Genomic DNA, 43524 nt, shown 5'->3' on the forward strand with positions numbered 1-43524 from the left:
ATCAAATAGGCTACGCCACGCGCCATGGCCTCGGCCGACAGTTCATCCTGCGCAGCCACCAACCGCTTGCCGTCAGGCACGCAGTAGGTACAGGCGTAATTGCAGGCGGAGGTCAGGCTTATCCGCAGATTACGGAAACGCCTGCCTTGACGGTCAACGATCATGGATCACTCCGGCACGAGAAAAATCGGACTCGCGAAAATTGACCTAGAAATCAAGATTCCGCAAGACCCAAGCCTGAGTATATTACTGGGACACTGCGCCATGTAAGCGGACATGGCGCAATAAGACAGCTGAATGTCTTGGCCTGTGCGGCCTTAGCTGCTCGGGACGTCGGTATCGCGCTTGCGCTTGTTGCCCATGCGCACGCCGATGTCCATCAGGAACTGGAAGAAACCTTCCTGGTCTTCCAGCACGTTGCTCCAGAACGGCGAGTGATACAGCGCCACCGCACCGTGCACCAGCGCCCAGGCAGCGCAGTAATGGAAATAAGGCGGCACGTCTTCGAGCTTGCCTTCGCTGATCCGGCCCTTGATCAGCAGGGTCAGGCGTTCGAAGTTCGAGGCGCGGATCTTGTGCAGCTCCTCGACCATTTCCGGCACCTGGTTGCCCTTGACCACCTTCTCTTCCAGGCGATCGAACAAGCGGTAGCGCTGCGGGTCGCGCATGCGGAACTCGAAGTAGGCCCGGGACAGGGCCTCCTTGTCCTTGTCCACATCGGCCGAGTGCAGCAGCTCGTTCAAATCGCGTTCGTAGTCGAGCATCAGGCGCAGGTAGATCTCCGCCTTGGATTTGAAATGTTTATAAATCGTGCCTTTGCCGATACCCACGGCATCCGCAATCATCTCGACGGTGACACTGTCTTCACCCTGGTCGAGGAACAACTTGAGCGCGGTGTCGAGAATTTCCTGCTCGCGGCGGCGAAACTCACGGACCTTACGGGGTTCTTTGTGCATAAGAAAAAGGTCTGAAGGGTCAAAATTCGAAGCCGGGTATTATGCCTAACTTACGCAAAAATGCACGGATCATCCGTTCTCGGCCACTGTTCTTCACAAAACCGTACCCACCCGGCTCGCCGTTTCTCACGCCAATGCGCCGCGCCTGCGAGCTTTGGCGACAGTGAGAACTTATCCGAAGCGAGCGTATTCCAAATTTGTTTAAAAACCGCCCCGGCCAGACTGGACGGGTTGGCATACTGATCAATACTTGAACTGTCGGCGCGACATCTCCCCCAAGTGACGCGCTGATGAAGGTACCAACGGACCGCGTACCTTTGTTTTACTCCTAATGGTCTTAACCCGGATTCACCCCCCAGAACCCGGGTTTTTTTTGCATGGAATTCAGGCTTGCGCCGCACGCACATGAGCCAGCGGAAACAATTGCTTAAAATTTTCCGTCGTCTGCTCGGCAAACCGTTCGTAGGACTCACCGCGCAGCATCGCCAGAAACTCTGCCACTTCCCGTACGTATTGCGGAAGGTTCGGCTTGCCACGATAGGGAATGGGCGCCAGGTAAGGCGAGTCGGTCTCCACCAACAGCCGATCAGCCGGCACCTTGCTGGCAACGTCGCGCAATGCATCGGCATTGCGGAACGTGACAATCCCGGACAAGGAAATGTAATAGCCCATGTCCAGGGCGGCCTTGGCCATGTCCCAGTCTTCGGTGAAGCAATGCAGCACCCCGGCCTGGGGCAGCGCGGCGTCACGCAGCAAGGCCAGGGTGTCGGCCCGGGCGCCACGGGTGTGGATGATCACCGGCTTGCCGGTTTGCCGGGCGGCCTCCAGGTGCAGCCGGAACGACGCCTGCTGCACGTCGGCGGCTTCCGGTTCGTAGTGATAGTCCAGGCCGGTTTCGCCGATGGCGACTACCCGTGGATGGTCCAGCTCACGCAACAGCCAATCGAGCGCCGGCGCGGCGTCGGGCTGGACATCCAGTGGGTGGACACCGACCGAGCAATCGACATCGGCATAACGTTCGGCCAGCGCCTTGACGTCGGCGGCGTTGTCGACGCTGACGCCAATGCACAGGAAATGACCGACACCCCGTTCACGGGCCGCGTCCAGCGCAGCATCCAGGGAGCCGCCATGGGCAGCGAGGTCGAGACGGTCAAGGTGACAATGGGAATCTACAAGCATAAAAGGCCGGGCTACATCGTATGAGTGGGACGGTCGGACTTCAGCGAGCCGGCCAAGTGGGTTTCGATCTGATTGCGGGCGGAATTGTCGCCGTCGCTGAATTGCACGCCGACGCCGGCGGCCCTGTTGCCCTGGGCGCCTTTGGGAGTTATCCAGATCACCTTGCCGGCGACCGGGATCTTTTCCGATTCATCCATCAGGCTCAAGAGCATGAACACTTCATCACCCAAGCGATAATTCTTGTTGGTTGGAATGAACAGGCCGCCGTTCTTGATGAAGGGCATGTAGGCGGCGTAGAGCACCGACTTGTCCTTGATGGTCAGGGACAGGATGCCGTTGCGTGGCCCGGGACTGACAGGTTCGTTCATGCTGATCTCCGCTGCGATTGAGCTGAGTTTAGGCGGTACCTGTCAGTTTCGACCAGGCAAACTCGCCCACTGCACCAACAGCGCCTCGAGCAACAGCACCCGATTGAGGTTCGCTTTGCCCAACACCTTCTGACGTTGGGCAAGAATCCAGTCCTGGATGTTCAAGATTTTATCCTGGCTGCTTTTTTGCGCCAGGTACTGGATCACCTTGCGCATGTCCGCCAACCCCAGGCCAGTCTCGTCCTCGGTCAATTGGTAACGCAGGATCAGGCTCGACCAGTCGCAGAACCAGTCAAACAGCAAGAGCAACGGGATGGCGTTCCAGCCCTCGGCCAACTGCGTGGGGGATTGTTGCTGCTTGAGCAGTTTCTTGACCCCGTCCACCACCAAGGCCCGCTGCTCACGCACGCCCTGGGCCTGAAGGCTGACAGCCGCCAGGGGCGAGCCGGCCGCCAGGGTCAGCAGCTCGACACGCTCTTCGTCGCTGCTGTCGGGCAAGGCCTGGGCCAGCCACTGCAAGCTCATCGCCTCGCTCGGCAGCGGGCAGGCCTGTTGCACGCAGCGACTCTTGATGGTCGGCAGCAAGCGATTCGGCTGGTGGCTGACCAGCAACAGCACGGTGTCGCCAGAAGGTTCTTCGAGACTTTTAAGCAAGGCGTTGGCAGCGTTGATGTTCATCGACTCGACGGGCTCGATCAGCACCACCTTGCGCCCGCCCATCTGTGAGGTCTGGACCACGAAGCTGACCAGGTCCCGAACCTGGTCGACCTTGATCGCCTTGTCCGCCTCTTCCGGTTCCAGCACATAATTGTCGGGATGGCTGCCGGCCCTGAGCAGCAGGCAGGACTTGCACTCGCCACAGGCGTTCGAGACACCCGGACGCTGGCACAGCAGGCTGGCCATCAGGCGCTCGGCCAGTGCCCGCTTGCCGATGCCGGCCGGGCCATGCAACAGATAGGCATGGGCATGCTGGGCACGACCGGCCAGTTGCTGCCAGAGGCTGTCTTGCCAGGGATAGGCTTCAGCCACGGACACGCTCCAGCAAACGCGGCAGCAAGCCGTCCAGGGACTGTTGGACCTGAGCCAGCGGTTGCGCCGCATCGATCAGCAGGTAACGCGCCGGATCGGCCTTGGCGCGACTCAGGAAGGCACTGCGCACGGCGTTGAAGAAAGCCTGGCCCTCAAGCTCGAAACGATCCAGCCGACCACGGGCACTGGCGCGGGCCAGGCCGATTTCCACCGGCAGGTCGAACACCAGGGTCAGGTCTGGTCGCAGGTCACCCTGGACGAAGGTTTCCAACGCGGCGATGCGCTCCACGGACAAGCCCCGGCCGCCGCCCTGGTAGGCATAGGTCGAATCGGTAAAACGATCGCAGAGCACCACCGCGCCGCGGGCCAGCGCCGGGCGAATCACCTCGGCCAGATGCTGTGCCCTGGCCGCGAACACCAGCAACAGCTCGGTGTCGGGGTTCATGACCTCTTCAATGGGTGCCAGCAGCACCTCGCGAATTCGCTCGGCCAGCGGCGTACCGCCCGGCTCGCGGGTCAACACCACCTCGATGCCGGCAGCCCGCAGGCGTTCGGCCAGGTATTCGCGGTTAGTGCTCTTGCCGGCGCCTTCCGGGCCTTCCAGCGTTATAAACAAGCCAGTCACGGGCGATCCTTAATCAAAGTCATTGCGGGCTCGGCGGCTCGCTGGCATCCGGTTCGGGAGCAGGCACTTGGGGCGGCACCTGGGGTACAGCGTCGGGCGCCGTGTCGGGTGATGCCGCGGGAATGGGTGCCTGTTCGTCCGGCGTTGCCGGGGCCGGGCTGGAGCGGTAATCGGCACGGCGCTTGAGTTGGAATTCACGCACCGCGTTGTTGTGCGACTCCAGGTCATCGGAAAACACGTGGCTGCCGTCACCGCGCGCGACGAAGTAAAGGCTGTTGCCCGACACCGGGTTCAATGCCGCATGAATCGCTTCGCGCCCCACCATCGCAATCGGCGTCGGCGGCAAGCCCGGGATCAGGTAGGTGTTATAGGGGTTCTCTTCTTTCAGATGGGCGCGGGTGAGTTTGCCGGTGTAGCGCTCGCCCAGGCCATAGATCACCGTGGGGTCGGTCTGCAGCAGCATGCCCAAGCGCATGCGCCGCACAAAGACGCCGGCAATCTGCCCGCGTTCCTGGGGCACACCGGTTTCCTTCTCCACCAGGGACGCCATGATCAGCGCCTGATATGGCTGGGTGTAAGGCACATCGGCGGCACGTTGCGCCCACTCCTTGGCGAGCACGTCTTCCAGGCGGTCGTAGGCTTTTTGCAGCAGGTCGACATCCGAGGTGCCGCGCACGAAGCGATAGGTGTCCGGGAAGAACCGGCCTTCGGGAAATATCCCGGAGTGACCAAGACGGTCCATGACCTGGCTGTCGCTCAGGCCGGTGAGGGTCTGCTGGAGCTTTTCATCCTTGGCCAGTGCGGCGCGCACCTGGCGGAAGTTCCAGCCCTCCACCAGCGTTACGCTGTACTGCACCACTTCGCCGCGCTTCCAGACACCGATCAGACCTTCCATGGTCATGCCCGGCACCATCCGATATTCACCGGAGTGCAACGGCTGGCCAGCGAGATTGAAGCGCCAATAGATCCGCAGCCAGAAAGCGTCCTTGATCAGGCCATCGGCTTCGAGGCGCTTGAGGGTTCCGGTCGGAGTGGTCCCGTTGGGCACGTCCAGCAATTCTTCCTGGGTGATGTTCAGCGGCTGTTGCAGCGCCGAATGAATCTTCCAGGCCGAAGCGCCCAACAACAGCCCTGCCAGAACCAGTCCGATCTCCAGCAGCAGCAAGAATTTACGTCTCACGAATCAAACATCCAATAGCGCACGGGCAAGGGTTTGCAGTTTACGGGTGAGCGGGCCAACCGACCAGCGCGCCGAACCGCATCCGCGTACCGGCCACACGCCATAAACGCTGTTGCAGACAAAGACTTCATCAGCCTGGTGCAGCTGTTCGAGACTGATGTCCGTGATTTGCGTGGCGATGCCCAGGGACTTGGCTTGAAACAATAATTCTGCGCGCATCACGCCGGCCACGCCGCAACGGCTCAGGTCCGCCGTGAACAACACGCCATCGCGCACCAGGAACAGGTTGCTGAACACACCTTCGATCACCCGCCCGGACGTATCCAGCATCAGGCCTTCGGCGTACTGCCCATCGCTCCATTCGGCACGAGCCAGCACTTGTTCCAGGCGATTGAGGTGCTTGAGGCCGGCGAGCAAGGGCTGCTCGGACAACCGCACGCTGCAAGGAAACAGCAGAACGCCTTGTTCGGCATGGGCGGCGGGATAAGCGGCTGGTGGGTTCCCTTGCAGGATGCGCCGGGCCGGGGTCGAGGGATCTGCGGCATAACCGCGCAGACTGTCGCCACGGGTCACGATCAGCTTCAGCACGCCGGCGTCCAGGCACCGGGCATAGGTATTCAGCTCGGCGCTCAACGCGCTCATGTCGACGTTGAGCGCCAACCGCCGGCAACCGGTTTCCAGGCGTTGCAGGTGACGCTCCAGCAATACTGGCGCGCCATCGTGCACGGCGAGGGTCTCGAACAACCCATCGCCGTAAGCCAGGCCGCGATCTTTCAGCGACAGGACGTCGGCCGGCTGACCGTCGACCCAGCTTTCCATCAACCGGCGAACCGGCGGAACACCAGCGAACCGTTGGTCCCGCCAAAGCCGAAGGAGTTGGACAGCACCACATCGATGTCCATGCTGCGGGCAGTGTGCGGCACGAAGTCCAGGTCGCAGCCTTCGTCCGGCTCATCAAGGTTGATGGTCGGCGGCGCTGTCTGGCTGTTGATCGCCAGGACGCTGAAGATCGCTTCCACCGCCCCTGCCGCACCCAGCAGGTGACCGGTCATGGACTTGGTCGAACTGACCGCCAGCTTGTACGCATGTTCGCCGAACACGGTCTTGATCGCCTGGGCTTCGGCCAGGTCGCCGGCCGGGGTCGAAGTGCCGTGGGCGTTGATGTACTGCACCTGCTCGCCGTTGAGTTTCGCATCACGCAAGGCGTTGGCGATGCAACGGGCAGCACCGGCGCCATCGGCCGGTGGCGACGTCATGTGGTACGCATCGCCACTGGTGCCAAAGCCGATCAGCTCCGCATAGATGGTCGCGCCGCGCGCCTTGGCGTGCTCCAGCTCCTCGAGCACCAGCGCACCGGCACCGTCGGACAACACGAAGCCATCGCGGCCCTTGTCCCACGGCCGGCTCGCGCGGGCGGGCTCGTCGTTGCGGGTCGACAGCGCGCGGGAAGCGCCAAAGCCACCCATGCCCAGGCCGCAAGCCGCCATCTCGGCGCCACCGGCGATCATCACGTCGGCTTCGTCGTACATGATGTTGCGCGCGGCCATGCCGATGCAGTGGGTACCGGTGGTGCACGCCGTGGCAATGGCGTAGTTGGGTCCCTGGGCACCCAGGTGGATGGACAGGAAACCGGAAATCATGTTGATGATCGAGCCCGGCACGAAGAACGGAGAAATCCGTCGCGGCCCCGATTCGTGCAGCGTGCGGCTGGTTTCTTCGATATTGGTCAAGCCGCCAATACCCGAACCCATGGCCACGCCGATGCGTTCACGGTTGGCGTCGGTGACTTCCAGCCCGGCGTTGCGCACTGCCTGGAAACCGGCTGCCAAGCCGTATTGAATGAACAGGTCAAGCTTGCGAGCTTCCTTGACCGACAGGTATTCCTCGACATTGAAGCCCTTTACCGAGCCGCCAAAACGGGTGGAATAGGCAGAAAGGTCGGTGTGTTCGATCAGACCAATGCCACTGCGGCCAGCCAGAATGCCCTGCCAACTGCTCGGCACATCCGTGCCCAGTGGCGACAACATACCCATACCGGTGACTACGACGCGTCTACGCGACACAGCACTCTCCTTTTTCTAATGACGACTTTGCATCAGGCCTAAAGAAAAAACCGCACGCCGTGATGGCAGTGCGGTTTTTCCATGACAGCTAGCGACGACTAAAAACGATTACGCCTGGTGGCTGGTAACGTAGTCGATAGCAGCTTGTACAGTAGTGATCTTCTCAGCTTCTTCGTCAGGAATCTCGGTCTCGAATTCCTCTTCCAGAGCCATCACCAGCTCAACAGTGTCAAGGGAGTCGGCACCCAGGTCTTCAACGAAGGAAGCGGTGTTCACAACTTCTTCTTCTTTAACGCCCAGTTGCTCGGCAACGATTTTCTTGACGCGCTCTTCGATGGTGCTCATACCTTGTTTTCACTCCTAATGGACAAATTCAGGCAGCTGGCCAGTGGGTAAGTGTATAGAAGAACTTTTCGGTTTTTCAACCGAAAGCTTCACTCCTCAAACCCTGCGGCCCGCCGTCTATAAATTGATTGCAGCTTTATAACGGATTTTAGACAGCTCGTATGACATTTTTTTGAAGCAATCCGTCACATTTAACTCATGTACATCCCGCCGTTTACCGGGATTGTAGCCCCGGTCACGTATGCCGCACCGTCCGATGCAAGAAAAGCGACCACGGACGCGATTTCTTGAGCTTGCCCCAGACGACCCAGCGGAATCTGCGTCAACAAGGCTTCACGCTGTGCTTCTGGCAGTTCACGGGTCATGTCGGTGTCGATGAAACCCGGTGCAACCGAGTTTACCGTAATCGAGCGCGAACCCACTTCACGCGCCAGCGCACGGCTGAAACCTTCCAGACCGGCCTTCGCCGCAGCATAGTTTACTTGGCCTGCGTTGCCCATGGCACCCACAACCGAACCGATACTGATAATTCGACCCCAGCGAGCCTTGGTCATGCCACGCAAAACGCCCTTGGACAGCCGATACAGGCTGTTCAGGTTGGTGTCGACGACGTCGAACCATTCGTCATCTTTCATGCGCATCATCAGGTTATCGCGGGTGATACCGGCATTATTGACCAGGATCGCCGGCGCACCGAACTGCTCCTGAATGCTTGCCAGCACCGCCGCAACGGATTCGTCGCTGGTGACGTTCAGCTCAAGGCCGGTGCCTTGGATGCCGTTTTCCTTCAGGGTCGCAGCGATACGCTCGGCGCCCGAAGCGGACGTCGCGGTGCCGATAACGATGGCGCCTTGACGACCCAGTTCCAGGGCGATGGCCTGGCCGATGCCACGGCTTGCACCGGTCACCAGTGCAACTTTACCTTGCAGACTCATGCAAGCTTCTCCTGTTCAGGCCTGCGCTGCACGGGCGGCAGCGAAGGCGTCTGGGGTGTTGAGGTTGGAAGTCGACACGCCTTCGGCGCAGCGTTTGTTCAGGCCTGCCAGCACTTTGCCAGGGCCGCATTCGACCAGCTCGGTCGCGCCCTTGGCCGCCAGGGTCTGCACCGATTCGACCCAGCGAACCGGCTTGTAGAGTTGCTCCAGCAGATCACGCTTGAGGGTCTCGAGATCCGGCGCCACGCTGGCACTGACGTTCTGCACCACAGGGATCTGCGGGGCCTTCCAGTCGATGGCGGCGATGGATTCGGCAAAGCGCTCGGCAGCCGGACGCATCAGCTCGCAGTGCGACGGCACGCTGACCGGCAACGGCATGGCGCGCTTGGCACCACGGGCCTTGCAGCCCTCGATGGCACGCTCGACAGCGGCCTTGGCGCCGGCGATGACCACTTGGCCCGGGGAGTTGAAGTTCACCGCACTGACCACATCGCCTTGCGCCGCTTCGGCACAGGCGGCCAGCACATCGGCGTCTTCCAGGCCGAGGATCGCGGCCATGCCGCCCTGCCCGGCCGGAACCGCTTCCTGCATCAACTGGCCACGACGCTCCACCAGTTTCACCGCGTCGCCCAGGCTCAGGCTGCCAGCGGCTACGAGGGCGCTGTATTCGCCCAGGCTGTGACCGGCAACGAATGCCGGGCGCGCGCCGCCTTCAGCCAGCCACAGGCGCCACAATGCGATCGAGGCGGTCAGAATGGCTGGTTGGGTTTTATCGGTTTGATTGAGGCGCTCTTCCGGCCCTTGCTGGGTCAGTGCCCAGAGGTCATAGCCGAGCGCAGCGGAAGCTTCTTTGAATGTTTCGAGGATCAGCGGGTATTGCGCGCCCAGCTCGGCCAGCATGCCGAGGGACTGCGAGCCCTGTCCTGGAAAGACGAATGCGAGGGAAGCAGACATGAAAACAAAGCCCCTAATGATCTTGTCGTCAAAAATTGACGCCCCTGGGGGCGTTAGCAAACTGAAAGTTGGATGGCGGCTTGAACCGACCGGTCACATTTAAGCATTGTCGGACGAAAACGCCTAAGTTAACAAATCCTCGAGGCGACCACGCAAGCGCTCCGGCAGGTTTTCCTGGATCTCGATCACTGCCCGGTTGATCGCGCTCTGGAACCCCTGCACGCCCGCCGAACCGTGGCTCTTGATCACGATTCCCTGCAACCCGAGAAAACTCGCACCGTTGTGCCGCGCCGGCGCCAGGTCGGCCTGCAACCGACGCATCAACGGCAGTGCCAGGGCGCCAACTACCCGCGAGGCGAAGCCCTGCTTGAACAAGGCCTCGATGCGCTGGCCGATCATGGTCGCCAGGCCTTCGCTGGACTTGAGCAGGATATTGCCAACGAAGCCATCGCACACCACCACATCGGCCTCGCCACGGTACAAGCCATCGCCTTCGACGAAGCCGATGTAGTTGATGCCGCGCGCGCCCTGCAGCAGCGTGGCCGCCAGCTTGACCTGCTGGTTGCCCTTGATGTCTTCGGTGCCGATGTTCAGCAACGCCACACGAGGGCGCACGATGCCCAGGGTTTGCGCCGCGACCGAGCCCATCACCGCAAATTGCAGCAAATGCTCGGCACTGCAATCGACGTTGGCCCCCAGGTCGAGCAACTGGCAAAACCCACGCTGAGTCGGAATCGCCGCCACCATCGCCGGTCGGTCGATACCTGGCAAGGTCTTGAGTACGTAGCGCGACAGCGCCATCAGCGCACCGGTATTGCCGGCACTGACACATGCCTGGACCTTGCCATCGCGCAGCAGCTCAAGGGCCACCCGCATCGAGGCGTCAGGTTTGCCACGCAGGACCTGGGCCGGTTTTTCGTCCATGGTGATGATTTCGGACGCCGGGGCAATCGTCAGGCGCGCGCGATCGACAGCCGATTGGCCGCTGAGCATTTCTTCCAGGAGGGAGGGTTGACCGACGAGGGTCAGGTGCAGCGAGGGTGTAGCATTCAGACAAGCAAGGCTGGCCTGAACAATGCTGCGGGGACCGAAGTCCCCGCCCATTGCGTCAATCGCGATGACTTGAGCGGACAAGTGATTACTCGTCGGCGCCCTTGTCGATCACTTTACGGCCACGGTATACGCCTTCTGGCGATACGTGGTGACGCAGGTGAACTTCACCAGTGGTTTTTTCTACGGACAGGGTGCTAGCCTCGAGAGCGTCGTGCGAACGGCGCATGTCACGGGCAGAGCGGGATTTTTTGTTCTGCTGAACAGCCATAATTGATTAACTCCTAAACGTTTGGGTCACGCTTTAACTGCGCCAATACACTGAACGGGTTGGACCGCGTTACCTCGTCCTCGCTCGGTTCGGGCTCATCTGCTCCCGCCGGCTGCTGGCATTCTTCCGGATGATGAGCAGGCACAATGGGCAAGGCGAGCAGAAGCTCCTCCTCGATCAGTGACTGCAGATCCAATGGATCTTCGCCCAGTTCCAGCACGTCATAACCTTTCGGCAACGACTGGGTATTCGCACCCTCCTTCACCACGGCGTAACTGCATTCGCTGTGGATCGGCAGGGTGACCAGCTCAAGACAACGCTGGCAAACCATTTTGACTTCAGTGTCGATAAAGCTGTGGATTACCACAGATTTACGTTCATCTCGCTCAAAAACGAATTTGGCCTGGACCGTACCGACATCGTCGGAAAGCGGGTCGCAGAGTCTCTTCAAATTGGCCAGCAGCAGTTCACCTTGAAGGGTGGTGCCACGGTCAGCCAATTTGCGCGGGTCAACGTGAGGTGGAATCGGGTCATTCAACATAGGCGCAGCATTATAGGGATGCCCCCGGCCATGTCAAAGGAAATTCAGCCCTGTCCGTCACTTGCGCGCCTCGCTAGAATTCGCCCCTGCCTTTTGGAGCCGCCCATGCTGCCTTTATTACTTGCCTCAAGCTCGGTCTATCGCCGGGAATTGCTTGCCCGATTGGGACTGCCGTTCGTCTGCAGCTCACCCGACATCGACGAAAGCCATCGCCCCGGCGAGCCCGCCCTTGAACTGGTCAAGCGCCTGGCCCGGGAAAAAGCCCTGGCACTGGCCGACAGCCACCCGGCACACCTGATCATCGGTTCAGACCAGGTCGCCGTGCTCGGCGAACGCATCCTGGGCAAGCCTCACACCTTCGAGAACGCTCGCGAGCAACTGCTGGCTGCCAGCGGCACCAAGGTCACGTTCCTGACCGGCCTGGCACTGCTCAACAGCCAGACCGGCGCCTGCCAGGTCGACTGCATTCCGTTTACCGTCAACATGCGTACCCTGACCCCAGAGCGCGTCGAGCGCTACCTGCGGGCCGAGCAACCTTACGACTGCGCCGGCAGTTTCAAGGCCGAGGGACTTGGCGTGAGCCTGTTCCAGAGCACCGAAGGGCCGGACGCCACCAGCCTGATCGGCCTGCCACTGATTCGTCTTGTGGATATGTTGCTGGCCGAGGGCGTGCAGGTTCCCTGAGCCAACATACAACATGTGGCGAGGGGGGCTATTTGTGGGAGCAAGGCTTGCCCGCGATGCAGGCGCTGCGATGGTGCAGGCCAGCCGAGTTATCGCTCATCGCGAGCAAGCTTTGCTCCCACAGCAAATTTCCCCGCCACAGAAGATCGCGCGAAACAAGGAGCTAGCGCAGTGCAGGCCCCTGGAAACCCATCCACATCGCCAGATGCTCGGCAATGCTTGCCCCCAGCTTTTTCGAGAAGCGATCGAACGGCGACTCTTCGATCGTGAAGTCCACCAGGTCCTTCTGACCGATCACATCCCGCGCCACCGAACTGGCACTGCCCAAGCCGTCGATCAGGCCCAGCGGCAATGCCTGCTCCCCCGACCAGACCAGCCCGGAGAACAGCTCCGGATGCTCTTTGTCCTTCAGGCGCTCGCCCCGCCCCTTCTTGACGCTGGCAATGAACTGCTTGTGGGTCGTGTCGAGCACGCTCTGCCAAAAAGCGGCCTCTTCAGGCTTTTGCGGCTGGAACGGATCAAGGAAGGATTTATGCTCGCCGGAGGTATACACCCGACGCTCCACACCCAACTTCTCCATGGTCCCGACAAAGCCATAGCCGGCCGCCGTCACACCGATGGAGCCCACCAGGCTGGCCTTGTCGGCATAGATCTGGTCCGCCGCACTGGCAATGTAATAGGCACCGGAAGCACCGAGGTCGGAAATGACCGCATACACCTTGGTATTGGGGTGCAATGCGCGCAAGCGAACGATCTCGTCGTAAACGTACCCCGACTGCACCGGGCTACCGCCTGGACTGTTGATGCGCAGCACCACGCCCTTGACCTTCGAGTCCTCGAAGGCGGCCCGCAGGCTACCGACAATGTTGTCGGCACTGGCAGGCTCTTTGTCAGCGATCATGCCTTCGATATTGATCAAGGCGGTGTACGCCGAGCCGGCGACAGCGCTTTTTTCCATATCCATCAGCGGCGTGAACAGCGCCAACGCAACAAAGAGATAAGTAAAGGTCAGCAACTTGAAGAAGATGCCCCAGCGACGGGAGCGACGTTGTTCCTGCACGCTGGCGAGCAAGGTTTTTTCCAACAGCTTCCAGCTTTTGCCATCCTCGCTCTCGGCGCTCGCCTTGACGGGTGCTTTCCATTCATCGGTCATGCGTGAATCCCCAGCGAAACTTAAAGGGCCCGCCGGCTCAGCCAGGCGTGCAACTCAGGAAAATGATCAATGGCCAGTCGCGGCTCGAACGCCCGTAGCGCCTCGATCGTTTGCGCCCCGTAGCTGACCGCCACCGACCCCATGCCGGCGTTGCGCGCCATCTGCAGGTCGAATGACGAATCCCCCACCATCAGCGCCTGCTCCGGTCGCACGTTGCAGTGCGTCAGGATCTGCTCGAGCATCAACGGATGCGGCTTGCTGGCGGTTTCGTCTGCGGCACGGGTGATATCGAAATAATCCTCCCAACCATAGGACTTGAGCACTCGATCCAGTCCGCGACGAGCCTTGCCGGTCGCGACAGCCAGGTGATAGCCCTCGGCCCGCAGAGCCTCCAGCGTAACCGCCACGCCATCGAACAATGGTGAAGGCTCGGCGTCCAGCGCGATGTAGTGATCAGCGTAATGCTGGCGGAAAACCACCAGCTCATTGTCGTCAATGTCCGGGTACAGGCTGCGAATGGCTTCTGGCAATCCGAGACCGATGATGCCTTTCACCGCCAAGTCGTCGCATCGGGCAAACGCCATGCGGTCCGAGGCGACATGCATCGCCTCCACGATCCGACCAATGGAGTTGGCCAGAGTGCCGTCCCAATCGAAGATCAGCAACTTGTAGTCAGGATGCACTCAACCGCTCCACGGTCTTGGCCCACATGTCATCCACCGGAGCCTGCAACTTCAGTTCGCCACCATCGGGCAGCGGCACGGTCAGCATATAAGCATGGAGGAACAGGCGCTTGCCGCCCAGGTCGCGGATTTCCTTGGTGAAATCGTCATCGCCGTATTTGCTGTCACCGGCAATGCAATGCCCGGCGTGCAAGGTGTGGACACGGATCTGGTGGGTACGCCCAGTCACGGGCTTGGCCTCGATCAGGGTGGCGAAGTCGTCGAAGCGACGCAGCACCTTGAACACCGTCAGCGCCTCCTTGCCCTCCTCGTTGACTTCGACCATGCGCTCGCCGGAACGCAGGTTGCTCTTGAGCAACGGCGCCCGGACTTGCTTGATGGACGTTTCCCAGCGGCCACGCACCAGCGCCATGTAGCGCTTGTCGACGCCGTCGCCGCGCAATTGCTCGTGCAGGTGACGCAACATGCTGCGCTTCTTGGCGATCATCAGCAGGCCGGAGGTGTCGCGGTCGAGGCGATGGACCAGTTCCAGCTCCTTGGCGTCCGGACGCAACTGACGAAAGGCTTCGATCACACCGAAATTCAGGCCGCTGCCGCCGTGAACCGCAATGCCCGCAGGCTTGTTGATCACGATCAGGGCTTTGTCTTCATAGACAATCGATGCTTCAAGGCGCTGCAGCAGACCCTGGGCCAGGGGCACCGGCTCATCGCGCTCGGGCACGCGAACCGGCGGCACGCGCACGATGTCACCGGCCTGGAGCTTGTATTCGGGCTTGATCCGACCTTTGTTCACCCGCACTTCGCCTTTGCGCAAAATGCGGTAGATCAAGGTCTTGGGCACGCCTTTGAGCCGGGCCAGCAGGAAATTATCGATTCGTTGGCCGGCATATTCCGGCGAGACCTCGAGCAGTTGAACGGCTGGGGTCGAAGGGGCAGTAGTTGTCATGGCGGCGATCATAACAATTTTTTATGGAATTGAAGCACTTAATCATTGCTGCTATAGTCGCGAACGCCGCCAAAAGTGGCTGGACAGTGGACTAACGGTCAAAAACCGGCCCTGACCAACGCAATTCACGAGGACGAGAGGCCGTCCTACGGGGCTTTCGCTACGTAACGGTAGAGTTTTCAGGTGTAACGAGCGCAGGTGACATGAGGCCTGAAATACGCCGCAAAGCAGAGTTTTGACTCGCCTTGCGCGCCACATTCACGGCCAGTTCACAAAGTGCAGTCAGCTGCGAACGACCCCGAGCGAATGCTTCGGAAACAACGCCTAAATTAGCCATGATGCGTGACCTCCCCTTCCGGAGCTCACGGTAAATGCCAACCCGCTGCGGATTCTGCGCGCGGCAGCACCCGAATTATCAGGGATACGTGTAGGGTGGAGATGTACAACCGTCGGACTGTGTAGCACTAGGCTTATATTTAGACGCTTCATCTCGTCCACAGGCGCCGGTTGATTCCTCCTCCTGACTGAGTGCTTGAGTACCAGCAAGCAGGACGCGTCCGTCGCGACTTCGCCATCATTGGGTCGAACTCGCTGGACACTGGAGTGGCCTTGCCATCTCCAGGACGCACCTGACACCGACCGTGAGAAGTCGTGTGTGCCGAACGCCGTTTCCGGCAGCCCGGAAACCGACGGTACTACATGAAAAGAATGCTGATTAACGCAACTCAACCCGAAGAGTTGCGTGTTGCACTGGTAGATGGCCAGCGCCTCTACGACCTGGATATCGAATCCGGTGCACGCGAGCAGAAGAAGGCCAACATCTATAAAGGCCGGATTACTCGCATCGAACCAAGCCTTGAGGCTGCCTTTGTCGATTTCGGCTCCGAGCGCCACGGCTTCCTGCCCCTCAAAGAAATCTCCCGCGAATACTTCAAGAAGGCCCCTGAAGGCCGCGTCAACATCAAGGACGTCCTGAGCGAAGGCCAGGAAGTCATCGTCCAGGTCGAAAAAGAAGAACGTGGTAACAAGGGCGCCGCCCTGACCACCTTCATCAGCCTGGCCGGCCGTTACCTGGTCCTGATGCCGAACAACCCGCGTGCCGGCGGCATCTCCCGCCGCATCGAAGGCGAAGAGCGCAACGAACTGCGTGAAGCCCTCAATGGCTTGGTCGCACCTGCCGACATGGGCCTGATCGTGCGCACTGCCGGCCTGGGCCGCAGCAGCGAAGAAATGCAGTGGGACCTCGATTACCTGCTGCAACTGTGGACCGCCATCAAAGAAGCCTCGCTGGATCGCTCCGCGCCGTTCCTGATCTACCAGGAAAGCAACGTGATCATCCGCGCCATCCGCGATTACCTGCGCCAGGACATCGGCGAAGTGCTGATCGACAGCGTCGAAGCCCAGGACGAAGCCCTGACCTTCATTCGCCAGGTGATGCCGCAGTACGCCAGCAAGATCAAGCTCTACGAAGACAGCGTTCCGCTGTTCAACCGTTTCCAGATCGAAAGCCAGATCGAGACCGCCTTCCAGCGCGTCGTCGAACTGCCGTCCGGCGGCTCCATCGTCATCGACCCGACCGAAGCCCTGGTGTCCATCGACATCAACTCGGCCCGCGCCACCAAAGGCAGCGACATCGAAGAAACCGCCCTGCAGACCAACCTTGAAGCGGCCGAAGAAATTGCCCGTCAGTTGCGCCTGCGCGACATCGGCGGCCTGATCGTCATCGACTTCATCGACATGACCCCGGCCAAGAACCAGCGCGCCGTGGAAGAAAAAGTCCGTGAATGCCTGGAAGCCGACCGCGCCCGCGTACAGGTCGGTCGCATCTCGCGCTTCGGCCTGCTGGAAATGTCCCGTCAGCGCCTGCGTCCATCCCTGGGCGAAAGCAGCGGTATCGTTTGCCCGCGTTGCAACGGCACCGGCATCATCCGTGACGTCGAGTCGCTGTCGCTGGCGATCCTGCGCCTGATCGAAGAAGAAGCCCTGAAAGACCGCACCGCCGAAGTTCGCGCCCAGGTGCCGATCCCGGTGGCCGCGTTCCTGCTCAACGAAAAACGCAACTCGATCACCAAGATCGAACTGCGTACCCGCGCCCGCATCGTCATCCTGCCGAACGATCACCTCGAGACGCCGCACTTCGAAGTGCAGCGCCTGCGCGATGACAGCCCGGAAGCCCACACCAACCAGTCCAGCTACGAAATCGCTGCTGCCGCTGCCGAAGTGGAAGAAGTCCAGCCGGCCGCCGCCGCCACTCGTACCCTGGTTCGCCAGGAAGCCGCGGTCAAGACCGCTCCGGCCCGCGCCAATGCTCCGGTTCCGACCGAAGTGGCCGCTCCGGTTGCCGCCCCGGCCGCTGCACCAGAGCCAAGCCTGTTCAAAGGCCTGGTGAAGTCGCTGGTCAGCCTGTTCGCCACCAAGGAAGAACCTGCTACCCCAGCCGTCGTCGCCAAGCCTGCCACCACCGAGCGTCCTGCCCGCAACGAAGAACGCCGTAACGGTCGCCAACAGACCCGCAACCGCAACGGTCGTCGCGACGAAGAACGCAAACCTCGCGAAGAACGTGCTCCGCGTGAAGAGCGTGCGCCACGTGAGCCGCGTGAAGAGCGTCAGCCGCGCGAAGCCCGTGAGGAAGCGCCAGCCGTAGCCCGCGAAGAACGCGCACCGCGTCCGCCGCGTGAAGAACGCCAGCCGCGCGCACCGCGTGAAGATCGCAAGCCACGTGGCGAGCGTGAAGAACGTGTTCGCGAACTGCGCGAGCCACTGGATGCCGCCCCGGCTGCCACCGCCACCGCCACCGCTGAAGAGCGTCCGGCCCGCCAGCCTCGTGAAGAACGTGCACCGCGTCCTCCACGTGAAGAGCGCCAGCCACGCGCCGAGCAGGCAGCCGCCGCTGCCAGCGAAGAAGAAGTACTGAACACCGAAGAGCAGTTGCAGGAAGACGGCCAGGACACCGCCGAAGGCGATCGTCCACGCCGCCGCTCCCGTGGCCAGCGTCGTCGCAGCAACCGTCGTGAGCGTCAGCGCGATGCCAACGGCAACGTGATCGAAGGTTCGGAAGAGTCCGAGTCCTCCGAAAACGCCGAAGCGCCAAGCGCTGCCGACCTGGCCGCCGGCCTGGCCGTGACTGCGGCCGTAGCCAGCAGCGCGATCAGCGCCCCGGCCGAAGCAGAGGCTCACGAACAAGCCGAACGCGCTACCGCTGCCGTGGAAAGCACGCCGGTTGAAGCGCCTGTGGTCGAAGCCACTACCCCGGTAGAAGCCACTGCTTCGCCAGAAGTGGAAGTCGCCCCGGTCCGTGAAGCCCAGGTTGCTGAAACTGAAGTGGTCGCCGAGCCTGCACCGGTCGTCGAGCAGCCAGTGGTAGCCGCTGAGCCAGCCTTCGAAGCACCGGCCGAGGAAAAGGCACCAGAGCCTGCCCGCGAGGAGCAGACTGCGTTCAACTGGACCGCCGAGCCAGCCGCACCGGCACCTGTTGTCGAGCCTGAACCGACACCAGAGCCCGTGAAAGCGGTCGAGCCAGAAGTGGTCGAACCTGCTCCAGTGGTTGTCGAAGCACCTGCCCCGGTTGAAGAGCCAGCACCTGCCAGCGCCCTGACCGAGAATGGCCGCGCGCCGAACGATCCGCGTGAAGTGCGCCGTCGCAAGCGTGAAGCCGAGCGTCTGCAGAAGGAAGCCGAACAAGCCGCCGCTGCTGCCGCTCAAGCGCCTGCTGCCGAGCCAGCTCCAGCCGTGGAAGAAGTCGCCGAGGCAGCCCCTGCCCCGGTCGCCGAGACCCCGACTGAGTCGGCTCCGGCATTCGACGAACCTCAGCAAACTGCTGAAGAAGTCGCGCCGCGTCACACTGAAGCCCTGGAAAAAGAGCACGAGCCTAAACCTCACGCCTGATTCCACCGCCCAGTAAAAAGCCCCGCCTGGTCATGCCAGGCGGGGCTTTTTTATGCCTTCATACTTATCCACAGTGGGTCTGGGGCCAGGCACAAGACTTATGCCAACTGAAAATCCAATGTGGGAGCCGAGCTTGCTCGCGATGGCGTCGGCTCAGCTTGCATTAATGCTGAATGCCAGACCGCTATCGCGAGCAAGCCCGCTCCCACAGGGCACCCAGGGTCGGACACAAGTCTTATATCCACTGAAAATCCAATGTGGGAGCCGAGCTTGCTCGCGATGGCGCCGGGTCAGCTTGCATCGATAGTGAATGTCAGACCGCTTTCGCGAGCAAGCTCGCTCCCACACAGGGTTCGGCGTCGTTTGTTATTTAAAGGCCAGTGCCTCTGGCACATCGACATCCCAGGTCACGCCTGGGTCATCCACCGGCACTTCGACCACTTGCGCCCCGGCAAACAATACCTTGGCCCCCCGATCGCCGGTCAATGCCATCAGTTTCGGCCCAAACCCACGACCGAACCCCACCGGATGCCCGTACTCACCCGCAAGGACCGGCACACTGATGCCATCCGCACGGATCCCTGCCACCACCTGTTCGATGCTCGACGGCAGGATAAAGGGCATGTCGCCCAACACCATCAGCCAGCCATCAAGATCAGGACAGGCCTGGACGCCTGCGGCAATGCTGTCGCCCAGGCCGGGTGAGTCCAGCTCCACGAAATCGCAGCCATAGGCCTGGGCCATGCGAATGGCTTGCGGCCGGTCCCTGCTCGTCACCAGCAGGCGCTTTTCCAGGGCGGCTGGCAGATTCACCAGCACCTGCTCGATCACCGACCGCACGGCACCGTCACGCCCGGTGCAATCAGCCAGCAATTTATCCTTGTCCGGGCCTGCAATCCGGCGGAAACGGCTGCCCGATCCGGCCGCCAGAATGATCACGCCAATCGACTCGCTCATACGCCCTCCTTGCCCACGGCTCACAGCGGCTTTTTCTGCCGCAGTTCCACGCCATTCTTGATGGCCACGATTTCGGCCAGCAGCGACAAGGCGATTTCCGCCGGGGTGTGGCTGCCGATGTGCAAGCCGATGGGGCCATGCAAGCGTTCAATGGCCTCTGCTGACAAGCCTAGCTGAGCCAGGTTATCCCGGCGCTTCTGGCTGTTGACTCGCGAGCCCAGCGCGCCGACATAAAAAGCCTTGGAATCCAGGGCGGTGAGCAACGCCATGTCGTCCAGGCGTGGGTCATGGGTCAGGGCCACAATGGCGGTGCGCTCGTCGGTCTGGATGCTCAGCACCGCTTCGTCGGGCATCCCCGAGACGAAGCGGCCATGCTGCTCTTCCCAACCGTAGACAAACTCCTTGCGCGGATCGCAGATCAACACTTCGAAATCCAGCAACCGGGCCATTTCCGCCACGTAGCGCGACAGTTGCCCGGCGCCGATCAGCAGCAGCCGCCAACGCGGACCGTATATGGCCCGCAGGACCTGCCCATCGAACACCAGGGCGTCGGTCTTGCTGGCCCGGGTCAGGACCACGTTGCCGCTGGCGACTGTCAGCTCACGGGCGACGATTTCATGGGCCTCGCAGCGTTCCAGCAATTGCGCGACCCAGTGTGGGTCGCCCACCCGCTCTTCGGTCAGACGCAGGGTGCCACCGCACGGCAGGCCGAAGCGCGCCGCCTCTTCGCGGGTGACGCCATAGGTGATCAGTTGCACCGGCGGACCGTCCGCCGGAATGCGACCGTCGTGCAGCCGAGCGATCAGGTCATCCTCGACACAACCTCCCGACACCGAACCAATCACCACGCCATCTTCGCGCAGGGCCAGCATCGCCCCCGGCGGCCTTGGCGCGGTGCCCCAGGTCTGGACCACAGTGAACAGCACCACCCGCTGCCCGGCGCGGCGCCACTCAAGCACGCTGCGCAGGACGTTCAGATCAACGCTGTCCATCAGGCCTTCGCCTGCTGCCAGCCCTGCAGCTGATAGCGCACGGGCAGGCTACGAATACGCTTACCGGTGGCGGCGAAAATCGCGTTGCACAGCGCCGGCGCAATCGGCGGCACGCCCGGCTCGCCAACACCGCCCAACGGCACCTCACCTGGCGGCGTGACCAGATGCACCGCCACTTCCTTGGGCGCCAGGGACATGCGCGCCACTTCGTACATATGGAAATTGTCCTGCTGCACCTTGCCGTCCTTGAAGCTGATTTCACCGACCATGGCATTGCCCAGGCCCATGACACAGGCGCCTTCGAACTGGGAACGGATGCGTTCGGGATTGATCTGCGGACCGCAATCCACGGCGATGTCCGCCTTGTGCACAATCACCGTGCCGTCGTCCTTGACCTCCACTTCGATCACCGCCGCCACGTAAGTGACGAAGCTGTAATGCACCGCCAACCCCAGGCCACGGCCCTTGGGCAGCTCCCGCCCCCAACCGGCGGCCTTGGCAGCGGTTTCCAGCACCGTGCGAATCCGCGCGGTATCAATCGGATAACGCTCGGGGGATTCGCCATAGTTCCATTCTTCGCTCAAGGTACGCGGATCGATCTTACGGTCCGGCCCGAGCAATTTGACCTGGTACTTCAGCGGATCCTGGCCGGCCTTGTGGGCCAATTCATCGATGAAACTCTGGATCGCGAAACCGTGGGGGATGTTCGACACCGAGCGATACCAACCCACCCGGGCATGGGCCACCGCTTCGGGATTCTCCAGGCGCAGGTTCGGGATGGCATAGGCCATGTTGGTCACGCCCATGCCTATTTCGAACGGCGCCTCGTGGGTCATGCCCGGCGCAAACAGTGCGGTGATGCTCGGGGCTACGGTGCGGTGCAACCAGCCGGACGGCATACCGTCCTGGTTCAGGCCGGCCTTGAGGTATTCGGCCGAGACGGTGTGGAAATACGAGTGATGGATGTCGTCTTCACGGGTCCACTGCACCCGTACAGCCTGGCCGGGAAATTCCTTGGCGAGCACGGCCGCTTCGACGACAAAATCGGGTTTGGACTTGCGTCCGAAACCGCCGCCCAGCAACGTGATGTTCACCGTGACCTTCTCGAAAGGAATGCCCAGGCGTTCAGCGACACGTTCACGGGTCACCTGCGGGGCCTGGCTCGGTGCCCAGGCCTCGCATTGGCCGTCCTTGAACCGGGCGACGGCAACCATCGGCTCCATGGGTGATTGGGACAGGTGCGGCAAGTAATACGCCGCTTCCAACGTCGAATCAGCCTTGGCCAGCGCGTCGTCGAGATCGCCGCTGCTGCGCACGACTTTTCCGGGCTTGAGGGCCGCCGCTTCCAGCTCCTTGCGATAGGCAATGGAGTCATAACCGGCATTCGGGCCATCGTCCCATTGGATTTTCAACGCTTCGCGGCCCTTGATCGCCGCCCAGGTGTTCTTCGCCACCACCGCCACGCCGCCCAACGGCTGGAATTCCGAGGGCAGCGGGCGCCCTTCGATCTGCACCACCTTGACCACGCCCGGTACCTTGAGCGCCGCGCTGCTGTCCACGCTCTTGACCTTGCCACCATAGACCGGCGGACGCGCGATGACGGCGTAGAGCATGCCGTCGAAATGCACATCGGCACCAAACACGGCACGACCGTTGACGATGTCTGCGCCATCGATGGCCCGGCTCGCCTCCTTGCCGATGTAGCGGAACTCCGAAGGCGACTTGAGGCGCAAGCTGTCACGCCCCGGCACCGGCAAGGCACTGGCAGCAGCGGCCAACTCGCCATAGCCCAGTTCACGCCCCGAAGGCTGGTGCAGCACTTTGTGCAGTTGCGCACGGCATTCACTCACTGGCACCTTCCACTGCGCAGCGGCGGCCAGTTCCAGCAGGGTCCGGGCGGCGGCACCGCATCGGCGCATCGGCTCGTACCAATGACGCATGCTGCGCGAGCCGTCGGTGTCCTGGTTGCCGAAGCGCGCCTCATCGGCCGGCGCCTGTTGCACCTTCACACGCGCCCAGTCGGCCTCCAGCTCATCGGCCACGACCATGCTCAGGCTGGTGCGCACACCCTGGCCCATTTCCGAACGGTTGCAGATCACGGTCACGCTGCCATCGGCGGCAATGCTGACGTACACCTTCGGGTCGTCGACCGCGCCATGGGGCATGCCCTCGGCGCCGAATTTCTTTTCCTCGGCAAAGGCCTCCGGCAGGCCCCAAGTGGCCGCCAGCACCAGCACACCGGTGGCACTCGCGCCCTTGAGGAAGCCACGGCGGCTGAGGTTGCTCAGCACGAAATCATCGGGCAAGCGGCTCATGCCTTGGCCTCCTTCAGGTGAGTGGAGGCCTGGCGGATCGCGGTCTTGATCCGGTTGTAGGTGCCGCAGCGGCAGAGGTTGCCGACCATGGCTTCTTCGATCTGCTCATCGCTCGGGTTGGGGTTGGTCTTGAGCAAAGCGGTGGCGGACATGATCTGCCCGCCCTGGCAGTAACCGCACTGGGCCACGGCAGTCTCGAGCCAGGCCTTCTGGACGACCTGCCCGACCGGGTCAGTGTGCAGCCCGTCGATGGTGCTGATGTCCTGCCCCTTCACCGAGCCGATGGGCGTGATGCAACTGCGCGCCGGGGCGCCGTCGATGTGGATGGTGCAGGCGCCGCACAGGCCCATGCCGCAGCCGAATTTGGTGCCGTTGTAACCGGCCACATCCCGGATAGCCCACAGCAGCGGCATGTCCTCTGTCACATCCAGTTGATGGTCTTTTCCATTGAGTTTCAGGGTAATCATGGGCACGCCCGCATAGTGATCGAGTTATGGGGTCGAGCAATCTGCCGCCGGGTTGACGGTTCGGTTGTCGCAGACTGACTCAGGCTGATCGGGCTCTCTTATGCCGGCGCACGCAGGCGTCTGCATCGGGCCTTTAGGATGCGATGGTCGCATCGTTAGGAGGCTAAATTAACCCAGGATCACGCAAAACGCCCTGCACAATCCTGCACAAATGCTTGTGTGCAGGGTGTGCAGGGCGTTTTTCAGGCGCTTGCGTGAAAGTCGCTCAGTACCGATTGGGTTCCATTTCCAGCTCGACCTGGAAACGTTCGGCAATGTCTTTCTGGATGCGCAGGGCCAGGTCCAGAAGTTGCGGGCCCGTGGCGTTGCCGTAGTTGACCAGCACCAACGCCTGCAACTTGTGCACCCCGGCATCGCCTTCGCGAAAGCCCTTCCAGCCGGCCCGTTCGATCAGCCAGCCGGCAGCGATTTTCATCTGCCCCTCAGGCTGTGGATAAGCCACCAGGTCAGGGTATTGCAGCTTTAAGTGCGCCACATGCGTGGCCGGCACCAGCGGGTTCTTGAAGAAGCTGCCGGCATTGCCCAGCACCGCCGGGTCCGGGAGTTTTTCGCTGCGGATGCTGCAAATGGCCCGGCTCACATCGGTAGGTGTTGCCTGCTCGATGCCCTGCTCGGTCAATCGCTGGCGCACCGGGCCGTATTCCAGATGCAAGTGCGCGGCGCGGCTGAGGGCAAAACGCACCCGCAGGATCAACCAGCGACCCGCTTGCTGTTTGAACAGGCTGTCGCGATAAGCGAACCGACAGTCTTCAAGGCTGAAATCGCGCAGCTCGCCGGTCTGGCGATCCAGCGCGGTGAGGCCGGCGAAGACATCCTTGATCTCCACACCGTAGGCGCCGATGTTTTGCATCGGTGCCGCGCCCACAGTGCCGGGGATCAGGCTGAGATTCTCCAACCCGGACCAGCCCTGCGCCAGCGTGTGCTGGACGAACGGGTGCCAGGGCTCCCCTGCTTCGGCTTCGACCACTACGCGTTCGCCGTCATCGCTGAGCAGGCGAATACCGTGGCTGGCCATGCGCAGCACCAGCGCGTCGATGTCGCCGGTCAGCAGCAGGTTGCTGCCGCCGCCGATGACCAACAATGGCACGGCATGCTCGGTGGCATAGGCCAGCGCCTGGCGAACATCGCCATCGCTGTGGGCTTCGGCGAACAGCCGGGCGCTGACGTCCACACCGAAACTGTTGAAGGGCTTGAGGCTGACGCCCGCCCGCACCTGCAAGGTCATAACCGCCCCTTCAATTCGATCACCAGGCGATCCGTGGCGCGCTCGATCAAGTCCAGCACTTGCTCGAAGCCTTGCTCGCCGTCGTAATACGGGTCCGGCACATCGTCGAGTTCAGCCTCGTAGCGCCGCAGGAACAGGTCCAGCTCGGCCCTGCCATTGGCCGGTTGCAGGGCCTTGAGGTTGCGCAGGTTGCTGCTGTCCATCGCCAGGATCAGGTCATAGGCGGCGAAATCAGCGCGGGTCACCTGTTGCGCGCGCTGGGCCGACAAGTCGTAGCCACGCTTCAGGGCCGCCGCCTGGCTGCGCTTGTCAGGAGCCTTGCCGACGTGCCAGTCACCAGTGCCGGCGGAAGCGACTTCCACCTGGCCGGCCAGCCCGGCCTCACGCAACTTGTGGCGCAGGATGCCTTCGGCGGTGGGCGAGCGGCAGATGTTGCCGAGGCAGACGAACAGGACCCGCATCAAGCCTCCAGCAGGCGACGAACGCGCTCGAGGTCTTCGGCGGTGTCGACACCGGTCGGCGGGGCGATCAGCGCATCGGCGACGTGGATCCGCACGCCGTGCCACAGGGCACGCAGCTGTTCCAGGGCTTCAGTGTTTTCCAGCCAGCACGGGCCCCAGGCGACGAAGTCCTGGAGGAAGCCGGCGCGGTAGGCATAGATGCCGATGTGGCGGCGGTATGGCACGCCTTCCGGCATCACGTCACGGCTTTGGACGAATGCGTCCCGCGCCCAGGGCAACGTCGCGCGGCTGAAGGTCAACGCCAGGCCATTGAGGTCGCTGACCACCTTGACCACGTTGGGGTTGAACAGCGTCTGCACATCCTCGATCGGCTCGGCCAGGGTGGCCATGCGCGCCTCGGTGTGGGCCGCGAGGTTGGCGGCGACCTGATCGATCACGCTCGGCGGGATCAACGGCTCGTCACCTTGCACATTGACCACGATCGCGTCGGCGGCAAGACCGAGTTTCGCCGCGACCTCCGCCAGGCGGTCAGTGCCGGAATTATGGTCTTCACGGGTCAGGACGACTTCGGCGCCAAAGCCTTTGCAGGCCTCGACGATGCGCGCATCGTCAGTCGCCACCACCACTCGCTGGGCGCTGCTTTTGCAAGCCTGCTCCCAGACGTGCTGGATCATCGGCTTGCCGGCAATCGACAGCAACGGCTTGCCGGGCAGCCGCGTCGAAGCGAAACGCGACGGAATGACAACGGTAAAGGCTGCGGTCATTTATCCAGGCGCTCGTCGGTGGTCAGGGTGCGGGCTTCGCTTTCGAGCATCACCGGGATGCCGTCGCGAATCGGGTAGGCCAGGCCGGCGCCCTTGCTGATCAGTTCGGTCTTGTCGGCGCTGAGCTTGAGCGGGCCTTTGCAGACCGGGCAGGCCAGAATGTCGAGCAGTTTGGTGTCCATGGAGTTCCCCTGGATAAAAGGTTTAAGACAAGAGCCGATCCGGCAACAGGCGCATCAACTGCGTATCGAACCAGGCCGCGAAGGCCGGTGACGGCGCGGCGTCTACCGCCAGGTACCACCAGTCGGAGGCGGCGAAGGCACGGCATTTGACCGCGTCTTTTTCCGTCATGACCACCGGCAGCGATGGCGTGAAATTCAAGGCCTGGGCGCTGTATTCGGCGTGGTCGGCAAACCCATGCGGTATTGGCCGCCAGTGTAGCGTTTCGAGGGTCTTGAAGAAACGCTGGGGATTGCCGATGCCGGCCACGGCATGCAGGGCCTGGCCGGGTGGAAAATGGTCGAGGGGGCGCCGTTCGCCGCTGACCAGGTTCACCAGCTCGGTGGGGCGCAATTGGAAGGCAAAGCCGTCTTCGCGGTCGGCACTGGCGCCGTTGTATAGCACGGCGTCGACCGATTGCAGGCGCTCGACCGGCTCGCGCAACGGCCCGGCGGGCAGGCAACGGCGGTTGCCCAGGCCGCGGGCGTTGTCGATCAGCACCAGTTCAAGGTCCCGGGCCATTCGATAATGCTGCATGCCGTCGTCGGACAGGATCAGGTCCAGCGGTTCGGCCTCCAGCAGCGCCTGGACCGCGCGACTGCGATCGGGGTCGATCATCAACGGCACACCGGTGCGCTGGACGATCAACAGCGGTTCATCACCCGCGACGTCGGCGCCCTGCTCGGCCGTTACCCGCCAAGGCAGTTGCGGTGGCTTGGCGCCGTAACCCCGGCTGACCACCCCGACCCGCAGGCCACTGCGCTGGCAGTGCTGGATCATCCACAGGATCAACGGCGTCTTGCCGGTACCGCCAACCGTAATATTGCCGACCACCACCAACGGCACGGGGGGCTGGTAGATCTGGCCCTCACCCGCCAGGAAACGCTCGCGCTTGCCCACCACCACCCGGCGGTACAACCACTCCAGCGGCCGCAGCAGGGTCAGGGCCGGGTGGCCTTCGTACCACGCGGCAAGCAATCGATCGGACATGGCCATCAGGGTACGGGGGCCGCCTCGACCGTGGTCATGCGCAGATGGCTGAAACCGAGCTTGCCGGCCGCGTCCATGGCGGTAATCACTGATTGATGAGGGGTCTTGCCGTCGGCGCTGATGGACAGCGGCAGGTTGGTGTCGCCGCCAGACTCTTTCTGCAGGGCCTCGATCAGGCTCGCCAGGTCGCTCTTGGGCAGCAATTGGTTATTCACCGAGAACGCCCCTTCGGCGCTGATGGTGATTTCCAGGTTCTTCAGTTGCTGGTCTTCAGCCGGCGAGCCGCTAATGGCCTGCGGTAATTCAACCTTGAGCTGGGTTTCCCGGGTGAACGTGGTGGTCACGACGAAAAACAGCAGCAGGATGAACACCACGTCGATCAGCGACGCGAGGTTGATCTCGATGTTTTCCCGTGGCTTGCGGCGGAATTTCACTTCTTGCCCCCAGCCAGGTCCACGTCACGGTCACCTTGCACCACCTCGACCAGCTTGATCGCTTCCTGCTCCATGCCCACCACCAACTCGTCGACGCGGCGTTGCAGGAACCGATGGAAGAACACGGCCGGAATACCCACCATCAGGCCGGCGGCGGTGGTGATCAGGGCCTTGGAAATGCCCCCTGCCAGTACCGCGGCGTTAGTGGTCATGCCGGAGCCGGTAAACGCACTGAAGATGTCGATCATGCCCAGCACCGTACCCAGCAGGCCCAGCAGCGGGGACATGGCGGCGATAGTGCCCAGGGTATTGATGTAGCGCTCCAGCTCATGGATGACCCGGGCGGCAGCTTCCTCGATGCACTCCTTCATGATCTCGCGACCATGCTTGGAGTTCGCCAGGCCGGCGGCGAGGACTTCCCCCAGCGGTGAACTGGCTCGCAGCTCCTTGAGCTTGTCCTTGTTCAGCTGCTTGTCCTTGATCCAGACCCAGACCTGCCCGAGCAGATGCTCCGGGGTCACGCGGCTGGCCCGCAGGGTCCACAGGCGTTCGGCAACGATACCCAGTGCCGCGATGGAACTCAGAATGATCGGCAACATCATCCAGCCGCCGGATTTGACCAATTCCCACACAGTGACTGCCCCCTCGAAAAAGTGCGCCACTTTATCACACAGACTCGCCTTGCAGACCCGCCCCAGCGATAAGCGCATCACCCGGTTGCGCTGGGTCAATATTGCCCTGGTGGCCCGACGGCTGGCGGATCGCGCCAGTAGCGGCGGTGCCCGGCCTCGGTGCGCGGCAGCTCGAAAGCCCCCAGTTGCAGACGAATGGCGCCCTGCTCGGCGCTGTCGTAGACCGCCAGGCCCGAGCGTCGATACCGGGCCATCACCTGGGGATGAGGGTGGCCGAACGCGTTGCCCTGCCCTCGGGAGATCAATACCGAATGCGGCTGGAGACGTGACAGCAACGCCATCGACGACGAACTGCGGCTACCGTGATGCGGCGCGGCCAGCCACTGGATCGGCGCCGCCAGGGACTCATCGAGCAAGGCCCGCTCGGCATGGGTGTCGATATCGCCAGTCAGCAGCAGGCGTTCGCCGCCGGCCTCCACCAGCAGGACGCAGGACTTCTGGTTGCTTTCAACGGCAGAGGCCCACCGCCACAGCTCGAACCTGACCCCGTCCCATTCCCAACGCCGACCGCTTTCACAAGGTCCGGCCAGCAGCTCGGCGGGCAGCGCGTCGGGATCGCCGCTGATGACTTCCATCGTCGGCAGCCCATTGCGCACGGCGCGGGCACCGCCAGCGTGATCGGCGTCGGCATGGCTGAGCAGCATCAGGTCCAAACCGCGCACCCCCAGTTTGCGCAACGTCGGCAATACGACGCGTTCGCCCACATCAGCTTCGCCAAAGCGCGGCCCGGCGTCGTAAAGCAGGCTGTGATGCCGGGTCCGTACCAGCACCGCCAGCCCTTGTCCCACGTCCAGTTGCCAGATCTCGGCGTGCCGTTGGGGCAGGTGCTCTCGCGGTGGAAACACCATCAGCAACACCATTGGCCACCCCAGCACACGTAGCGGCACACCTTTGGGTAGCAGCAGCAAAAAAGCACCGAAGGCCGCGATAGCCAAGACCCAGGGCGGGACCGCAGCAGGGACCCAGGCCGGCATTCGTCCGGCAACCAGCGTCAGCCCCTTGAACAGCAGATCAAGCAGCCCGCCAGCGATCCACAGCAGGCCTTCGCCCAAGAGCGGCACCGGCAACAACGCCGTGCCGAGCAACGCCGGCGGCAAGACCAACAGGCTGATCCAGGGCACCGCGACCAGGTTCACCAGCGGCCCGCTGAGGCTGACCGGCAAGCCTACGATCAACAACAACGGACACAGGCCGACCGCGACCAGCCACTGGGCACGGGTCCAGGTTTGCCACCAGCGCCACGGCCCCAGGCGGCCGCCAAAGGTGAACATCAAGATGGCGACGGCCGCAAACGACAACCAGAACCCCGGCCGCAGGCTGGCAAGCGGGTCGAACACCAGCACCCCGACGAAGGCCAGCAGCCAGGCCCACCACGGATCTGGCTGTTTGAAACGCAAGCGCCACAACAGCACCAGGCCGATCATCGCGCAGGCTCGCCGCACCGGCACCTCGAAGCCGGCGAGCAAGCCGTAGCCCAGGGCGGCGCAGAAGGCCAGCGCACAGGCCCAAGGCAACCAGGCCAGACCGACCGGCCACAGGCCATAACGCGCCGCACCGGCCACCAACAGGTACACCAGGCCGGCGAGCAAGCCGATGTGTTGCCCGGAGATCACCAGCAAGTGGACGGTGCCGGTGTCTTGCAGCACCTGCCAATCCTCGCGACTCAGCCCACCGCCGTCGCCCAGGACCAGCGCCGCCAGCGCACCGGAGCGGCCGTGGGCATCGACCTGTGCCAGCGCCTGGCGCACCTCGTCGCGCCAGGCGCCCCGGGCCGCTTGCAGGAGACGACCGTCCTTGATCGTACCGGTCGCGCCGATACCTCGGCTCAACAACCAGGCGGCATAGTCGAAGCCGTGTGGGTTCAGCAGCCCGGCGGGCCGTTTGAGCTTCACCGCCAATCGCCAGCGTTCGCCGCTATTGATGGGCGGGCCACCGAACCAGGCGAGGCGCAGCGTTGTCGGTAATCGGGTACGACGTGAATGGGCATCGGCCAGTTCGAAGCGCACCACGCCATCGCCCTGTTGCGGCAAACCGACGACGCGCCCCTCGACCCAGCGGGTTTCGCCGTCGAGCGCGGCGGGCAACCGATCGTCCAGCGCACACTGCGCCGACAGGCAGGCCCAGGCCAGCCCGAACAGGAAAAAACCCAGCGGGTAGCTTCGAAACGGCAACGCCATCAGCGCCAGCACCGGCATGACTGCAATCAGCCACAGCGGCGGCAGTGCCGGTAAAAAAATCGGGGCCAACAGCCCCAGTGCAAACGCGACTAATCCTGTGCGCATAACCCGTCCTTGAGAGTGCCCTGTTCAGGCATAGACGGTCAGCGGCACCGCTGGCGTTATCAATTGTCACAAAGTCTGAATCTGTCAGCCGTAGAATCCAGACATACTTGCGGCCTTACTGCGTTGAACCGACCGAGAAGCCTTATGCCCCGGCGCCTATTCAAACGTTACATGCCAGACCCAGAGAGCATTCGGGAACATAAATCCTTACGTTTTCTCGGCACCCTGTTGCACGATCCCAACCTTTGGCACCTCAATCGACACTCTGTGGCCCGGGCAATGGCCGTCGGTCTGTTTGCCGCGTTCTTGCCGATCCCGTTGCAAATGTTGCTGGCCGCCGCCTTGGCCATCACGGTGCGCGGCAACATGCCGATTGCGGTGAGCCTGGTGTGGCTGACCAATCCGATCACCATGCCGGCGGTGTTCTTCTGCACTTACCAGACCGGCGCCTGGCTGATGGACGTGCCCGCCCGGACACTGCCCGAAGAACTGACCTGGGAATGGATCAGCGGCCAGTTGTCCACCTTGTGGCAGCCGTTCCTGCTCGGCTCGGTGGTGACCGGCCTGGTACTCGGCGCCCTCGCCTACTTCGTCACCATGAGTTACTGGCGCTGGTGGGTAGCCCGACAGTGGAGGCGGCGCAAGAAAAGCCGGATGTGAAATACAAAAAGGCCTCCTGGGAATGGAGGCCTTTTTTTGTGGTGTTCTTACTGGCCTCTTCGCGAGCAAGCCCGCTCCCACACTGATCTATGTCGAACGCTAATCTTGCGTTCACTGAATATCGAGTGTGGGAGCGGGCTTGCTCGCGAAGAAGGCGACGCGGTCTTGTCAGGTACGCATCCCGCGCCCGCTGACCAGCAACCGCGCGCAACCGATGTAAAGCACCACGGTCGCCACCAGCATGAAGGTAATCGCGATGCTGATCTTGATGTCCGATACCCCGAGGATGCCGTAGCGAAAGGCGTTGACCATGTGCAGCACCGGGTTGGCCAAGGACACGGTCTGCCAGAACGGTGGCAGCAAGGAGATCGAGTAGAACACCCCGCCCAGGTAGGTCAGCGGCGTGAGCACGAATGTCGGGATGATGGAGATGTCATCGAAGTTGCGCGCAAACACGGCGTTGATGAAACCCAGCAGCGAAAAGATCGTGGCCGTGAACACCACCACCAATACCGTTACCCCCAGGTGATGCACCTGCAAATCGGTGAAGAACAACGACAGCAGGGTCACGATCAGGCCCACCGCCAAACCGCGCAGCACACCGCCCAGGGTGTAGCCGATAAGGATCGTATGGGGCGACACCGGCGAGACCATCAGCTCTTCGATCGAGCGCTGGAATTTGCTGCCGAAGAAACTCGACACCACGTTGCCGTAGGAGTTGGTGATCACCGACATCATGATCAGCCCCGGCACGATGTAGTCCATGTACGTGAAGCCGCCCATATCGCCGATCTGCCGGCCGATCAGGTTACCGAAGATCACGAAGTACAAGACCATGGTGATGGCCGGTGGCAGCAGCGTCTGCGGCCAGATCCGCATGAAGCGCCGGACTTCACGGTAAACGATGGTATTGAGGGCGATGAGGTTGGGGCGCAGCTCGGAACTCATGCTCATACCGCCACCTTCGCCAGATTTTTCTCCACCAGGGACACGAACAACTCCTCGAGGCGATTGGTTTTGTTGCGCAGGCTCTGCACTTCAATGTTCTGCAGGGCCAACTGGGCGAACAGCGCGGTGATACCCACGGCTTTGTCCACCTGGACTTCCAGGGTGTGACTGTCCACCAGGCGAGCCGGATAGCCAATGAGCTGCGGGACCACTTGCAGATCATTTTTCAAATCCAGCAGGAAGGTTTCCACATGCAGTTGGCTGAGCAACTGGCGCATGCTGGTGTTCTCGACGATGGTGCCGTGGTCGATGATGCCGATGTTGCGGCACAACTGCTCAGCCTCTTCCAGGTAATGGGTGGTGAGGATGATGGTGATGCCTTTCTGGTTCAGCTCGGTCAGGAAACTCCACATCGAACGACGCAGTTCGATGTCCACGCCGGCAGTCGGCTCGTCGAGGATCAGCAGGCGCGGCTCATGCACCAGCGCGCGAGCAATCATCAGGCGCCGCTTCATGCCGCCGGACAGTGAACGGGACGGCACATCGCGCTTGTCCCACAGGCCCAGTTGGGTCAGGTACTGCTCGGCGCGCTCGTTGGCGATCTTCGGCGGGATGCCATAGTAACCCGCCTGGGTCACAACGATGTCGAAGGTCTTTTCGAACTGGTTGAAGTTGAATTCCTGGGGCACCACGCCGATGCAACGCTTGAGAGCGGCGGGCTCGCGGTCCAGGTCATGACCAAAGATGTTCACCGTGCCGCTGGTCTTGTTCACCAGCGTGGAAAGAATACCAATGGTGGTGGATTTGCCGGCGCCATTGGGGCCGAGCAAGGCAAAAAAGTCACCTTCGGCGACGTCCAGATCGATACCACTCAAGGCCTGGAAACCGTTGCCGTAGGTTTTGGTTAGCTGCCGGATGGACAGAGCGGAACTCATATCGGATTACGCACCAAGAAGGGAGGGAAGAAAAGAATAGATAAGGGCGGGCGGCGAGCAATACAACCACGGCGCACGAAGGCAATGGTGCTTGGCGTCACCGCACAAGTACAGTCAAGTGTGTCGATAGTAAGTATTAAGTCAACGCGGTCATGACAGCCTTGCGGTAGGCCGCACGCTCCTGCAACCGCGCGTACCAGGCCTGCACACCGGGCAGCTCGGCGCGCTGGATGGGCATCTCGAACCAGGCATAAATGAAACTGCCCAGGGGAATGTCACCCATGCCGATTTCATTACCTGACAGGTAGGGCTGCTCACTCAAGGTCTGCTCGACCATCGCCAGCAAGTCATCGCACTCCTTGATCGCCGCGTTGATGGCCGCCCAGTCCTGTTGCTCGGTCGGGGTGCGCAAGACGCCCCAGAACACGGTGCGAAACGGTGCGGCAAAACTGGAAGTGGTCCAGTCCATCCACTTTTCAGCCTGGGCCCGTGCCTGTACGTCAGCGGGATACCAGGCCGAACCCGACGCATGACGAGCAGCCAGGTAACGCACGATGGCGTTGGACTCCCAGAGCACGAAGCCGTCGTCCTCGATCATCGGCACGCGGCCGTTGGGGTTTTTCGCACGGTACTCGGGCGTATCCACCACACCGAATGCCCCGCCCGCATCAATGGCCTCGTAGGCCAGCGCCAACTCTTCTGCGCACCACAACGCCTTGCGCACATTCGATGAATTTTTCCGGCCCCATATCTTCAGCATCACGGCGTCCTCGATGGATAAATGCCGCAGCAGCATACGCCGGATCAGGCACGACTCAAATCGCCCTGCATGTCACCGAGCAAGAGTGGCACCTGCTCGCCGAACAGGTGCGGGTAGCATTTCTCCAGGTGTTCGAAGAAGAGCGCCTCGGGCACATCGGCGAATGGGCCGTGGTCGGTAACGTACTCCATCAGCTTTGCCCCTTGTCGATTGAACGGGTGGAAAACGCTGTCGTGGCGACCGTCGAATTCCAGCGGGGCCACGTCGAACAACTCGCACAGCCCCTGGTTGAATGCCGGCGTGGCCTTGACCCAGCGGTCGTTCAGGTACAGCTCGGTATAACCGTGCATGGCGAACACGTCGCTCTTGAGCAATTCCAGCAGGCGCGGCGTAGACAGGTGATTGCGCACATCCGCCAGGCCGATGCGCGCCGGGATGCCGCAATGCCGGGCGCAGCCGGCCAGCAAGGTAGCCTTGGGCACGCAGTAACTTTCGCCTGCGGCCAGCGCGTAGCTGCCGCGCAGGGTCGCCGGGTCGCGACTGAAGGTATAGGGGTTGTAGCGCACCGCCTCGCGCACGGCGTAATACAGGCTGACCGCCTGGGCCAGCGGGTCGCGGTCGGTGCCACGGTGGGTTTCGGTGAACGCGATGACCGCAGGGTGATCGCTGTCGATGAAGGGGCCGGGGTTCAGGTATTGCTGCATAAAAGGAAGGCCTCTCAAAAAACATCACAACCTGTAGGAGCTGTGTAGGAGCTGTGTAGGAGCTGTCGAGTGCAACGAGGCTGCGATCTTTCCCCAGACAATTGCATCCTGAGCGAAAGACCGACAGAGCAAGATCAAGATCAAAAGATCGCAGCCTTCGGCAGCTCCTACGGGGGGCTTGCCTCGAGTTTATCCGCAGCCCCCGGCCAGCGATAACGGCATTCCGGCCAAACAATGGCGTTTTCTCACCTTGTTAACGAACGATTTCCCACGGCTGTTGCCAACCAGACTGGCGCAATGCACCCAGGGTTTCCCACGAAATCAATCACATCGCGCTGACCGCCGGTTTTGCAGATGCCGTCTAAGCTCTGAAGGTCGGTTTTGCCTTGGTTCACGGAGGATTACATATGCTGTTGTTGTGGATACTGGTCCTGGTCGTCGGGATCGCCTGGCTGGCGCACCGGCGCACCGACCCGCTGCCCGCGCTGGGGATCGTCGCGGTCTATCTGTTGGCCATGGGCATTTTCAGCCATGCGCCCGGCTGGCTGCTGCTGATCCTCTGGGTGGTACTCGCCGCCGTCGCGGCCCCGCTGCTGCTACCGGACCTGCGCCGCAAGTGTTTCAGCGCGCCGATGTTCGACTGGTTCCAGAAAACCCTGCCGCCCATGTCCGAGACCGAGCGCGACGCCATCGATGCCGGCACAGTGTGGTGGGACGGCGAACTGTTCAGCGGTCGCCCGGACTGGGACTTGCTGCTGGCCTACCCCAAGGTGCAACTGACCGAGGAAGAGCAGGCGTTCCTCGACGGCCCCACCGAAGCCCTCTGCGCAATGGTCAGCGACTGGCAGATCGGCCAGGCCATGGACCTGCCGCCTGAAGCCTGGGCTCATATAAAGGAGCACGGGTTCTTCGCACTGATCATTCCCAAGGAATACGGCGGCAAGGGGTTCTCCGCCTATGCCCACTCCCAGGTGGCGATGAAACTGGCCACGCGCAGCGGCGACCTGGCTTCCACCGTGATGGTCCCCAACTCCCTCGGCCCGGCAGAACTGCTGCTGCACTATGGCACCGATGAACAACGCGACCATTACCTGCCGCGACTGGCCCGTGGCGACGACATTCCCTGCTTCGCCCTGACCGGGCCGTTGGCCGGCTCCGACGCCGGGGCGATGCCCGACACCGGCATCATCTGCAAGGGTGAATGGGAAGGCCAGGAAACATTGGGCCTGCGCCTGAACTGGGAAAAGCGCTACATCACCCTTGGCCCGGTGGCCACCCTCCTCGGCCTGGCCTTCAAGGCGTATGACCCCGACCACCTGCTAGGTGAGGAAGAAGACCTGGGCATCAGCCTCGCCTTGATTCCCACCGACACCCCTGGCGTGCATATCGGCCGCCGTCACCTGCCCCTTGGCGCCGCGTTCATGAATGGGCCGAACTGGGGCAAGGACGTATTCATCCCGCTGGACTTCCTCATTGGCGGCCAGGACATGCTCGGCAAGGGCTGGATGATGCTGATGAACTGCCTGTCGGTCGGGCGCTCGATTTCCCTGCCGGCGGTGGGCACCGGTGCCGCGAAGTTCACCAGCCTGGTAACGGGCCAGTACGCCCAGGTGCGCGAGCAATTCAATGTACCGTTGTCGGCGTTCGAAGGTATCCAGGAGGCCATGGCGCGCATCGGTGGCAACGCCTGGATGATGGATGCTGCACGCATGCTGACCGCCAACGCGGTAGACCTGGGGGAAAAGCCTTCGGTGCTGTCGGCCATTCTCAAGTACCACCTGACCGAACGCGGCCGCGAGTGCATCAGCCACGCCATGGACGTGCATGGCGGCAAGGGCATCATCATGGGCCCGAACAATTACCTGGGTCGCAGCTGGCAAGGTGCGCCGATCTTCATCACGGTCGAAGGCGCGAACATCCTGTCGCGCAACCTGATGATCTTTGGCCAGGGCGCCATTCGCTGCCATCCGTTCGTGCTCAAGGAAATGGCCCTGGCAAGCCGTGAAGACAAGGACCAGGCGCTGGTCGAGTTCGACGCCTTGTTGCTCAAGCACATTGGTTTTGCCGTGAGTAACGCCGCCAGCACCCTGGTGCTCAACCTGGGCCTGGGGCATTTCGAGAAGGCCCCCGGCAATGCCTTGAGCCAGGGATATTTCCGCGCCCTCAACCGGCAGGCAGCGGCATTTGCCCTGCTGGCGGACTTGAGCATGATGCTGCTGGGGGGGGAACTCAAACGCCGGGAGCGCTTGTCGGCCCGCCTGGGCGACGTCTTGAGCAACCTGTACCTGGCGTCCGCCGCGCTCAAGCGCTATCACGACCTGGACTCGCCGGACCACATGAAGCCGCTGTTCACCTGGGCCATGGAGGAAAGCCTGGGCCAGTCGGAGCGTGCGCTGGATGAACTGCTGAGCAACTTTCCGAACCGGGTGCTGGGTTGCCTGTTGCGCCTGGTGGTGTTCCCCTTCGGTCGTCGTCACAAGGGCCCGAGCGACAAACTCGACGCCGAGGTGGCGGCGGTCATCGGCCGGCCCAAGGGTGACCCGACCCTCGAAGAGTTGCTACAGGGCTGCTATCGCCCGCAATCGACCGACGATCCGGTGGGCGCCCTGCAACACGCCGCCGACCTGCTGGCCGCCGCCCATCCGCTGCACAAGAAACTGCACGTCGCGCTCAAGCAGGGTCAGCTCAACCCGGCGCCGGGCGAGCCCCTCATCGACGCGGCCCTGGAAGCGGGTGTGCTGCAAGCCGGTGAAGCGCAGACCTTGCGCGCGGCCGAGGCGGCGCGGCGCAAGGTCATCGATGTGGATGACTTCGATAAGGAGGAGTTGACGCTGGCGCAGGACAAGGTCCGTTGATCGTGACGGCGAGGTACGCCGTCACCTATAGCTGGTCACCTATAGCTGGTCACCTATAGCTCTTCACCTATAAAAGCAGGCGCAAGGGCTTTATACTCCTGCGCCCGTTTTGCTCTTGAGGACTTATCTCGTGTCCAATGTCGTTGCCGATCACCTTGTCTTGCTTGACCACTTGCGCAGCATCCTGGTCGCCGTGGGTGAGGCCGAACAGGTGCCCGAAGAAAGCCATGCCCTGTTTCTGGAGCGCTTCGACGAGTTGCGCGCGCAACTGCCCGTCGACCCGATCGAAAGCCAGTACCTGGGCCAGGACCTCCTCTGCCAGGTGATCGTCCGTTATCCACAGATCGCCCACCTGGTGCCTCGCGACCTGCTCTGGTACTTCGCCGGCGACTGCCTGCACTACATGCCCGACGAAGAAATCGCCCTGTACCAGGCCCTGGAGGAGCGTCGTTTCGAAGCCGAGCAAAACGACGAGCCTTTCGACTGGAACCAGGAAAAACAATTGCTGGCGATGTCGGAGCAGGACAGCAAGCACTGATTGCGATCCGTCATGCAAAGGCCCGCACGGTTAACCCGGCGGGCTTTTTTTTGCCTAGCCAACGTGTGTCGCCTGGACGGGCCTCATCGCGAGCAAGCTTTGCTCCCACAGATCGGAAGGGTGTACGACCGGAAGAGCCAGGTCGGCTATCAGGCCGCCTCGCTTTTGCTTTTGATCTGGAGGCCCCGTTAACCACGATGGCCGAACGCAGGCATTGTGGAGTGGGCAACCCGGCATGGATGCCGGGATAGCCGCGCTGGGCCATGGATGGCCCTTCGCGGCGGGCCCACGGAGCAATGCCGGAGAGAGGGCATGCCGAGCCTAGGCGAGGCACCGAGTGGTGGGGCAAGCCCTTTTTGCTTACTTTTTTGGCGTCTGAAAAAAGTGAGCCGCCGTAAGGGCGGACCCCTAAGTAGCCGTTACCGCAGCAACGGATATGTACCTGGTCAACAAAATCCATGTCGACTGACACCCCGCCATCGCGAGCAAGCTCCCCACTGGTTTGTGGTTGATCATAAAATTCATGTACGCAGCGGCTTCTGTGGGAGCGAGCTTGCTCGCGATGAGGCCGGTCAAAACAACCCATCACTCTCCGGCAACTCATAACCTGGCGCGACCTTGCTGGGGCCACTCTCGCCGCCCACCGTGCTCAAGGTCGGCTCCTTCTCCAGGCACGCCACCAGATAATCAATGAACACCCGCAGCTTGGGCGGCAGGTAGCGGGTCGGTGAATGCAGCAACCACAAGCCACCGTGGTAGGAAGCCAGGAACGTCCAGTCGGCCAATACCTGCACGATCAAGCCTTGCTCCAAGGCATGACGGGCGGTGAAGTACGGCAGGCTGCCAATGCCGATGTGCTGCAAGACGGCCCCCAACCGCACGCCCGTGTGATTGGCCGCGTAGCGCCCATGCACGCCGACAGTGACGGACTTGCTGCCTTTCTTGAATTTCCAGCGCGCATCGTTCGGGGTTGCCCCCAGGTAAATGCAGCTGTGTTCCAACAAGTCGTGAGGATGCGTGGGCGTACCGTGTTCGGCCAGGTACTGCGGCGTGGCGCAGAGCAGGTGATCAATGGTCAGCAACTGACGCCCCACCAGCCCGACCGGAGGTTGATCGGTAATCCGGATGGCCAGGTCGACATGATCGTCGATCAGGTCAACCTGCCGATCCTCCAGAAACAACTCCACATCGACCTTCGGATAACGACGCAAGAATTCGGGCATGTGCGGATGAATCACGAAACGCCCCACCGCCTTGGGCACGCTGACGCGGATGCGGCCTTCAGCCTCCTGAGTGAACTGCCCGCTGATTTCCATTACCGACCGAGCGGCGGCGACCATTTCCTGACAGCGCTTGAACACCTCTTCCCCGCCATCGCTCAAACGCAACTTGCGGGTGGTGCGTTGCAGCAAGCGGGTCGCCAGGGCTTTCTCCAGGCGAGAAATACTGCGGCTGATGGCCGACGGGGATGAGCCTGACTGGCGGGCCGCCTCGGAGAAGCTGCCGGTCTCCACGACCTTGACGAAGATGGCCATTTCGGCCAGCAACGGCAACGGTAGATTTGTGCTCATGGCGCAACAGTCCTTTGAAATTTGAACGGATTATCACCCTTTTACGCCCTCCCTATAATCCCGTCACAATTTCTGATGTGGATATGGCACATGACGCTTCGCCTCTTTTTCCATAGCGATGACCTCAAGGCCAACGTGGAAGTCCTGGATTGCAGCCCCCGGGAACATGAGTTTGCCGTGGTGCTGCACGCCACCCTGTTCCACCCCCAGGGTGGCGGGCAGCCCTGCGACACCGGATGGATCGGTGAAAGCCAAGTGCTGCGCGTGGTCCAGGATGGGCCACAAATCGTTCATTACGTCGACTGCCCGGTGGCCTTGGGCATGGCTGAGATCCGCGTGGAGGCGCAGCGCCGACAGTTGAATGCGCGCCTGCATTCGGCTGGGCACCTGATCGGCCATTTCGCCGAGACCCGTGGCTGGACGCCGATCAAGGCCCATCATTGGCCCGGCGAAAGCCGCGTGCAGTTCCAGCCAGGGGAAAATCCTCAGGAACTGGACATCTCGATGATTCAGCAAGGCATCGACGAATGGATTGCCGATGACCTGCCGCGCCTGATCACGTTGCGCGAAGGCCTGCGCGAAGTCGGTTTCGGTGAACTGACCGCCTATGGCTGTGGCGGCACCCACGTGCAGCGCCTGCAGGAACTGGGAACAGTCACCATCGCCTCGCTTTCGCAAAAGAAAGGAACACTGTCAGTGCACTACCACGTGACCTGATATCCGCCAGCCCCTGCGACCAGGAATGGCTCGCAGGCCTCGCCTCCCGCAGACAGATTTGCTCCTGCGAATCCCCCTTCACAACACAAAAAGACAAATTATTGACGCCCGCTTGAGCGAGCTTTTCCCTTCCGTCACTTTTTAGTCATTTTTTTGATTCCTGGCGTGGCGCTTTGCCATGCTTGAACTACCGTCAAACAGAAGCAAGGACGGGGTCGGTAAAACGCTCCTGAAGCGACTTGATCGACACCGCCACTGCCTTCGAAAATCCCGGAGATCCCGGGTACCGAAACGTTGTTTGCAAGCAGCCTGTCGTTCAGTCAGGCCGGTGAAATGCGCCCGTTTGCTTATAGCGACGAGGCCTGAAACCGGCATCAATGAACGGTCAGGCGAGATGGAAAGGGGCAGCCCGGGCCTCTTAAGTGATCCGAGGCAAATAGTTAAGCCTAGGGATGGTCTCTTCATCGAGGATCACTTCATGACCCAGCGCACTGCACCCGTTTTAAAACATTTCATTCATGGCCTGTTCTGGATGGGGCTTGGCTTGGAGGCGGCCCAGGCCGCAGCGGCAAACTGTTCGCAACTGGACAGTTTGCCGGCAACCTTCGAGGTCGGCCAAGGGCTCCAGAGCGAACTGCGCATCCTCGCCCCCGTGACGAAGTTGGCAGTCGGCGATCCGAAAATTGCCGATGTGCAGCCCAGTGGCAGCGATGCCTTCATCCTCACAGGCCTGGCGCCCGGCGCCACCAGCCTGATGGTCTGGACCGACTGTTCGAAGATACCGCGCCAGAGCATGGTGTTTGTCAAAGGCCGGGCCACTGAGGCGCTGACGGGCGCTGCGAACATGCCTTCCGAAGACCCGATGCTGCTCGCCCAGGTGCAGACTGACATTCGTTTCGTCGAAGTCAGCCGGACCAAGCTCAAGGAAGCCTCGACGTCGATTTTCGGCAGCCGTGGCAATTTCCTGTTCGGCTCACCAAGGACCTTGCCCACCATCGGCGGTGTTGTCCGGCCTTCATTGCCGGTCAATAACGACATGTTCAACCTGTCTTTCGCCACCGGTAAGACCCTGTTGATGATCAACGCCCTGGAAGGCAGCGGTTTTGCCTATACCCTGGCGCGGCCGAGCCTGGTGGCCCTCAGCGGGCAGAGCGCGAGTTTCCTGGCCGGGGGCGAAGTGCCGATCCCGGTGCCCAGTGCCGGCAGCGACAACGTGTCCATCGAGTACAAGGAGTTCGGTATTCGCCTGACCCTGACCCCCACCGTCATCGGCAAGAATCGCATCGTCTTGAAGGTGGCACCGGAAGTCAGTGAGCTGGATTTCACCAACGCGGTGAACATCGCCGGGACATTGGTGCCAGCACTCACGGTGCGCCGTACCGATACCAGCATCGCCCTGGCCGATGGCGAAAGTTTTGTCATCAGTGGCCTGATCAGCACCCGCAACAGCTCCCAGGTGAACAAGTTTCCGGGACTGGGCGATGTGCCTATCCTCGGAGCGTTCTTTCGCGACAACGCCATCAACCGCGAAGAGCGCGAGCTGCTGATGATCGTCACCCCGCACCTGGTCCAACCGTTGGCGGCCGACGCGCAACTGCCGACCTTGCCGGGTGAGCAGCTGCGCAATTACGACCCGAATTTCTACCGCATGTACTTCCTTGAACATGGCGAGTTTGACAACCGCAGCGGGCTTTCCCAATGAGCCGGCGCCTGATGTGCAAGGCGTCCGGTGTCCAACGGTTTGCCAAGGGGTATTCAATGAAAGCAGTGATCGCATTAGCGGCAACCTTGATGCTCGCTGGTTGTGCCAGCAATGGCGTGGTGGTTTCTCGCTCGGCCGATTGCGCCAAGCCCGGGGCCGACCAGGAGCTGGCCTTGAACATGGCGGAAGACATGGCCAACGAGGGTCGTTTGTACGCCAGCCTGGCGAACCTCGAACGCTTGCCTGAGGACTTGGTCCAGGTCCGTCTGCGCAAGGCCCGGGTGCTGCGCCTGATGGGGCGCAACGAGGCCACTCCGTTGTACCAAAGCCTGCTCGGGACGTGCCTGGCCGCAGACGGTGAACATGGCCTTGGCCAGTTGGCGGCTGCCAAAAATGACAATGCCGCCGCCACCCAATACCTCGAACGCGCAGCGAAAATGGCCCCGACCGACGGTAAGATCCGCAATGACCTGGGGGTTGTCTACCTCAATCAACGACGCGTTTCAGAAGCCCGTTTCGAGTTCATGACCGCCATGGAGCTCCAGCAGTCAGACACGCTGGCCGCGCTCAACATGGTGACCCTGCTGATCTACCAGGACAACTGGAAGCAGGCCGCCGAGCTCGCCAACATGGCCAAGCTGAGCCCCCAGCAAGTGGCAGATGCCCAAGCCCGTGCGGAAAAAATCAGGGGCTCGGCTCCTAACGCAGTGAAGTCGCCCGCCAACCGCCTGACCGAGGTCGTCGATGCTTCAACCGGCGCGGTCAAGTAGAGCGTTACGAGGAGTTCAAGAAATGATGACCAAACAATTGATGATCGTGTGCATGGTGAGCCTTTCCAGCGGCGCCTGGGCCATTGAGCCTGGCCCCTCTTCGCCAGCACAGCAAGGCACCGAGAGCTGGATGCAACTGCAGATTCGCGGCGTAGTCGCCTCCACCAACCTGCAAACCGCCTCTGCCGCCGAACGCGAGATGGCCATGCAGCGTTGGCTCAACAGCTTCAACTACCCGATCCCGGAATTCTTTGACCAGGACTCGGCAGGAGAAATCACCAGCAGCAAATGAAGCACGCTGGAAACGAAAAGACCGCAGCCCTCGACAGCGCCTACATTTGATCCGATGTAGGAACTGCCGGGGGCTGCGGTCTTTTGGCTGACCGCCGAAAAAACCTGGGGGAGCAAGCTTGCTCGCGATGTCGGTCGCACACTCAGCACCTTCATTGACTGTCACACCGCTATCGCGAGCAGGCTCGCTCCCACAATGGGCCTGGGGTGAACACAAGACCCATGAACACCCAAGATCACCTGTGGGAGATTCTATGGTACGGGGCTACCCCTTAAATGCCTTTCGGTAAGTATTCGCTCTGGTTCTTCAGCAGGGCGAATACCACTCGGGCAAGCTTGCGGGCCAGTGCCACTAATGCTTCGGTTGT

43 protein-coding genes and 2 pseudogenes are annotated in these 43524 nt (G+C 61.9%); 9 read left to right on the forward strand and 36 right to left on the reverse strand.

Going from position 1 to position 43524, the window contains the following annotated elements; genetic code table 11:
• The 15 genes and pseudogenes from B0E42_RS29435 to B0E42_RS00290 all read right to left on the reverse strand — a co-directional run.
• A pseudogene (locus B0E42_RS29435) lies at nucleotides 1–164 on the reverse strand (radical SAM protein); the annotation flags it as partial.
• A 153-nt stretch (nucleotides 165–317) separates the two neighbouring features.
• Nucleotides 318–956: a TetR/AcrR family transcriptional regulator gene (locus B0E42_RS00225; protein ID WP_003204240.1), complete on the reverse strand. Its 639-nt coding sequence runs from the start codon at nucleotides 954–956 to the stop codon at nucleotides 318–320.
• A gap of 384 nt (nucleotides 957–1340) precedes the next feature.
• Entirely contained in the window at nucleotides 1341–2135 is a 795-nt protein-coding gene (locus B0E42_RS00230) for a TatD family hydrolase (protein ID WP_077505178.1), read from the reverse strand.
• An 11-nt stretch (nucleotides 2136–2146) separates the two neighbouring features.
• A complete protein-coding gene (locus B0E42_RS00235; RefSeq protein WP_053180946.1) occupies nucleotides 2147–2503 on the reverse strand; it encodes a PilZ domain-containing protein in 357 nt (118 codons plus the stop codon).
• 42 nt (nucleotides 2504–2545) lie between these two features.
• Nucleotides 2546–3532, reverse strand: coding sequence for a DNA polymerase III subunit delta' (locus tag B0E42_RS00240; RefSeq protein ID WP_077505180.1), 987 nt, complete (start codon nucleotides 3530–3532; stop codon nucleotides 2546–2548).
• Nucleotides 3525–4157 (reverse strand): dTMP kinase, encoded by a 633-nt coding sequence (tmk, locus tag B0E42_RS00245; RefSeq protein ID WP_018613575.1) that lies wholly within the window; start codon nucleotides 4155–4157, stop codon nucleotides 3525–3527. Before tmk ends, B0E42_RS00240 begins: the two co-directional genes overlap by 8 nt.
• A 19-nt stretch (nucleotides 4158–4176) precedes the next feature.
• A complete protein-coding gene (mltG, locus tag B0E42_RS00250) occupies nucleotides 4177–5337 on the reverse strand; it encodes an endolytic transglycosylase MltG (protein ID WP_033062933.1) in 1161 nt (386 codons plus the stop codon).
• A 3-nt stretch (nucleotides 5338–5340) separates the two neighbouring features.
• Complete coding sequence (gene pabC / locus B0E42_RS00255; RefSeq protein ID WP_053180952.1) at nucleotides 5341–6156, reverse strand: aminodeoxychorismate lyase; 816 nt, start codon at nucleotides 6154–6156, stop codon at nucleotides 5341–5343.
• A complete protein-coding gene (fabF, locus tag B0E42_RS00260) occupies nucleotides 6156–7400 on the reverse strand; it encodes a beta-ketoacyl-ACP synthase II (protein ID WP_018613569.1) in 1245 nt (414 codons plus the stop codon). The genes pabC and fabF overlap by 1 nt, the downstream gene beginning before the upstream one ends.
• 108 nt (nucleotides 7401–7508) lie before the next feature.
• On the reverse strand, nucleotides 7509–7745 hold the full coding sequence (acpP, locus tag B0E42_RS00265) for an acyl carrier protein (RefSeq protein WP_003175607.1): 237 nt from the start codon (nucleotides 7743–7745) through the stop codon (nucleotides 7509–7511).
• A gap of 191 nt (nucleotides 7746–7936) precedes the next feature.
• Nucleotides 7937–8680, reverse strand: coding sequence for a 3-oxoacyl-ACP reductase FabG (gene fabG, locus B0E42_RS00270; RefSeq protein ID WP_018613558.1), 744 nt, complete (start codon nucleotides 8678–8680; stop codon nucleotides 7937–7939).
• Nucleotides 8681–8695: 15 nt separating this feature from the next.
• Nucleotides 8696–9634, reverse strand: coding sequence for an ACP S-malonyltransferase (gene fabD, locus B0E42_RS00275; RefSeq protein WP_033062931.1), 939 nt, complete (start codon nucleotides 9632–9634; stop codon nucleotides 8696–8698).
• Nucleotides 9635–9757: 123 nt separating this feature from the next.
• The gene (gene plsX / locus B0E42_RS00280) at nucleotides 9758–10768 is read right to left on the reverse strand and encodes a phosphate acyltransferase PlsX (RefSeq protein ID WP_074849429.1); all 1011 of its coding nucleotides are present in this window, start codon (nucleotides 10766–10768) and stop codon (nucleotides 9758–9760) included.
• A 4-nt stretch (nucleotides 10769–10772) separates the two neighbouring features.
• A complete protein-coding gene (gene rpmF, locus B0E42_RS00285; RefSeq protein WP_003179396.1) occupies nucleotides 10773–10955 on the reverse strand; it encodes a 50S ribosomal protein L32 in 183 nt (60 codons plus the stop codon).
• Between the two features lie 13 nt (nucleotides 10956–10968).
• Nucleotides 10969–11496 (reverse strand): YceD family protein, encoded by a 528-nt coding sequence (locus tag B0E42_RS00290; RefSeq protein ID WP_018613526.1) that lies wholly within the window; start codon nucleotides 11494–11496, stop codon nucleotides 10969–10971.
• Nucleotides 11497–11601: 105 nt separating this feature from the next.
• Here B0E42_RS00290 and B0E42_RS00295 point away from each other — a divergent pair, with 105 nt between their 5' ends.
• Entirely contained in the window at nucleotides 11602–12180 is a 579-nt protein-coding gene (locus B0E42_RS00295; RefSeq protein WP_077505182.1) for a nucleoside triphosphate pyrophosphatase, read from the forward strand.
• A gap of 163 nt (nucleotides 12181–12343) precedes the next feature.
• On the opposite strand, the gene sppA is transcribed toward B0E42_RS00295, so the two are convergent.
• The 3 genes from sppA to rluC are packed head-to-tail and all read right to left on the reverse strand — an operon-like array spanning nucleotide 12344 to nucleotide 14962.
• The gene (sppA, locus tag B0E42_RS00300; RefSeq protein ID WP_018613523.1) at nucleotides 12344–13333 is read right to left on the reverse strand and encodes a signal peptide peptidase SppA; all 990 of its coding nucleotides are present in this window, start codon (nucleotides 13331–13333) and stop codon (nucleotides 12344–12346) included.
• Between the two features lie 20 nt (nucleotides 13334–13353).
• Nucleotides 13354–14016: an HAD-IA family hydrolase gene (locus tag B0E42_RS00305; protein ID WP_077505184.1), complete on the reverse strand. Its 663-nt coding sequence runs from the start codon at nucleotides 14014–14016 to the stop codon at nucleotides 13354–13356.
• Nucleotides 14006–14962, reverse strand: a complete 957-nt coding sequence (gene rluC / locus B0E42_RS00310; RefSeq protein WP_033062944.1) for a 23S rRNA pseudouridine(955/2504/2580) synthase RluC — start codon at nucleotides 14960–14962, stop codon at nucleotides 14006–14008. Before rluC ends, B0E42_RS00305 begins: the two co-directional genes overlap by 11 nt.
• 699 nt (nucleotides 14963–15661) lie before the next feature.
• On the opposite strand from rluC, the gene rne reads away from it, so the two are divergent.
• On the forward strand, nucleotides 15662–18847 hold the full coding sequence (gene rne / locus B0E42_RS00315; RefSeq protein WP_077505186.1) for a ribonuclease E: 3186 nt from the start codon (nucleotides 15662–15664) through the stop codon (nucleotides 18845–18847).
• Between the two features lie 366 nt (nucleotides 18848–19213).
• Here the strand turns inward: rne and B0E42_RS00320 are convergent, their stop codons facing one another.
• From B0E42_RS00320 to B0E42_RS00375, 12 genes are all read right to left on the reverse strand, one after another.
• Entirely contained in the window at nucleotides 19214–19804 is a 591-nt protein-coding gene (locus tag B0E42_RS00320; protein WP_053180965.1) for a nucleotidyltransferase family protein, read from the reverse strand.
• Between the two features lie 20 nt (nucleotides 19805–19824).
• The gene (locus B0E42_RS00325) at nucleotides 19825–20796 is read right to left on the reverse strand and encodes an XdhC family protein (RefSeq protein ID WP_077505188.1); all 972 of its coding nucleotides are present in this window, start codon (nucleotides 20794–20796) and stop codon (nucleotides 19825–19827) included.
• Nucleotides 20796–23111, reverse strand: coding sequence for a xanthine dehydrogenase family protein molybdopterin-binding subunit (locus B0E42_RS00330; protein ID WP_053180971.1), 2316 nt, complete (start codon nucleotides 23109–23111; stop codon nucleotides 20796–20798). The genes B0E42_RS00325 and B0E42_RS00330 overlap by 1 nt, the downstream gene beginning before the upstream one ends.
• Nucleotides 23108–23578 carry a (2Fe-2S)-binding protein gene (locus tag B0E42_RS00335; RefSeq protein ID WP_046063676.1) on the reverse strand — a complete coding sequence of 157 codons (471 nt, stop codon included), beginning with the start codon at nucleotides 23576–23578 and terminating at the stop codon, nucleotides 23108–23110. Before B0E42_RS00335 ends, B0E42_RS00330 begins: the two co-directional genes overlap by 4 nt.
• Before the next feature lie 265 nt (nucleotides 23579–23843).
• Nucleotides 23844–24863, reverse strand: a complete 1020-nt coding sequence (murB, locus tag B0E42_RS00340) for a UDP-N-acetylmuramate dehydrogenase (RefSeq protein WP_024616898.1) — start codon at nucleotides 24861–24863, stop codon at nucleotides 23844–23846.
• Entirely contained in the window at nucleotides 24860–25324 is a 465-nt protein-coding gene (locus B0E42_RS00345; protein WP_014339516.1) for a low molecular weight protein-tyrosine-phosphatase, read from the reverse strand. The genes murB and B0E42_RS00345 overlap by 4 nt, the downstream gene beginning before the upstream one ends.
• Nucleotides 25324–26088, reverse strand: coding sequence for a 3-deoxy-manno-octulosonate cytidylyltransferase (kdsB, locus tag B0E42_RS00350; protein ID WP_053180977.1), 765 nt, complete (start codon nucleotides 26086–26088; stop codon nucleotides 25324–25326). The genes B0E42_RS00345 and kdsB overlap by 1 nt, the downstream gene beginning before the upstream one ends.
• On the reverse strand, nucleotides 26085–26270 hold the full coding sequence (locus B0E42_RS00355) for a Trm112 family protein (protein ID WP_003179363.1): 186 nt from the start codon (nucleotides 26268–26270) through the stop codon (nucleotides 26085–26087). Before B0E42_RS00355 ends, kdsB begins: the two co-directional genes overlap by 4 nt.
• Before the next feature lie 22 nt (nucleotides 26271–26292).
• Nucleotides 26293–27303: a tetraacyldisaccharide 4'-kinase gene (lpxK, locus tag B0E42_RS00360; RefSeq protein WP_077505190.1), complete on the reverse strand. Its 1011-nt coding sequence runs from the start codon at nucleotides 27301–27303 to the stop codon at nucleotides 26293–26295.
• Nucleotides 27303–27731: a biopolymer transporter ExbD gene (locus tag B0E42_RS00365; protein ID WP_077505192.1), complete on the reverse strand. Its 429-nt coding sequence runs from the start codon at nucleotides 27729–27731 to the stop codon at nucleotides 27303–27305. The genes lpxK and B0E42_RS00365 overlap by 1 nt, the downstream gene beginning before the upstream one ends.
• A complete protein-coding gene (locus tag B0E42_RS00370) occupies nucleotides 27728–28363 on the reverse strand; it encodes a MotA/TolQ/ExbB proton channel family protein (RefSeq protein WP_024616893.1) in 636 nt (211 codons plus the stop codon). Before B0E42_RS00370 ends, B0E42_RS00365 begins: the two co-directional genes overlap by 4 nt.
• Nucleotides 28364–28458: 95 nt before the next feature.
• A complete protein-coding gene (locus B0E42_RS00375; protein WP_077505194.1) occupies nucleotides 28459–30705 on the reverse strand; it encodes a DNA internalization-related competence protein ComEC/Rec2 in 2247 nt (748 codons plus the stop codon).
• A 144-nt stretch (nucleotides 30706–30849) separates the two neighbouring features.
• On the opposite strand from B0E42_RS00375, the gene B0E42_RS00380 reads away from it, so the two are divergent.
• Nucleotides 30850–31365 (forward strand): DUF2062 domain-containing protein, encoded by a 516-nt coding sequence (locus tag B0E42_RS00380; RefSeq protein WP_033062539.1) that lies wholly within the window; start codon nucleotides 30850–30852, stop codon nucleotides 31363–31365.
• A gap of 168 nt (nucleotides 31366–31533) precedes the next feature.
• Here B0E42_RS00380 and B0E42_RS00385 read toward each other — a convergent pair whose 3' ends face one another.
• The 4 genes from B0E42_RS00385 to B0E42_RS00400 form a co-directional block, all read right to left on the reverse strand.
• Nucleotides 31534–32313: an ABC transporter permease gene (locus B0E42_RS00385; protein ID WP_077505208.1), complete on the reverse strand. Its 780-nt coding sequence runs from the start codon at nucleotides 32311–32313 to the stop codon at nucleotides 31534–31536.
• Nucleotides 32314–32315: 2 nt separating this feature from the next.
• A complete protein-coding gene (locus tag B0E42_RS00390) occupies nucleotides 32316–33248 on the reverse strand; it encodes an ABC transporter ATP-binding protein (protein WP_077505196.1) in 933 nt (310 codons plus the stop codon).
• Nucleotides 33249–33384: 136 nt separating this feature from the next.
• Entirely contained in the window at nucleotides 33385–34008 is a 624-nt protein-coding gene (locus B0E42_RS00395) for a glutathione S-transferase family protein (RefSeq protein WP_077505210.1), read from the reverse strand.
• A 44-nt stretch (nucleotides 34009–34052) separates the two neighbouring features.
• Nucleotides 34053–34712, reverse strand: a complete 660-nt coding sequence (locus B0E42_RS00400; protein WP_077505198.1) for a transglutaminase family protein — start codon at nucleotides 34710–34712, stop codon at nucleotides 34053–34055.
• Nucleotides 34713–35119: 407 nt separating this feature from the next.
• Between B0E42_RS00400 and B0E42_RS00405 the strand changes: the two genes are divergently transcribed.
• Nucleotides 35120–37567: an acyl-CoA dehydrogenase gene (locus B0E42_RS00405; RefSeq protein ID WP_077505200.1), complete on the forward strand. Its 2448-nt coding sequence runs from the start codon at nucleotides 35120–35122 to the stop codon at nucleotides 37565–37567.
• A gap of 130 nt (nucleotides 37568–37697) precedes the next feature.
• On the forward strand, nucleotides 37698–38105 hold the full coding sequence (locus B0E42_RS00410; protein WP_018604120.1) for a PA2817 family protein: 408 nt from the start codon (nucleotides 37698–37700) through the stop codon (nucleotides 38103–38105).
• A gap of 572 nt (nucleotides 38106–38677) precedes the next feature.
• Here the strand turns inward: B0E42_RS00410 and B0E42_RS00420 are convergent.
• Nucleotides 38678–39676: a LysR family transcriptional regulator gene (locus B0E42_RS00420; protein ID WP_018604122.1), complete on the reverse strand. Its 999-nt coding sequence runs from the start codon at nucleotides 39674–39676 to the stop codon at nucleotides 38678–38680.
• Nucleotides 39677–39766: 90 nt separating this feature from the next.
• On the opposite strand from B0E42_RS00420, the gene B0E42_RS00425 reads away from it, so the two are divergent.
• The 4 genes from B0E42_RS00425 (at nucleotide 39767) to B0E42_RS00440 (ending at nucleotide 43157) form a co-directional block, all read left to right on the forward strand.
• The gene (locus B0E42_RS00425; protein WP_077505204.1) at nucleotides 39767–40393 is read left to right on the forward strand and encodes a hypothetical protein; all 627 of its coding nucleotides are present in this window, start codon (nucleotides 39767–39769) and stop codon (nucleotides 40391–40393) included.
• A gap of 478 nt (nucleotides 40394–40871) precedes the next feature.
• Entirely contained in the window at nucleotides 40872–42095 is a 1224-nt protein-coding gene (locus tag B0E42_RS00430) for a type II and III secretion system protein family protein (protein ID WP_077505206.1), read from the forward strand.
• Nucleotides 42096–42151: 56 nt separating this feature from the next.
• The gene (locus B0E42_RS00435; protein ID WP_053181003.1) at nucleotides 42152–42865 is read left to right on the forward strand and encodes a tetratricopeptide repeat protein; all 714 of its coding nucleotides are present in this window, start codon (nucleotides 42152–42154) and stop codon (nucleotides 42863–42865) included.
• Nucleotides 42866–42887: 22 nt separating this feature from the next.
• Nucleotides 42888–43157, forward strand: a complete 270-nt coding sequence (locus B0E42_RS00440; RefSeq protein ID WP_018604132.1) for a DUF3613 domain-containing protein — start codon at nucleotides 42888–42890, stop codon at nucleotides 43155–43157.
• A 271-nt stretch (nucleotides 43158–43428) separates the two neighbouring features.
• Here B0E42_RS00440 and B0E42_RS31360 read toward each other — a convergent pair.
• Nucleotides 43429–43524, reverse strand: a pseudogene (locus B0E42_RS31360) (IS110 family transposase); the annotation flags it as partial.

The sequence above is a fragment of the Pseudomonas sp. A25(2017) genome (assembly GCF_002001065.1).
Classification (GTDB): domain Bacteria; phylum Pseudomonadota; class Gammaproteobacteria; order Pseudomonadales; family Pseudomonadaceae; genus Aquipseudomonas; species Aquipseudomonas kilonensis.

What these genes read in the sequence shown, in the direction of transcription:
- B0E42_RS00225 (WP_003204240.1), bottom strand. Translation starts at nt 956, where the DNA reads ATGCACAAAGAACCCCGTAAGGTCCGTGAGTTTCGCCGCCGCGAGCAG.
- B0E42_RS00230 (WP_077505178.1), bottom strand. Translation starts at nt 2,135, where the DNA reads ATGCTTGTAGATTCCCATTGTCACCTTGACCGTCTCGACCTCGCTGCC.
- B0E42_RS00235 (WP_053180946.1), bottom strand. Translation starts at nt 2,503, where the DNA reads ATGAACGAACCTGTCAGTCCCGGGCCACGCAACGGCATCCTGTCCCTG.
- pabC (WP_053180952.1), bottom strand. Translation starts at nt 6,156, where the DNA reads ATGGAAAGCTGGGTCGACGGTCAGCCGGCCGACGTCCTGTCGCTGAAA.
- acpP (WP_003175607.1), bottom strand. Translation starts at nt 7,745, where the DNA reads ATGAGCACCATCGAAGAGCGCGTCAAGAAAATCGTTGCCGAGCAACTG.
- fabG (WP_018613558.1), bottom strand. Translation starts at nt 8,680, where the DNA reads ATGAGTCTGCAAGGTAAAGTTGCACTGGTGACCGGTGCAAGCCGTGGC.
- fabD (WP_033062931.1), bottom strand. Translation starts at nt 9,634, where the DNA reads ATGTCTGCTTCCCTCGCATTCGTCTTTCCAGGACAGGGCTCGCAGTCC.
- rpmF (WP_003179396.1), bottom strand. Translation starts at nt 10,955, where the DNA reads ATGGCTGTTCAGCAGAACAAAAAATCCCGCTCTGCCCGTGACATGCGC.
- B0E42_RS00290 (WP_018613526.1), bottom strand. Translation starts at nt 11,496, where the DNA reads ATGTTGAATGACCCGATTCCACCTCACGTTGACCCGCGCAAATTGGCT.
- B0E42_RS00295 (WP_077505182.1), top strand. Translation starts at nt 11,602, where the DNA reads ATGCTGCCTTTATTACTTGCCTCAAGCTCGGTCTATCGCCGGGAATTG.
- sppA (WP_018613523.1), bottom strand. Translation starts at nt 13,333, where the DNA reads ATGACCGATGAATGGAAAGCACCCGTCAAGGCGAGCGCCGAGAGCGAG.
- rluC (WP_033062944.1), bottom strand. Translation starts at nt 14,962, where the DNA reads ATGACAACTACTGCCCCTTCGACCCCAGCCGTTCAACTGCTCGAGGTC.
- rne (WP_077505186.1), top strand. Translation starts at nt 15,662, where the DNA reads ATGAAAAGAATGCTGATTAACGCAACTCAACCCGAAGAGTTGCGTGTT.
- B0E42_RS00320 (WP_053180965.1), bottom strand. Translation starts at nt 19,804, where the DNA reads ATGAGCGAGTCGATTGGCGTGATCATTCTGGCGGCCGGATCGGGCAGC.
- B0E42_RS00325 (WP_077505188.1), bottom strand. Translation starts at nt 20,796, where the DNA reads ATGGACAGCGTTGATCTGAACGTCCTGCGCAGCGTGCTTGAGTGGCGC.
- B0E42_RS00330 (WP_053180971.1), bottom strand. Translation starts at nt 23,111, where the DNA reads ATGAGCCGCTTGCCCGATGATTTCGTGCTGAGCAACCTCAGCCGCCGT.
- B0E42_RS00335 (WP_046063676.1), bottom strand. Translation starts at nt 23,578, where the DNA reads ATGATTACCCTGAAACTCAATGGAAAAGACCATCAACTGGATGTGACA.
- murB (WP_024616898.1), bottom strand. Translation starts at nt 24,863, where the DNA reads ATGACCTTGCAGGTGCGGGCGGGCGTCAGCCTCAAGCCCTTCAACAGT.
- B0E42_RS00345 (WP_014339516.1), bottom strand. Translation starts at nt 25,324, where the DNA reads ATGCGGGTCCTGTTCGTCTGCCTCGGCAACATCTGCCGCTCGCCCACC.
- kdsB (WP_053180977.1), bottom strand. Translation starts at nt 26,088, where the DNA reads ATGACCGCAGCCTTTACCGTTGTCATTCCGTCGCGTTTCGCTTCGACG.
- B0E42_RS00355 (WP_003179363.1), bottom strand. Translation starts at nt 26,270, where the DNA reads ATGGACACCAAACTGCTCGACATTCTGGCCTGCCCGGTCTGCAAAGGC.
- lpxK (WP_077505190.1), bottom strand. Translation starts at nt 27,303, where the DNA reads ATGGCCATGTCCGATCGATTGCTTGCCGCGTGGTACGAAGGCCACCCG.
- B0E42_RS00375 (WP_077505194.1), bottom strand. Translation starts at nt 30,705, where the DNA reads ATGCGCACAGGATTAGTCGCGTTTGCACTGGGGCTGTTGGCCCCGATT.
- B0E42_RS00380 (WP_033062539.1), top strand. Translation starts at nt 30,850, where the DNA reads ATGCCCCGGCGCCTATTCAAACGTTACATGCCAGACCCAGAGAGCATT.
- B0E42_RS00385 (WP_077505208.1), bottom strand. Translation starts at nt 32,313, where the DNA reads ATGAGTTCCGAGCTGCGCCCCAACCTCATCGCCCTCAATACCATCGTT.
- B0E42_RS00390 (WP_077505196.1), bottom strand. Translation starts at nt 33,248, where the DNA reads ATGAGTTCCGCTCTGTCCATCCGGCAGCTAACCAAAACCTACGGCAAC.
- B0E42_RS00395 (WP_077505210.1), bottom strand. Translation starts at nt 34,008, where the DNA reads ATGCTGAAGATATGGGGCCGGAAAAATTCATCGAATGTGCGCAAGGCG.
- B0E42_RS00400 (WP_077505198.1), bottom strand. Translation starts at nt 34,712, where the DNA reads ATGCAGCAATACCTGAACCCCGGCCCCTTCATCGACAGCGATCACCCT.
- B0E42_RS00405 (WP_077505200.1), top strand. Translation starts at nt 35,120, where the DNA reads ATGCTGTTGTTGTGGATACTGGTCCTGGTCGTCGGGATCGCCTGGCTG.
- B0E42_RS00420 (WP_018604122.1), bottom strand. Translation starts at nt 39,676, where the DNA reads ATGAGCACAAATCTACCGTTGCCGTTGCTGGCCGAAATGGCCATCTTC.
- B0E42_RS00425 (WP_077505204.1), top strand. Translation starts at nt 39,767, where the DNA reads ATGACGCTTCGCCTCTTTTTCCATAGCGATGACCTCAAGGCCAACGTG.
- B0E42_RS00430 (WP_077505206.1), top strand. Translation starts at nt 40,872, where the DNA reads ATGACCCAGCGCACTGCACCCGTTTTAAAACATTTCATTCATGGCCTG.
- B0E42_RS00435 (WP_053181003.1), top strand. Translation starts at nt 42,152, where the DNA reads ATGAAAGCAGTGATCGCATTAGCGGCAACCTTGATGCTCGCTGGTTGT.
- B0E42_RS00440 (WP_018604132.1), top strand. Translation starts at nt 42,888, where the DNA reads ATGATGACCAAACAATTGATGATCGTGTGCATGGTGAGCCTTTCCAGC.